This window comes from candidate division KSB1 bacterium, from assembly GCA_034506255.1.
In the GTDB taxonomy this organism is placed as follows: Bacteria; Zhuqueibacterota; Zhuqueibacteria; order Zhuqueibacterales; family Zhuqueibacteraceae; genus Coneutiohabitans; species Coneutiohabitans thermophilus.
The window spans coordinates 346,029-403,699 of the sequence record JAPDPX010000007.1 but is presented as its reverse complement, the minus strand read 5'-3'; the positions used below and the strand labels follow the sequence as shown (position 1 = coordinate 403,699).

The window sequence follows — 57,671 nt, the reverse complement described above, 5'->3', positions numbered from 1 at the left end:
GGCATCGAGGCGGTGGTGGCGCCTTATTTCGACAAAGCGCAGGGGATGGAAGTCTACCGAGTTTTGATCAAGAAGCCGGTGCCCAAGCTCAACAACGGCCAGGAGACGCCGCAACCGCGCATGGCCGCCACCACCGGCTCCAGGCCGCCAGCACGCGGATACACCATCGAAGCGACGGCGGCGGTGATCAACGAGCCGGTGGAGGACATCGTCACCACTTATCGCAAGCAGGGGATGGAGGTGACCATCGAGCGGTATCGTGATGCGCAATCACAGCAGCCCAGGTATCGCCTGCTGATTGGCACCTTTGCAACGCGCGAAGCGGCGGAACGCAAGGCGGCGGAGATCGGCAATCTGTTCATCAAGAGTTATCGCATAGTCATGCTCAAATAGCCGGCCACCGGCGGAGGCAAATCCCGATGTATGCCCGGCGCAACAGCCTGACACTGCTGTTGCTTCTCCTTGTCATTGGTGGGTTCGGATTTTTCTGGCAACGCCGGGAGGCGCAGGCCCTCGCCGCGCTGAACCAGAAGGCCCAGGAGCTCAGGCAGCGTTTTTCCGGCGAGATGGAGGTGGCGCAAACACTGAACCTGGCGATGGCCACGCGTGATTCGCTGCAACGGCTGTGGCAGAATTCCGCCAAGAAGCTGATCGCCGCCGAGGAGCCGGCGTTCTCGCTGTCCTACATCAACTGGCTGATTCAGGTGCACAACCTGAACATCGATTTCGACTTTTATCTCAACGAAAAGAAGCCGGCAGCGGAATACACGGCGTTTTCCTACACCTTGAACGGCGAAGGTCCCTACCGGGACATCTTTGCACTGTTGTGGTACATGACGCATAATCCCCTGCTTTACCAGATCAAAAGCGTCAACTTTGGCCGCAGCGAACAGGAGCCCAGACTGTTGCGCTTCAACCTGATGTTTGAAGGCTACTCGATGAACAAGGACTGGGAAATCGGCAGTGAATTGACCCTGGCCTCGCCGCAATTGGATTGGAACACCGAGTTTGCCTTTGATGCCTTCAACAGCCTGGTGCCGCTGTCCGCCAAAGCGCGGACGGTGGTGACGGAGGCGGTGAGTGCGCCGGCGCCGGTGCCCGCCGATGAGGCCCCGGAGCTGCTCGATGTCGAGCGGGCGACGCTGCTGGCGATCACCAACAACAAGGCGTATTTGCGCGGGGCGGATGGCAAGATTTTCCCGTTGGTGGTCGGCGATGCCGTCCGGCGCGGCCGGCTGACCCAGATCGATATCGGCCGCAATCAGGTGGAGTTTGAAGTCCGCTCCGAAACGGGCATGCGCACGCTTCGGCTCAATATTGAATACAATTAATTTCAGACGCCAGAGATGAAAAAAAGCCTGTTCGTCAGCCTGCTCGTGCTGTGTGGTGTTGTGGCGGCCCGGGGGCAGAACAATCTGCCGACCCAGCCCTACGGTCCGGACGAGATGGTTTCCCTGAACCCCAATGTGCCCCTGCCCACCGCGCTGGAGATCCTCTCCGGTTTTGCGCGCAAGTTCGAAAACCGGGTGATCGTCGATGCCAAGGCGCCCAACAAGCCCATCGGCGTGTCGGTGGAAAACATGCACTGGAAGCGCGCGCTGGAATATGTGCTGCGCTCCAACATGCTGCGCTACGAACCGCACGAGCAGTACTACGAAGTGCTGGAGATGGTGCCGGGCCAGGCGGCGGCCGCGGAACCGAAACAGGCGCAGGAGGATGACATTTCAATCGACACCCGCGAAATTGAGATCAATGCCATCTTTTTTCAGGCGGATTATGAAACCCTCCATGAACTCGGCATCAACTGGAGCACCTTCAAGAACGGCACGGTGCAGTTTCAAACCTTCAGCGCGGACGAGGTGGCGAAGGACATCCTGCGGGTGTCCGCCGGGGGCAGCATCCGCGGTGCGGTGAATGTCAACGCCCTGTTGCGCGCCTTCGAGAGCCGCAGTCTGGGTGAGATCATCGCGCGCCCCAAGATTCGCGTGATGGATGGTGAAAAGGGCAAGATCAAGGTCGGCAAAAATTTCTATCTCACGCTGCAGGATTTTGCCGGCAACACCCGCTTCTCGGAGTATGAGTCGGGCATCATTCTCACGGTGGCGCCCACGCTTCACGGCCGCAACGATTCCACCTTCATCTACCTCGATCTCACCGCCGAACGCAGCGATGTGCAGCCCGATGCCATCGGCGTCACCAAGAGCATCACCGAGGGCCAGACTCACGTCCTGCTGCTCGATGGCGAGGAAACGGTGATGGCCGGTCTGTTGAGCCATGAACGGCTCAAAGTGCGCAAGGGTGTTCCGCTGTTGAAAGACATTCCGATTCTGGGCTATCTCTTTGGCTACAACAGCCATCGCCTGCGCAAGAAGGAGCTGGTGATTTTGCTGGAGGCCCGCATCGTGCCTCCCTTGCTGGGGCGCCGCGGCCGGCAGGTGGATGTGCGTGAACAACTCAAACGGGACTGGCAGGAGCTGCTACGCCAGGCCCCCGAAAAGGACGACCTGCGGGGTACGAAAAAGAATCCGGCGCGTGAGCCCCGCCGCTCACCGCAATCGAATCGCCTCAAATAAGATTCACAAGGATTGCACATGTCACTCTTTCATCTTGGCTCGAAACTGACATGGGAACAGTATCTGCGGGTTTCTTCCTTTGTCAAGGATCTCAAAGGCCAGATCCGCCAGGCCGGCAAACCGGCCGCGGTGCCCGTGCCGGAGCAGACCCGCGCCCTGGTGGCCAGCCCGCAGGCGTTGGAAAAGAAATATGGTGCGAGCTACAATCCGCTGGCACACACGCTGGATTCCGATTTCGGCCATTTCAACCAGGTGATGCAGGCCAATGGCGAAGCTCTGCACGCTCTGCGCAACAGCTTCGATTACCATATGGCGCTGGTCGTCGAACAACTGCGCCTGCAAAGCCAGACCATGCTCAATCTCGAGAAGCGTCTGGATGCCATCCACGCCACCCTGGAAAATCCGGTGCTGACCCAGGCCCGGGAGTACTATCGCATCGGCTGCGAGCGGCTGGTGAAGGGCCTGCTCGACAAGGCGCTGGAGGCCTTTCTGGAGTCGGAAAAGAAGGATGACACCAACTTCATGACCCAGTTGCTGATCGGCAAGCTCTATCTCTACGGCATCAATGAAGAGTGCAACCTGATCGATCTGGCGGCCGCCGAGCGCCATTTGCGTGCGGCGGCGCGCTATGCCAAGGCGGAAATGAAGCTGCTGCCGGAAGCCGCGCAATTCGCCGGGGAGGCGCTGCTGCACGCCGCCATCTCCTGCTATGCCCAGGCCGATCAGCAGGGCAAAAAGGGCAACAAGATCGAAGCCGGCCGTTTGATTCAGGAATCGCTGTCGCTCTCCAAACAGGCCAGCAAGATTTATCCCCAGCTTTCCGAGAGCCACTATCACACCGCCAAAATGGCGGCATTGATCGGCGACGGCAAAACCGCGGCCGCCGTGCTGGAGAAAGCCATTGCGCTTAACGAGGAGTACTGCCTGAAGGCAGATGTCGATCCGGAATTCCGCTATAGCCGCAAGGAAATCACCGATCTTTTTCTGCAACTGCGCCAGAAGAGCAGCGACGAGCTGGGCTACAAATTTCAAAAGGTCGAGCGGCTGCTGACGGAATGGTCGTTTGTCACCGAAGAGGCCAAAAGCGCCGAGGCCGACATGCGCCGAATTCTGGCGGAGGCCCGGGCCTGCATGGCGCGCAAAACCTATTTCGACAATCGCGACGCCATGCAGTTGTTGCAGCAAATCGAAGTCATTTTTCAATCCCTGTTGGTGCACAAGCTGGCGCTGCACAAGATGTCGGCGCACTACGGTCGCGTCAATGTGATTGCCATCAGCCCGCACGGCAGCTATTTGGCGAGCGGCGGCACCGACCGCACGGTGAGAATCTGGCGGCTGAGCGACAACCAGCTTCTGTTCACGCTGCAGGGCCACAGCGAAGCCATCAGCGATTTGACTTTCAGCCACAGCGGCGCCACGCTGGCGAGCGTGGATCGCAAGGGCACGGTCAAGCTCTGGAATGTGGCCAAGGGCCAAATATTGCGCGAGATCGGCGAGCCGGGCGCAGCGGTACAGTGTCTGGCCTTCAGCCCCGATGACACCATGCTGGCAATCGGCAGCAGCAATCGTGACGCGACCCTCTGGCGGGTCACCGACGGCCGGCTGGTGCAACGCTTCAGCGGCCACAAGAGCAGCGTGGACACCGTGGTCTTCAGCTATGACGGCAGCATGCTGGCGACCGGCAGCCCGGACAACACGGCGATGCTGTGGGATGTGAAAGAAGGCAAGTTGCGCCACCGTTTTCTGGGCTGCTCCGGACTGGCCAACAGCCTCGCCTTCAGCGTGAATGACAAAATTTTGATCACCGGTGCCAATGACGGCAGTGTACGCTTCTATCAAGTCGACGACGGCTCGCTGCTGTATGCGCTGCCGGCCAAGAACGGCAACATCAGTTGGCTGGCGCTGAGTGCCTCCGGTTCCATCCTCGCGACGGTCAATTACGGCCAGTCGCTGCAATTGTGGGATGCCACCGACGGCAAGCTGCTCTACAATCTCACGCCCTTTTCGCCGGGCATCACCGCGGTGCGCTTCAGTCCGGATGAAACCATCGTGGCGGCGACCGATTTTCAGGACCGCAGCATCAAGCTCTGGAACGTACACGACGGCAAACTGGCGCATGTGATTGCCGGCGACCTCACCACCAGCGCCTTCAGCCCGGATGGCACCATCCTGGTGACCGGCGATGAAACCGGCAGCCTGCGCTTCTGGGGAAGAATGATTACCGCCAAGCCCACGGCCACCGCGATTGCGCCGGCTCAGGAACACCTCCCGGAATTTGATATCAGCGATCTGGAAGCCGAGCCCAACCAGGCCGGACGCAGCCCGGCCCGGTCCAATAGTGCGGCTGCCAAACCGGCGACGCCCCGCGCTGCCACCGGCGACTGGGCGGAACGCCCCGTGACACCGCGGCCCGGCCACAGCAGCAGGAGTTACGACAAACCGCCCGCGCTGCCGGAGCCCCACGGGGATGCCGCGCCGCCGGTTGAATCGGTATATCAGGCCAGGGAGCTGCCGCGGGATGAGCAGCCCAACTTCTTCGAAGTGGATCCCTCTGCCACGCCGCGGCGCAGCTCGCGCGTCATCGACAACATTCTGCAGCAAATCGCCGGGGAGATGATGGGCGACGCCTCCGCGAATCCGGGCGACGCCGGCAACCGCGGGCAAAATTCACCGTTCGACTTCTCCGGCACCTCCGACCGTTCTTATGATCTCGGTGAGTTTGAGCGGCAGCGACAGGAAAGAAGGGAAAAGTCCGGCAGATGTTTGGTCTGTGGCCGGCACCTGGGCGCGAGCGCGAAACTGCTGAAGATCAAATATTGCCGGAAGCACTACTTCAATCATTGAAAACCTTGCATGCGGGTCATGTCTCCTGCACTTGCTGCAGGAGGCTGGCCCGGCTTCACCTGCCCTCCCGCCTCGCACCATACCCAACGGAACAAGAAATCATCTGTTTGACGAAGCGAAGTTTTTTTCTCGCACGAAAATGAAGCCCACGGAATGTTTTTTTCGTGGGCGTTCCGTTTTCGTGGGAGATTTTTTTCTGCCACGTCTTTTCGCAGAGCGGACTTGCTTTCCGGGAGAAAAGCCCTATATTGCACCCGCAAAAACGCCGGGCCGTGCTCTGGCTCGAAAAGAGAAAAGGGCGGGCAGTGCATGACATGGCGGTGTGCCCATTTCATGCCGGCGCACACCCGACTTGCAAGCTCATGGGTCGGCCTCGCCTGCAGGCCCGGACATAATCAGAGAAAACACAGCACCTGGATGCGGGAAAAAAGCAATCCCAACTGTGCCGGCAACTTCGTTGCAACCCTTCGTGCTTCTGTCACCACTGCCGGAGCGCCGGGAAGGACGGGTGCCGTCGTCCGGTGCCTTGACCGTTTCAATGAGAGAACATTCTATTTGAGTCAAACCGGTCTGCTTGCCTCGCGGGCGCGCGGCGAAGCGGCCGGCGGCAACGATTTGGAGTGAGGAGGGAGGTTTGGCTGGCCGCCATTTGCTGGTGGATACGCCCTGGGCGAAGATTCGGCGCGATGCGCATGGCGTGCCGCATGTCGAAGCCCGGGAAGAAGTCGATCTTTACTGGAGCATGGGCTATTGTCATGCCCGTGATCGCGGTCTGCAAATGTTGCTCACGCGGCTGCTCGGCCGCGGCCGGGCTTCGGAGTTCCTCGCCAGCAGCGAGGCGATGTTGGAGATGGATTTGTTTTTTCGCCGCATGAATTGGGGTGGCAATCTCGAGGCTGAAATCGCGAAACTCTCGCCGGCGGCATTGGAAGCCTGCCTGTCCTATTGCGAAGGCGCCAACGACTATTTCAGCCAAAAGATACCGTGGGAATTCAAGCTGCTCGGCGGGCAGCCCGAACCCTGGCGGCCGGAAGATATCATTCTGCTCTGCCGCATGACCGGCTATCTCACCCTGGCGCAATCCCAGGGGGAGATTGAGCGCCTGCTGATCGAAATGGTGCAGGCGAACCTCAGTCTGACACAACTTGAAGAACTGTTCCCCGGCCAGCTCAACGGTCTGGAGGTGGAACTGATCAAGAAAGTCAAACTGGGCCATCGCCTCGTGCCCGCCCACCTTGTCTGGCAGTCCGGCCTTCCCAAAATGATGGCTTCCAACAATTGGGTGATTGCCGGCCGCCGCACCGCCTCCGGCCAGCCCATGCTCGCGAATGATCCCCATCTCGAGGCCAATCGTTTGCCCAATGTCTGGTATGAAATGGTGCTGAAATGCGGGACGCGCTATGCGCTGGGCGCCACCATGCCCGGCCTGCCCGGCATTCTGCTGGGCCGCAGCAACGATCTGGCCTGGGGCGCCACCTACTCTTTCATGGATGCGATTGATTCATGGATCGAGCATTGCAAGGAAGGCCGCTACCGCCGCAACCGCAACGACTGGGTGGCCTTTCGCCAGCGCCGTGAAGTCATCAAGCGCAGGAAGAAAGCCCCCGTGGAAGTCATTTTTTATGAGAATGATCATGGTGTGCTCGACGGCGATCCGCAGGTGGAAGGGTATTATCTTGCCACGCGCTGGTCGGGCGCGCAGACCGGCGCGCAAACCATCAATCATATCATCGCGATGTGGTCGGCAACCGCGGTGGAAGAAGGGCGCGAACATCTCGGCCAGATTGAAGTCGCATTCAACTGGGTGCTGGCGGACCGGCACGGCAACATCGGCTATCAGATGTCCGGTTTGATGCCCAAACGCCGTGTGGGTGTTTCGGGGCTGGTGCCCCTGCCCGGCTGGAAACCGGAAAATGACTGGGCCGGTTTTGTGGATTATCGCGAGCTGCCGCGCTGCCTGAATCCCGCCGCGGGCTATTTCGTCACCGCCAATCACAACCTCAATGACTGGGGTGTGGCCAAGCCAATCAACATCGCGATGGGCGCTTATCGCGCCGAGCGCATTGCCGAGATGATCGAATCCCAGTCCAATCTCACTCCCGCCGATCTGATGAAGATGCAGTACGACGTTCATTCCGTGCAGGCGGAGCGCTTTCTGCAGGTGCTGCATCCGGTGCTGCCGCCGACCTTGCAGGGCCGCATTCTCGCGGATTGGGATTGCGACTACACCACCAGCTCGCAGGGCGCCTACTTGTTCGAGCAATTCTATCACCGCCTGCTGCAGGAGGTCTTTGGCGGGGCGGGCTGGGGCACGCAGGTGGCGGCCTTTCTGGCGGAAGAAACCGCGTTGTTTGTCGATTTCTATGCCAACTTCGATGCCGTGTTGCTTGCGGAAAATTCGGCCTGGTTTGGCGGCCGCTCGCGTGAAGAAATTTTTCGGCGGGTGGCGGAAGCGGCGCTGACCGTCATGCCAAAACCATGGGGTGAGGTGCAGCAACTCGAGCTGCGCCATTTGCTCTTCGGGGACAAGCTGCCGCGACTGCTGGGTTTTGATCGGGGGCCTGTGCCGTTGCGCGGCGGCCGTGCCACCCCGCACCAGGGGCAGATCTATCGCAGCGCCGGCCGGCAAACCAGCTTTGCACCTTCGTTCCGCATGATCGCCGATCTCAGCCGCGAGATGTTGTACACCAACCTCGCCGGCGGCCCCTCGGACCGGCGTTTCTCGAAATGGTATTGTGCCGATTTGAAAAACTGGCGCAATGGCGTCTATAAATTCCTGCAGCCGTGAGGCCGGGCCCCGGCTGCCTTCTGCGAGGAGCAAGGACCTTGACGATTCTGCTGCTGTTTGCCTCGGCGGTGCTGCTGTTTTATCTCCTCAGTTTGCTGCGCTGGCAGCACAAATACCCCGAGCTGCGCTGGGATTGGGATCGCATTGACACCACCCGCCTGCTTTTTCCACAGCATTTTGTTTGGGGCGTTGCCACCGCTGCGCATCAGGTGGAAGGCGATTGCGACAACAATAACTGGAGTGCCTGGGAACAGGCGGTCGATGAGGCCGGCCGGCCGCGCATCAAAAACGGCCAACGCGCCGGCCGCGCCTGCGAGCACTGGCAGCGCTATCGCGAAGACATTCAACTCATGAAGGCGCTGGGCGTGCAGGCTTATCGCTTTTCAGTGGAATGGAGCAAGATCGAGCCCCGGCCCGGAGAATTCGACGAAGCCGCACTGCAACACTACCGTGATCTCTGCGCTGCATTGCAGGCGGAGAACCTGCAGGCCATGGTCACCTTGCACCATTTCACCCACCCGTTGTGGTTCGACCGCCTGGGCGCCTTCGAGAAAGAAGAGAATCTGCCGCTGTTCGTGCGCTTCTGCGAGAAGGTTTTCAGCTCCCTGCATGAGCGTGTGGCCTGGTGGTGCACCATCAACGAGCCGGAAGTCTATGCTGCGCAAGGTTACTTTCTGGCCGTCTTTCCGCCGGGCCGGCGCGATGCACGCGCCACCGGCCTGGTGCTCAAGAATCTGCTGGAAGCCCACACCCAGGTCTATCATGCCCTGAAAAAACGGCCGGGCGGTGAGCAGGCCCGCATCGGACTGGCGAAGAATCTCTTTCAATTCGACCCTTTTCGCTACTGGCATTGGGGCGACTGGGCGCTGTCGCGGGCCCTGAACCATCTGTTCAACGACTCGATCTTCTCCTATTTCAATTCCGGTGAATTTCGTTTCCGGCTGCCCGGCATCGTCAATTTGCATCATCGCACCCTGGGGGCGCAGCCGGCGCTGGATTTCATCGGCTTGAATTACTATTCCCACTTTCACATCAAACTGCAGTGGAACCGCCGGCAGCCCTTCGCCTTTGCGGTGCCGCCCAATCAGATCATGACCGACATGGCGTATGCGATCTACCCGGAGGGATTCTACCGCGCGGTGAAGGAAATCGCGCAACTGGGCGTGCCCATTTACGTGACCGAGAACGGCATTGCCGACCGCCGCGACGACCGCCGGGAGCTGTTCCTCCGGCGTTATCTCTACGCCCTGATGTGCGCCCTGCAGGAGGGGTATGATGTGCGCGGCTATTTCTACTGGTCGCTGCTCGACAACTTCGAATGGTCGGAGGGCTATGACATGAAATTCGGCCTGTACGAAGTCGATTTCGCCACGCAGCAGCGACGCCTGCGGGAAGGCGCGCGCTGCTTCGCCGAGATTGTGAAGGGCAGCCGGGCGGAATCCGCACCTCACCAGTGAACTTGCGCAGCGCAGGGTGTGAGGCGGGCCCGCACCAGATCGACCAGCTCTTGCGGCCGGTCAGTGGTGATGAAGTAGCGCCAGCGTTTGCGCGTTTTCAGCTCGATGCCCATGCCGCTCTGCGCCACAAAGGCAAACGTGTCGCGCAGGTCATAGCGCACCCCCCAGCCCACGAAGCGGGTGAAGAGGTAGGGTTGCGGCGCCACGCTTTCAATCTCCTGCCAGCGCAGGCGCGTGCGCACGAAACCGAAGCCGAAAGCGATGCCGGTTTCGGTGACTTCAATCGACAGGCGGCGAAAGGTGAACGTCGCCACCGCCAGACCCAGCACGGGCAGAAGCAGCAGCGCGATCACCCAGCCGGGCAGGTGCGGCCCAAGCAGCATGAGCGCGAGCAGGAACGCGGAGGCGAAGGCGACCGCCAGCATGAGCAGACGCATGATCCAGCGTTTCATCGGCTGGTGTTCGCGGTACAAAACAACCGGGGAGGCGTTCATGGTCATCGCAGTATTGCAGAGCAACCGGAGAGGCAAGAGTGAATCAACCGTTGCTGCGCAATCTAAGACGAACCTTGCAAAAAAGCAATGAACAGGCGGCCGGTGCGGCAAGGAGATGGCTGAAATTCACCTTGACTTTTTGGCGGGATAAACTTATTTTGCGTCGCTTTTTTGCAGGCCAGGTAGCTCAGTCGGTAGAGCAACGGACTGAAAATCCGTGTGTCCGCAGTTCGATTCTGCGCCTGGCCACGACCTCACAGCAAAGCCGCGCGGTTTTGCTGTTTTGTTTTGGCCGGCCGTTCTTGCGATCTTTGCCACGTTCAAGCTGGTGTAGCTCAGCCGGTAGAGCGGCGCACTCGTAATGCGCAGGTCAGCGGTTCGATCCCGCTCACCAGCTCAGTCCTTCAACTGTATCGCCACAAAAGACGTTGCGCAGGCTTCCAACCTGCGGGGCAGCGCTGCCGTATTGTTCCTTTTAACCGCCGATTCCTGCGATCATTATCCCATCATGAAAAAACTTCTTTCCCTGTTTGCCGCTTTTCTGTTCCCCACTCTGGTGCTGGCGCAAGCCACCGGCTACAATTTTCTGCGCACCCCGGTGGGGGCGCGCCAGGCCGCCATGGCCGCCAGCTTTATCTCGGTTTCACAGGACGCCCACAGCATCTATTACAATCCCGCGGGTCTGGCCGATCTGACGAAACGCACCGCGACCTTTGGTTACCTCAACAACATTCTGGATGTGCAGGATTTCTACGGCGCCTACGTCATGCCGTACAAACAGGGCAGCTACGGTTTCGCGCTGCAGTACACCGACTACGGCGATTTCACCCGCACCAATGAATTCGGCGAAGAGCTGGGACATTTCGGCGCCAACAACATCGTCGCCTATTTCAGCTACTCGCGCATGCCCGCCGCGCGCCTGCTGCTCGGCGGCAATGTGAAGTACATTCGCGCGACGCTGGCGGATTTTTCCTCCGACGCCGTGGCCCTTGATCTCGGCATGATCTATCATTCCAGCTTGTTTGACAATCTCAGTTTCGGCGCGGGCATTTTCAACCTCGGCCGCGTGCGCAAGGCCTTCGATGGCACCCGGGAAGCTCTGCCCCTGACTTTTCAATTCGGCATTTCCAAGCGCCTGGCGCATTTGCCCCTGCTGTACAGCCTGACTTTGGTGGCCGATCCCGAGGAAAATCTCCAGTTCCGCGCCGGCGGTGAGTTCACCCTCACCCCGAATGCTTTTTTGCGACTGGGTTACAACACGCTCGGCCGCGACCAGAAGGTCGGCACCGACAATGACCGCTTCGCCGGGCTGTCGCTCGGCTTGGGTCTCAATTACCGCCAGTACAAGCTCGACTACGGCATGTCCTCTTTCGGCGAAATCGGAAATCTCAACCGGCTCAGTTTGTCGATCCTCTTTTGAAACCGCGTGTCCACAAACATCTGTTCGTACAATTCCAGCCAGTGAGTTTTGCACTTACTGGCTTTTTTATTTTACCGGAGGACAGAACATGCAGATTGGATTCATTGGCCTTGGCATCATGGGCCGGCCCATGGCCGAGCATCTGCTCAAGGCGGGTTACTGCCTGATGGTTTGCAATCGCACCGCCGGCAAAACCAAACCGCTGGTGGAATTGGGCGCGGAGGCCGCGGGATCGCCGGCGGAACTGGCCGCCGCCTGCGAGGTGATCATCACGATGGTTTCCGACACGCCTGATGTCGAAGAGGTGCTGTTCGGCAAGGGCGGGGTGAGCGAGGGGCTGGCGGTGGGCAAAATTGTGATTGATATGAGCACGATTTCGCCCGCGGCCACGGAGAATTTTGCCGCGCGCTTGCGCGCGGCAAGTTGCGAGATGCTCGATGCGCCGGTGAGCGGCGGGGAGCCGGGGGCCAGAGCCGCCACGTTGACCATCATGGTCGGCGGCAGGCGCGAGGTGTTCGAGAAATGCCAGCCGATTTTTGCGACACTCGGCAGGAACATTGTCTATTGCGGCAGCAGCGGCAATGGCCAGCGCACCAAGCTGGTGAATCAAGTCATCTGCGCTTTGAACATTCTGGCGATGACGGAGGGCCTGCGGTTGGCGAAGCTCACCGGGCTCGATTTGCAGACCACCCTGCAGGCGGTGAGTGGCGGCGCCGCCGGCTCGTGGATGTTGAGCAACCTCGCGCCGCGCATTTTGAAAAACGATTTCGCACCGGGATTCACCATCCGTTTGCAGAGCAAGGATTTGCGCCTGGCGATGGAGCTGATGCAAAGTTTGGGCAAAGAATTTCCCGGAACGGCCCTGACGCATCAGCTTTTTCAGCAGGCGGTGGCCAAAGGGTTGGGCGGGCAGGGCACGCAGGGGTTGATCAATTTGTTCGCGGGAACGTGAAACCGGGATGTTCCGGCGCGTTTCGTCGCATCAGGTGTTCATGCGCGGGCGTGCTTGGCATGATGACGCCCTGTGGCCCAAACGTTTTCATGGCAGACGATCCGCTGCCGCGGGTTTGACTGCGCAAGATGATGAAGCCCATTGCCCTGGCACGGCCCGCGCTGCCTGTCGCGCGGAATTTCAATTTGCATTTCCTGGCTTTTCTGATTATTTTGGCCGCGTCCCAACCGGGAAAAAATCATGCTGATCTGCCGGGTGGTCGGAGACGTGGTCTCCACCGTCAAAAACGAACATCTGCGCGGGCACAAGCTGCTGCTGGTGCAGCCGGTCGAGCTCGACGGCAAAACGGAAAAGGGTGAAACCCTGATCGCCGTCGACAAAGTCGATGCCGGGCCGCACGATTTGGTGCTGGTGAATCGCGAGGGCGGCGGCGCGCGTCTGCTGCTCAACAATCCCAAGATTCCCGTGCAGGCAGTGATCGTGGGCGTGATCGACGCGATTGATGTTCCGCCTCGCTGATCACGCCGGCGCCGGACCAGGCGTTTCAGACCCCGCGTTCTCCGCCACCATCTTACCACGAAAATGCCATGGTGCGGGCTCCCCGCCGGCATGCCGACACGATGCCTGTGCGATATTTTCTCATGGGTGCCGCGCGCGGCATGGCAAATGACCACCGGAAAACCATCACGAACCGGGAAAATTTGGGGAGCCGTGCAGACACGAACAAAGATTTGCGCGCCTGGTGTCCTTCTGTCTGCGCTTGAACAAAGTGACTGTGGCTGCAGACTGCGTCACGGTGATTCGCCATGAACCTCAATGCCCGCATCGACCGCCTCATCGCTGAAGAGCTGGCCCGGCAGCAGCACGCGCCGCATTGCAACTGGTGCTGGGTATGCCCGGAGTGCAAGAGTGAGCTGGTCGCGCAAATGGTGAACCACGGTGCCTGCCGGGTGGGCGCCGACCCCGGCATTGCGCCGGTGAAAGAAGTGGCGGCGCGCTACATCGACCACACCCTGCTCAAGGCGGAAGCAACGCGGCCGCAGATCGAAAAGCTCTGCCGGGAGGCCGCGGAATTCGAGTTTGCCAGTGTATGCGTGAATCCCACCTGGGTGTCGTACTGCCGCCATCTGCTGCGCGGCAGCAAGGTGCTGGTCTGCAGCGTGGTTGGTTTCCCGCTGGGCGCCACCACCACCGAGGTCAAAGCTTATGAAACGAAGCAATGTGTTGAGCAGGGCGCGTGCGAGATCGACATGGTGATCAATATCGGCCGCCTGAAATCCGGCGAGTATGATTTTGTGGCGCACGACATTCATGCGGTGGTGGAGGCGGCGCGGCCTGCGCACGTCAAAGTGATTCTGGAAAATTGTTATCTCACCGATGAAGAGAAGATCAAGGCCTGCCTGCTGGCACGGGAGGCAGGGGCACATTTCGTGAAAACCTCCACCGGCTTCGGCCCGGGCGGTGCGAAGATCGAAGATGTGGCCTTGATGCGGCGGGTGGTGGGGGGACAGCTCGGGGTGAAAGCAGCGGGCGGCATTCGCGAATATGACACGGCCAGCAAAATGATCGCGGCCGGCGCCTCCCGTCTGGGCGCCTCCGCCAGCATCGCCATACTCGAACACCGAAAGGCTGCCTGAGATGAACGCGGTCGAGATCATCACCAAGAAGCGCGACGGCCTGGCCCTTTCCGAAGATGAAATCGAATTCGTCATCACCGCGTATCTGGCCGACCAAATCCCCGATTATCAGATGGCGGCGCTGTTGATGGCGATTTACTTTCGCGGCATGGATGAGCGCGAGACGGTGACGCTCACGCGCTTGATGCGCGACTCCGGCGTGGTGCTGCGGCATCCGACGGTCACCCTCCCCAAAGTCGACAAGCACAGCACCGGCGGCGTGGGTGACAAGGTTTCCCTCATTCTCGCGCCGCTGATGGCGGCCGCCGGCATTGCCGTGCCGATGATCTCCGGCCGCAGCCTGGCACACACGGGCGGCACGCTCGACAAACTCGAAGCCATTCCCGGCTTTCAAACACAACTCCCCCTCGAAGAATTTCAACGTCTGACGGCGGGCGTCGGCGCTTGTTTGATCGGACAAACCGAGAACATCTGCCCCGCCGACCGGCGTATTTATGCTCTGCGCGACGTCACGGGCACGGTGCCCTCCATGCCGCTGATCTGCGCCAGCATCCTGAGCAAGAAACTCGCGGAGGGTATCGATGCGCTGGTGCTGGACGTGAAAACCGGCAACGGCGCGATTTTTTCCGAGGCGGCGGCGGCGGAGGAATTGGCGACGCGCTTGATTCGCACCGCCCGGCATTTCAATCTCCCCACCATCGCGTTGCTCACCGACATGTCACAACCGCTGGGCAACACCATCGGCAACTGGGTGGAAGTGTGCGAGGCCATCGCGGTCTTGCAGGGCCGCGGGCCGCGCGACACGCGGCGCGTGACGCTGGCGCTGGGCGCGGCGATGTTGAAAGCAGCGGGAAAGGTCACCGATCTGCACGAGGGCGCCCGGCAACTCGGAAAGCTGCTGGACAACGGTGCGGCGTGGCGGAAGTTTGTGGAAATCGTCGCGGCCCAGCACGGGCAGGTGGAGTATGTGGAAGATCCCGGCCGCTATCCCCGGCCACGGTACACGCAGGCAGTGCAGGCGAAGACGGGCGGCTACGTGGTGAAAATCGATGCCCGGGCCCTCGGCCAGCTCGCCATGACGCTGGGCGCCGGCCGCGTGACCGTTCATCAAAAAGTCGATCCGCTGGCCGGCATCACGTTGAATAAAAAAGTCGGAGAGGCCGTGGCCGCGGGCGAGACCCTGGCAGTGTTGCAAAGCTCGACGGTTGCCCTCGAGGCGGAACTGGCGGAGCTGGCGTGCAACAGTTTCGTTGTCGCCGCTCAGGCCGTGCAACCACCGCCACTGCTGATCGCCCGGCTGGAGGAGGACGGCCGGCACGAACTGGCAGGAATGTAGGCGGGTGATGCGTACCGGGGCGGATGGTGGCGGTGACGCCTGCCGCGCCATTTGGTCGCAGCGCAAAACTGTGAGAGGGGAATTTTCGGCATATGCAGAACCAGGCGGCCGCAGCGCCGCATGTGCGTGCCGCCGCCCCGCCACAGATCACCCGCACCGTCATCAAACAGCATGAGCAGTCGATAGCAGGTGCAGCCTTCACTTCCCTTCGCGGTTGACGGCATGCCCGAGCATTCTCCACAACCTTCCTTTGAAAACCTCTCTGCCAACGGCCAGCAACAGGCGGCCGGGGGAGATCACGCTTTTTCGCAGGAGGTCGATCTCCTTGCGGCGCTGGCGATTCTGCTGGCGCAGCGCCGCATGATTGTGCGCAATGTCGCGCTTGCGGCGGTTTTTTTTCTTGTTCTTGGGCTGGTGTGGCCGCCCACCTACACCGCGCGCACCACCCTGCTGCCGCCGGACAAACAGGAGCAGCAGGAATGGCTGGGTTTGCTCAACAACGCACCGTTCGTGCGTCTGGCCCTGCCGCCTGCGCGTTCGACCGCGGAATTGTTCGTCGAGGTGTTGCGCAGCCGCAGTGTCGGGTCGGGCGTGTTGCATCATCCCATTCTGCTCGATTCGATACCGACGACGCTGGCGGAGCTCTGGCAGATCTCGAGTGAAGAGAAGGCGCTGCAGAAGCTGCATCGCCGCACGACCGTGGCGGCCGGCGAGCAGGGCATCATCGAAATCCTGGTGGAAATGGAATCGCCCGAGCTGGCGGCGGCGATTGCCCGCGCCTTCGTGGCGGAGCTGGATCGCGTCAATCAGGAGAAAAGTGTCTCGGCGGCGCGCAATGCCCGGCGGTATCTGGAGGCGCAGTTGGAGCAAACCTCGCGGCAAATGGCCGCGCTGGCCGACAGCTTGACGCAATTTCAAACGCGCTACGGCGCCCTCGGCCTGGAGCAGCAGATGCAGGCGGTGATGGAACAGGCGGGCACGCTCAAGGGCAATCTCATCGCCAAGCAGGTTCAACTCGAACTCCTGCGGCGCAGCATGACGCCGGACAATCCCGCCCTGGCCGCACTCGCAGCCGAAGTCGCCGCACTGGAAAAGCAGTATCAGCGTTTGCAAACCGGCACCCCGCCGCAGCAGGCGGAGCAACGGGAATACTTGCTGCCGTTCGCACAACTGCCGGCCGTGGGCCGCAGGCTCGCGGAGTTGACGCGTGAGCTGAAGGTGCAGGAGACGGTTTGGCAGTTGCTTACGCAACAATATCATCAGGCGAAGATTCAGGAAGCACGCGATACCCCCACCGTACAGGTGCTCGATCCTGCCGTTCCGCCGGAGTTTCGCACGCAGCCCAGGCGGCTGCTGCTGTGGGTGATCGGCACGGGTGTGGTTTTTGTTTTGAGCGTGCTGGCAGCTTTTGTGCGGCATTATGTTCGCGGGCTGCAAGCGCGGCAGGATGAATGGCAAAGATGGCGGAACCTCTGGCGCGCCGGCAAAGCGCAGGCCCCGCATGAACAGCCGGTTTGATCGCATGGCGGGGCAGATTGGGCAATGGCGAAGCCGGGGCATCCCCCTCCGCTGCCGTGGCTGGCTGGTGGTGCTGTTTTGGCTGGGCGCCGTGCAGGCGCAGACCATCGAAGTGCCGATGTCGCACTGGTCCTATCGGTTGCTGGACCGCTTGCGCACGCGCGGCCTGCTCGAGTTGGGATTGACCGGCAGCCGGCCATTGACCCGCGAGGCACTGACTCGCGCCCTGCTCACAGCCTTTCTCGCACCCGGCGACCGCCTCGATCACAGTGAACGGGAGGCGCTGGAATTCGCGTTCTTTGAATTTTCCGAGGAAGTCGCACGTCTTGGCAGCGGGGAGGCCGTGCGCGCCGCCAGCGAGCGCCAGCGCGCGCGGCAGGAGAAATGGCTCGCCTGGCTGCCACGGCCGCTGTATGCCAATCGTCGCAATTTGCTCAGCCTGGAAAGCGGTGCCCTGCGTTTTTTCCTCGATCCCATTTTCCATCGCGACGCCTGGTTCAACGACAGCGATACGCTGGCGCGGCAGGAGCGCGTTTTGCAAGACACCGGCGGTTTCATGTTTTGGGGAACACTCGGCCGGCATCTGGGCTTTCATCTCAGCAGCCGCGACACCAGGGAGCACGGCACGCGCAGCTATCCCACCTCCTCGCGGCTGGCGTGGCCGCGCCATGGTTTCGCACGCGGATACGGCACGCATGTTTATCATGATGAAACCGTGGCCTATCTTTATCTCACGCTGGTGCCTGTCCGTGTGGCATTCGGCAAGAATGTCAACCGCTGGGGGCCGGGATACACCGGCGCGCTGGCGTTGAATGACTATGCGACTTCCTACGATCAACTCAAACTCAGTTTGCAGGCATGGCGGGCGCAGTTCACCTATGTGCATGCGGCGCTGCGCCAGCATCCGCCGGTGCTGGTCGCCTCCTATCTTGCGAACGGTGCGGAGCGGCAGCTTTTCGCTCACAAGTATCTGGCCGCCCATCGCCTGGAAATCGCGCCGGCGGCGTGGTTCAAACTGGGCCTGCAGGAAACCGTGATCTATGGCGAACGCGGCCTGGAACCGGCCTATCTGAATCCCATCATGTTTTACCGCAGCGCCGAACATTTTCTCGGCGACCGCGACAACGCCACCATGGGCCTCGATTTCGAGATGCGTCCGCGCCATGGCTGGCGGCTCTACGGCGAATGGTTCGTCGATGATTTTTCAGTGGCGCGCCTGGGGAGCAACTGGTACGGCAACAAAGTCGCGTGGCTGCTGGGCATGCACGCCACCAATCCACTGGGTTTGCCGCGCAGTGACTGGCGGGTGGAATACGTTCGCATCGCGCCCTACGTGTATTCACACACCTTTCCAATCAATGTTTACAAAAATTATGGCACGCTGCTCGGCCATCCCGCGGGGCCGAATGCGGATTGGCTGTTGGCCGAATGGTTGTTTTGGGGCAGCCGGCGCTGGCATCTGCAGTTCTCGGCGGAGCACCAGCGCCATGGCGCAAACCCGGTGGATCGCAACGTCGGCGGTGACGTGGACCGGCCGTTTCATGTGACCGACAGCCAGCGCGTCCGTTTCCTGGATGGCATCGTGGAGCGGCGTCTCACCTTGCGCCTGCAGGCGGGCTATGAGCTGTTGCGCAATCTGCGGCTGCAAGCGGCGCTGCAGACCATGCGCGGGCAGAATGCGCCGGCAAGTGGCGGCCGCCGGCAGGTGCGGACCCATTCCCTGTTTCTGGCCCTGGGATGGAATGCGGACGAATGAGCCGGGCTCCCGGGCGTGGGTGAGCGGCATGGAATGCACGACTCTCCCGAACCATCTGCCCGACACGGATCACGGCGGGTGTCACGGTTTCATCAAACGAGGAGAATGAGTCATGGAAGAAGATTTTTTGAATGAATTTCGGCAAACCATCGAGTCGGGGGAGAAGAAGCTGCTGGCGATTTCGGAAGCGCAGAGTGAAATGCGTCTGGCCCCGGAGAAATGGTCGGCGCGGGAGCTGCTGGGCCATTTGATCGATTCGGCCAGCAACAACCATCATCGTTTCGTGCTGGCGCAGTTGTCGGAGGATTTGGTGTTTCCGAGCTACGATCAGGACAAATGGGTGGAGGTGCAAAAGTATCAGCAGGCTTCCTGGCCGCTGCTGATTCAGCTTTGGAAGGCCTACAACCTGCACCTGCTGCACGTGATGAGCGTGACGCCCGAGGACATGCTGCGCAAGCGAAGAAACAAGCACAACCTGTACGAAATCGCCTGGCGGCCGGTGGAGAAGCGCGTGCCCATCAGCCTGAAGTATCTCATGCGCGATTATCTTTATCACCTGCAGCATCATCTCAATCAAATCTTCGCGCTCAGCGCCGCGCAATCGTGACGATGATCCGCCTGGCGCAGATCGGAGCGGGCTACTGGGGCCGCCATCTGCTGCGCAACTTCCTGGAGGCGGAGGGTGCGCAGGTGACGATGGTGTGCGATCACAACCCGGCGGCGCTCGCCGCCGTCGCGAAACGGCACCCCGAATTGCTTTGCTGCCGCGAGCCGCGCGAGGTGCTCGCGGCCGCGGAGCTTGCCGCGGTGGCGATCGCCACGCCGCCCGATTCACATTTCGCTCTCGCCCGGCAGGCGCTGGCCGCCGGCCTGCACGTCTTCGTGGAAAAGCCGCTGGCGCTTTCGGTGCGGGAATGTGAAATGCTGGTGGAGCTGGCGCACGCGCAGCAACGTGTGTTGATGGTGGGCCACACTTTTCTTTATGATGCGGCGGTGCAGCGCATCAAGGGCTATTTGCAGGAGGGACTGGCCGGCGAGCTTTACTACATCACTTCGCGGCGCCTGAATCTCGGCATCGTGCGCCGCGAAGTCGACGCCATGTGGAATCTCGCCCCGCATGATCTCGCGATTTTGCTGCACTGGCTGAACGAGGCGCCGGTGGCGATCGCGGTGCACGGCAACGCCTACCTGCAGCCCGGCATCGTGGACGTCGCCTTTCTGCATTTGCGCTTCGCCAGTGGCATCGCGGCCCACATTCAGGTGAGCTGGCTCGACCCCAACAAGGTCCGCCAGATGACCATCGTCGGCGCGCACAAGATGATCGTCTATGACGATGTGCATCCCGATCACAAGATTCAACTCTTCGACAAGGGCATCACCCGCCAGAATCTCGCGGCGCATCTGGGGGAATTCGACACTTTCGGCGCCTTTCAGCTCATCCGCCGCGCCGGCGATTTGTTGATTCCCAAATTCGAGGCCGGCGAGCCGCTCAAGGCGCAATGCCAGCATTTCATCGACTGCATTCGCCTGAAGCAACGGCCGCTGAGCGACGGTGAAAACGGCCTGGCGGTGGTCAGAATTCTCGCCGCGGGCAGCCGCTCGTTGCAGCGCGGCGGTGAGTGTGTGCCAATCTGACGGTTCCGCCGCGCCACCCGTTTGCAATCCCGCCTCTCTGGTGTGACCGGCTGGTTGTGCCGCCGGCTGCACGGCAGGGAGGGCAACCAGCCTGGAAGAGGCCGATGTCATTTTCCGCTGAGACCTACACGATTCTTCCCCATGTGCAACTGGGAAGCGGGACGGTGGTGCAACCCTACTGCCTCATCGGTTTGCAGCCGGCAGCGGCGGGCGGGGAGGCCCTGGCGACCGTGATCGGTGCGCACAGTTTGCTGCGTTCCCACACCGTGATCTACGCCGGCAACACCATCGGTGCGCGTTTTCAGACCGGCCACCACGTGCTGATTCGTGAAAGCAACCTCATCGGTGACGAAGTGAGTGTCGGCAGTGGCACGGTCATTGAACATCACGTGCAAATCGGCAATCGTGTGCGCATTCACTCGCAGGTGTTCATTCCGGAATATTCCATTCTCGAGGAGGAGTGCTGGCTCGGGCCGAACGTGGTGCTGACCAACGCGCTGCATCCGCTTTGCCCCGAGGTCAAAAAGTGCCTGAAAGGACCGACCATTCGCCGGGGCGCCAAAATTGGTGCCAACGCCGTGCTGCTGCCGGATATTGTGATCGGCGCCGGCGCGTTGGTCGGTGCGGGCAGCGTGGTGGTGGCGAGCGTGCCCGATCATGCCGTGGTGGCGGGCAATCCCGCGCGCGTCATCAAGACCATCGCGGAGCTGACCTGCCCGTATGATTTGATTGCAAAGCCTTATTGAATCAACCGTCCCGGATTTTGCTGCAGGAAAATCCGGGCAGAAACCGCAGCCCGCGACACTGCAGGCCCCGTCATCTCCTGTTTGCGGGCTTCATTCTCGATCGATGCAGGAGGCATCCATGCAAGCGACCCATGTGCAAGCTGCGACGACAGCAATACCTTTTCTGGACTTGCAAGCGCAGTACCGCAGCATCAAAGAAGAAATTGCCGCGGCCATCCAGCCGGTTTTGGAAAACTGTGATTTCGTCGGCGGCGCCGCGGTGGAGACGTTTGAGCGCAACTTCGCGGCGTTTTGTCAAACGGCGCATGCGGTCGGCGTTTCCAACGGCGCCGATGCACTTTATCTCGCGCTGCGGGCTTTGGAAATCGGACCGGGCGACGAGGTGATCACCGTGCCCAATACCTTCATCGCCACCGCTTCGGCGATCACCCGCAGCGGTGCGCGGGTTCGCTTTGTCGATGTTGATCCGGCCACCCTCGAGATGGATGCCAATCAACTCGAGCGCGCCATCTCCCATCGCACGCGCGCGATTATGCCCGTGCATCTCTACGGCCAGATGCCGGATATGGATGCGATTCTGACCCTCGCGGCGCAGCATGAAATTGCCGTGATCGAAGATGCGGCGCAGGCACACGGGGCGTCTTTGCGGGGCCGCGTGGCCGGCAGCCTGGGGATTGCCGGCTGCTTCAGCTTCTATCCCGGCAAGAATCTCGGCGCATATGGCGATGGCGGCGCGGTGGTCACCAACGATGCCACGCTCGCCGGCCGCGTGCGGCGGCTGCGCGACCAGGGCCGCGACACCAAGTATGAACATTTGATGATTGGCTACAATCACCGCCTGGATACGCTGCAGGCCGCAGTGCTCAATGTCAAATTGCGCCATTTGCCGCGCTGGAATGCCCGCCGGCGGGAAATTGCCGCGCGATACCGCCAGCTCTTGCAGGATTGTCCGGCGGTGCGGCCGCTGGCGGTGGCGCCCGGCCAGGAGCCTGTTTACCACCTCTTCATTGTGCAGGTGGAGCGGCGTGAGCGGGTGCAGGAGCGGCTGAAACAGCAGGGCATTGCCACCGGCATTCATTATCCGATTCCCCTGCATTTGCAACCCGCCTATGCTTTTTTGGGATTGCGGCGCGGCGCCTTCCCGGTTGCGGAAGCAGCGGCCGAACGCGTGCTGAGCCTGCCCATGTATGCGGAGATGAGCAATGCCATGGTCGAACAGGTCGCCACGGCCTTGCGAGAGGCGGCACTCGCCTGAGCACCCCAGCTGCCTGATGGTTGGACGGCGCGCGCCTGCCCGCCGCAACGTCTTGTCCGTCCTTTGCGCATGAATGCTGCCGACCTTCGTGTCCTGATCGTGTCGGAATTTTATCCGCATCCGGCGCAGCCGCACGCAGGCCTTTTCGTTCGTGAACAGCTTTTGCATTTGCATGGCTGTCAGACGGCGGCAGTGATCACCCCCGCGATTGGGTACCCGCCATTGCCACGCTATCGCCACCTGCGCCAGGCACAGCCGGCCGGCGGGGTGCATGACGAGGCCGGCAGGGTGCTGCTGCGCCTGCGTGTGCATCATGTGCCGGTGCTGGGGGAACGCTGCGCCCCACTGGAGTTCCTGTGGCGCGCCACGGCGGCGGTCAAGCGGTGGCGTCTGCAGTTCGATTTGATTCATGCACATTGGGCCTATCGCAGCGGCTGGGTGGCCAGCCGGCTGGCGCAGCAATTTGGCCGGCCGCTGGTGTTGACGGCGCAGGGTTCGGACATCAACCTCTGGCGGCATGAGCGCCGCAAGCGCGCGAAGCTTCTCGCCGCGCTGCACGCAGCAGACGCCATTCTCGCGCTGAATGACCGCATGCGCGCCGATATTCTGGCGGAAGGCGTTGCACCTGCAAAAGTTGTCGTTATGCCGCAGGGGGTGGATTGTCATGCCTTCCAACCGGCGGGCGCCGCCGCGCGTCCGTTGCGGCCGCGGCAATTTGTCCCGGCGTTCGTTTTGTTGTGCGTGGCGAATCATCACCCTGTGAAAGGGGTTGATGTGTTGTTGCGTGCGCTGGCTCAGACCAGCCGGGCTCTGGCGCTCGTGCTGGTGGGCGCCGGTCCTGAAACCCGGGTCCTGCAAAACCTGGCGCATGCGCTGAACCTGGAGGCGCGGGTTTGGTTCGCGGGTGCACAACCCCCGGAGACCATCCCGCAATGGATCCATTCGGCAGACGCCGTGGTGATTCCCAGCCGCAGTGAAGGCGGGCCGGCGATCCTGCTGCAGGCGCTGGCATGCGGCAAACCGGTGGTGGCCACCGCGACCGGCATGGCGCCGGCTCTTCTCACTGATGAACGCATTGGTTTGCTGGTGCCGGTGGAGGATGAAAAGGCTCTGGCGCAGGCATTGGAGCGCGTCTGCCGGCAGCAATGGGACGCAAAATTTCTCCGGCAGCAGGTGTTGCCCTTTTGCTGGGAGGAAATCGGACGGCGCCTCGTTGCCGTTTATCGTCACGTTTTGCGGAGGGAATAACGCGACCATGTGGCATTGAATTGGTGGAGCCCATGAACTCATCCCCGGCCCCTCTCTTGAAACCTGAGTTTCGCATGCCGGCTTGCGGAGCGAACTGTTTATAGCTGCGCCCCGCCCCCAAAATGCAGACTCCGGATGAGTGGCCGGTTGAATTGCTCATGATCAGGCGTGGTTTTTTGAGGAGGGCCAAACAGGCCACTTCTGCCGGGGTGGACGGCACGTTGGCCGGTAAAATTTTTTTATGCCTCACCCCCTGGATGCTTGGGCGTCGCGATCAAATCAGCGTTTCTCATGGAGGGGATCAATCCGGGTGCAAAATTCAGGTGAAAAATAGAGAGGGGAGTTTCAGGGGTGTCAGCGGAGAAATTGAATTCAAAACCAACTTGTCTCCCCCTTTTCCTCACAAGAAAAGGAGGGCAGAGAGGATGAGTTAAATACCGTCAGTCACACAAGCCGCATCTTTTTTGACGCAACGGTTTCAGGATAAATGCAACCCCCGGTCACCAATTTGGAGTTGCCGGCGGAGGTGATGCAGGCCATGGGCGAGGCCTGTGTGCGGGCCGTGGTACAGCATATCGCTGCGCTGCCCGGCTCGCCGCGCGCCAATCTGGCTCATGCCGTGGAAATCGCCCGCTCTTTGCGTGAGGCACCACCGGAAACCGGCACAGCCTTTGACGAACTGCTCACCTTTTTGATGGAAAAGGTCATTCCGATTTCCATCAATGCGGCGCATCCCGCTTATCTGGCCTACATACCCGGCGGCGGGCTGTTTCCCTCCGCGCTCGCGGATTTGCTGTCGGCAGCCACCAATCGCTATGTCGGTGCCTGGTTCGCCGCGCCCGCGGCTGCCCGGCTGGAGACCAATGTCCTGGAGTGGTTTGCGCAGTGGATGGGTTACCCTGCCGGCGCGCGCGGCATTCTCACCAGCGGCGGCTCACTGGCGGGCTTCAGTGCCATTGTCACCGCGCGCCAGCATTTGCTCGGCGAGGAAATCGGCCGAGGTGTTGTTTATGCTTCGACCCAAACGCACCACTCATTGCTCAAAGGCGCACGGCTGGCGGGCTTGCGGGAGCGCAATCTGCGGCTGCTCGAAGTCGATCACCGTTTTCGCGCTGTGCCGGAACTTTTCGAGGCAGCGATCCAGGCGGATCTCGCCGCCGGCTTGCAGCCGTTTCTGCTGATTGGCAATGCCGGGACAACCAACACCGGCGCCATCGATCCGCTGGAAGAGCTTGCCGCGCTCAGCCGCAAATATTCACTGTGGTATCACATCGATGGCGCATATGGCGGCTTCTTCAACCTGTGTGAGGAAGGCCGGCGCAAGCTCGCCGGCATTGAACAGTCGGATTCGCTGGTACTCGATCCGCACAAGGGTCTGTTTGTGCCATACGGCTGCGGCAGCCTGCTGGTGAAGGAGGGCGAATTGCTGCGCCGCGCCCACCTGCTCACCGCCGACTACATGCAGGATCAATTTACCCCGCCCGGGGAGGTCAACTTTACCGATTATTCGCCGGAGCTGTCGCGGTCGTTTCGCGGATTGAAGGTGTGGCTGCCGTTGAAGCTGTTCGGCGTGCAGGCGTTTCGGGAAAACCTCGCCGAGAAGCTGCGCCTGGCGCGCTGGCTCTATCAGCGCCTTTTGGAAACGCCCGGCTTCGAATGCCTGGTCGAGCCGGAGCTTTCGGTGGTGGCGTTTCGCTACCGCCCGCGGCGCGGCGGGATCAATGAATTCAACCGGCGGCTGCTCGCGCACATCAACGGCAGCGGCAGGCTATTTCTCTCCAGCACGCTGCTTCGCGGCGAATTCGTGTTGCGCGCCTGTGTGCTCAGCTTTCGCACGCATCAGGCCGAAGTGGAGGAGGCGCTCGAGGTGATTGCCACGGCGGCGAAGGAGCTGGAAAACGCGCCCGCCCGCTGACGCGGCAACTCGCTGCAAGCGATTCTGGCAACTGCGCAGGAAACCCCGTCAAGGCGAATAAAAAGCAGCGTGGATTCGCGCAGACGGGCGGTTCGCCAAAACTTCCGCGTGCGTGATCGTTGTCCAGGGGCATTTGCCATGCCCCTGTGGCCACCCATCGCGACGAAAACGCAGCGCCGACATCCTGTCCGCCGGCAGGCTGAAAGCTTGCGCCATGGTGTCCTCACGGTTTCAGATCCCTTCGCGGCGTGATCGTTTCTGCGGAGTGAAATCTCGATCAAATGCAACTCAAACGACAAGGCTTCCGATGAACGCTTTCCTGGCTGCCCGTTCGCTCTTCCCCGCGCTGCAATTGCGCGACACTGCCGGCCGGCCCGCGATCTACTTCGACGGCCCGGGCGGCACCCAGGTGCCACAGTCCGTCATCGCGGCGATGGCCGAACATTTCGTGCACAAATACGCCAACACCCACGGCGCGTTTGCCACCAGCCGTGCCACCGACGAGACGATTCTGGCCGCGCGCACCGCCCTGGCCGATTTTCTCAATGCCCCTTCGCCCGAGAACATCGCCTTCGGCGCGAACATGACCTCACTCACCTTTCATGTCAGCCGCAGTCTCGGCCGCATGTTCAAACCCGGTGACGAAATCCTCCTCACCCGTTTGGATCACGACGCCAATGTCGCGCCCTGGCTGGCTCTGGCCGAACAGGGCGTGACGATCAAATTTCTCGATTTCCACCCCGAAGACTGCACCCTCGCCGATGAGCAGCTCGAAGCACTGCTCTCGCCGCGCACCAGGCTGGTCGCCGTGGGCTATGCTTCCAACGCCGTGGGCACCATCAATGATGTCGCCCGCATCATTGCCCGGGCGCATGCGGCGGGAGCGATGGTTTATGTCGATGCCGTGCACTTCGCGCCGCACGGCCCGATCGACGTGCAGGCTCTGGACTGTGATTTCCTGGCATGCTCCGTTTACAAATTTTTCGGGCCGCATGTCGGCGTGCTCTACGGCAAGTTTGAGGCAATGGAGCGGCTGCCCGCCTACAAAGTCCGGCCGCAGGAACCGACCCCGCCGTACAAATTCGAAACCGGCACCCTCAATCACGAGGGGTTGGCGGGAACCGTGGCGGCCATCGAATATCTGGCGCAGCTCGGGCGGCAGACGGGCGCCACGGCGGAGGCCGCACGCTGGCAGGGCCGAAGGCGTGATTTGAAGGCGGCAATGATCGCGGTGCAGCAATATGAACGCCGACTTGCGCAGAAACTCATCACCGGCCTGCTGGCGATCCCGGGAGTGCGCGTGTTCGGTATCACGGATCCCGCCCGGTATTCCCAACGCACGCCGACGGTGGCGCTGCGCCTGGAGAAACATCCGCCGCGTGCCGCGGCCGAACGGCTGGGTGCGGAAAACATCTATGTGTGGGATGGCGATTTCTATGCGTTCGAGGTGATCAAGCGGTTGGGCTTTGAAAACAGCGGCGGGGTGGTGCGCATCGGCCTGGTACACTACAACACGGAAGAAGAGATCGACCGCCTGTTGGCCGTCCTGCAGGATCTGGCGTAAAGTCATCACTCGGTAACGTGTGCAACAGCGCAGACCTTCCGTCCTGTAGACAAAATGTTTGCGCTGCGCCTCCCACACGCCAGCGGGCATTAGGGTGTAAAAGCAGGCTGGCTGCCGGCCAGCGTGCCACCGGCATGTAGCACCGGCAACCAGCCTGCAGTGATCAGGGATCGGGGAGCAGAATGCCGCATTGCATCTGCAGCATGGAACCTCAGATGTCCGGCAGCGTGTGTTTGCGGCCGGCGTTTTCCTTTTCCAAATAATCCCGCAGCGGCGCGAAATAACGCAGCATGGCCTGCGCGCTCAAGTCCTCGCCGGTTTTCTCGCGCAACATCTCCCGCCAGTCGCGGCTGGCGCCGGGCCGCATGATATCCGCCAGAAATTTCCCCACCTCGCGGTTGCCGTAATAATTCGTCGCGTGCGGATCCTGCCCCAAAATTTTGGTGGCAATGTGATCGTGCAGTTGATAAAGCAGGATGAAGGACAGGGCGTAGTCGTAATACTGGGCGGCATCATCGTTGATGTGGGTTTTGGTGGCGGCATCACAGTAATCCTCGCCGCGCGGGCCGGGCGGCACGACGCCCTGGTATTTTTCCACCAGCTCCCACCAGCGCCGGTTGTATTCCTCCTGCGGCAGATTCCCGGCATACAGCTCATACTCGAAATGTGACATGGTGCCGGCGGAGAAGGGGATGAAGACAACGAAATTCAGCGCTTCCTTGAGCAGCGCCTGCATGTCATCGCTTTGCGCCTGTGCCGGCAGCAGCCCGCGGCTCTGCAGGAAGGGGCGCTGCATCGAAGCCAGTCCCATCAGGCTGCCGAGGGCTTCATGACAGGCGCGGTTGGCACCCTCGCGCAGCAGCGGCGGCACCTGGTCGTTGGTGTAGCTCAGGAAGTAATAGATGTGGCCCAGTTCGTGATGCGTGGTTTCATACCACTCGGCGTTGGGTTCGATGCTCATCAACGCGCGAATGTCGTGTTCGAGATCGAGGTGCCAGGCCGAGGCGTGATTGTTTTTCTTGTAAGGTGCGTCCGCCGGCAGGGGATAGAGCGAGGACTTTTCCCAAAAACTTGCCGGCATTTTGTCGAAACCCAGGCTCACATAAAAATCCTCCGCCTGCTGCACGATCCATTCCGCGGACTTGTCTTTGAGCGCGGCGTCGAGATCGAAGCCGGCGAGGTTGATCATCGCGCTCCAATCCTGCGCCCAGCGGTTGGGCAGCCAGTGTGCCGGCAGCTTCTCCGGCACGCTGGTTTGGTAGCGGCGCGCCAACTCATACCGCGCATAGGTGTGCAGCTCGCGATAGAGCGGCCGCAGCTCGCGCACCAGCTCGTCCATCAGCGCCATCATCTCGTCCACCGTCATGCCGTAATCCGACACCTGATAGCTGAAATAATCGCTGTATCCCAGAGCTTGCACCGTCTGGTTGCGCAGGCGCTGCAGCCTCGCCAGGCCGTCCTTGAGCTGTCTGCCGACCTCCTTGGAGGCCTCCCAGGCCGCCCGCCGCTGTTGCAGATCGGTGGCGGTTTTCAAAATGTTGTCGATTTCGTTGGTGGTCACCGGCTTGCCGGCGATTTGAAAAGAGAAACCGTAGAGCTTTTCGGTCTGTGCGGTTTCCGCGGCGATGCGCGCTTTGACGATGTCGGCCACGGTCTGTGGCTTGTCGGCGGCTTTGTAGAGGATGATTTGCAGTTGTTTGACCTGCAGCGGTGTCAGCTTGTCACGCTCCTGCAAAAACCGGCGCGCTTTTTCGATGTTGTCCACACTGCCCGTGAAGGCGGCCAGGGCCTCGTTGGCCTTGCGCGTGTTGTGCGCATTGGTGGTGTCGCCTTCGACGATTTTGGTGTTCGAAGCCCATTCCGCCAGCGCGGCAGCATAGGACAGCTCCTTGAACTTTGCCGTATAGCCATCGAGAAATGCCTGTGCCTGGGATTGCAGCGCCTGTGGGGAAGGTGTGCAGGCGGCCAGCAGCAGCAGTCCGCCGGCCATCCAGAGGTGGGGTCTCATCATCGTTCCCTTTCGCTTGAATGAATACGTCTCATGAACCTGCAACAAGATGGACAATCGGCGTCCGAATGTCAAGAGCAACGGCCGGCAGCGTGCGGCCAATCGCCACAACAATTTTCTTGCTTTTGAAAGCGTCCGTGTTAGTTTGCATGTCGAATTTGATGTCGAACCAGCGTGAGGAAGGAAAGCGTAATGGCCTGTGCAGCACGAATGTGGCGCTTGTGGTTCTCTCCGGTTATTTTTCTTCTCTTTGCCGCGCCCCTCCGGGTTGCGGCCGCCGGCCATATTGCACCCCGTTCCGATTATCTCGCCCTTGCCACCCAACTCGAGCACATCATCCTGCATGAAATGGCTGAAAAGGAGTTGCCGGCGCTTGCCATTGCCCTGGTCGATGATCAGGAGATTGTTTGGGCGCGCGGCTTCGGCTGGGCCGACCCCGATCGCAAGATTCCGGCGACCGCCGAAACGGTGTTTCGGGTCGGCTCGGTGTCAAAATTGTTCACCGCTATTGCTGTCATGCAACTGGTTGAAGCCGGCCGTCTCGATCTCGACGCACCATTGAACACCTACCTGCCGGAATTTCAGCCCCGCAACCCCTTCAATCGCCCCATTACTCTGCGGCAGCTCATGGCGCACCGCGCAGGTTTGGTGCGCGAGCCGCCAGTGGGCAGCTACTTCGATCCCTCTGAACCAACGCTGGCGGCCACGGTGCAGAGCTTGAATGCCACCGAGCTGGTCTATGAACCGGGAACGCGCACGAAGTATTCCAATGCCGGCATCTCGGTGGTTGGTTATTTGCTCGAGCGCCTGCAGGGCGAGCCGTTTGCGGCTTACCTGCAGCGGGCGGTGTTGCAGCCGATGGGATTGCGGCGCACTTCCTTCACACCCGATGCCCGTGTCATCCCGCACCTCGCCAAAGCCTGGATGTGGGGGTATGACGAGCGCAAATTCCCCGCGCCGACTTTCGAGCTCGGTCTGATTCCGGCTGCCAATCTCTACACCAGTGTCACCGATCTGGCGCATTTCCTGAAAGTGTTGTTCAATCGCGGCCGCGCCGGCCGGCGGCAGCTTCTCAAGCCTGAAACTCTCGAGCTGATGTTCACCCCGCAGTTCGTGCCGGCCGGCACCAAATATGGCTTCGGACTGGGCTTTTTCGTGAGTGAGCTCGCCGGTCATCGTCGCGTCAGCCATGATGGTGTGCTCTATGGTTTTGCGACACAAGTGAGCGCGTTGCCCGATGACAAACTTGGTGTGGTCGCCGTGACCACGCGCGATTGTGCCAATACCGTCATCGACCGCATCGTCAGCCACGCCCATCGCCTCATGCTCGCCCGGCGTGCCCGGCAGCCGCTGCCGGCATTCGTTTTCACGCAGCCGCTCGATTCGCTGCGCATCCGGCAGCTCGCCGGGATTTATGCCGCCGGCGAAGAACGCCTCGAGTTGCTGGCGCGCCGCGGCCAATTGTTGCTGTGGCGCGGCACCGTGTGTGCGCCGCTGCGGGCGCTGGGCGATACCCTGATCACCGATGGCAACCTGGCTTTCGGCACACGCCTGCTGCCGGTGGGGCGCGACACGCTGCGGCTGGGCGACCGCTTTTTCCGCCGCCTGCCGGAAGTGCCGCCGCCACCCGCGCCGGAAAGATGGCTGGGCCTGATCGGTGAATATGGCTGGGATCACAACACGCTCTACCTCCTCGAACGCCATGGCCGCCTGCACGCCTTGATCGAATGGTTTTTCTCCTATCCGCTCACCGAGATCGCACCCGGGGTGTTTGCCTTTCCCGACTATGGCCTCTATCATGGTGAAAAACTCGTGTTCCAGCGTGCCGGCGACGGCCGTGCCCTCGCCGTGGAAGCTGCCGGCATACTGTTCAAACGCCGCGAGCTCGGCGTGGAAAGCGGGGCGACCTTCCGCTTGACACCGCTCCGGCCGGTGGCGGAATTGCGTGAACTGGCGCTGGCCGCATCGCCACCGGTTGAACATGGCGAATTCCTCCCGCCGGATCTGGTCGATCTCGCCACGCTCGATTCCACCATCAAGTTCGACATACGCTACGCCACAACCAACAATTTCATGGGCACGGTTTTCTATGATCACGCCCGTGCCTTGCTGCAGCGGCCCGCAGCGTTGGCATTGCTGGCTGCGCATCGCAGCCTGCAGGCCAGGGGCTACGGTCTGTTGATCCACGATGCCTACCGGCCGTGGTTCGTCACCAAAATGTTTTGGGAAGCCACCCCGGCGGACAAGAAGATCTATGTTGCCGACCCGGCGCGCGGTTCGCGTCACAATCGCGGCTGCGCCGTCGATCTGACGCTCTACGAGCTGGCCTCCGGCAAACCCGTGGAGATGGTGAGCGGCTACGATGAATTTTCGGTGCGTGCCCATCCCGACTATCCCGGCGGCACCAGTGCCCAGCGCTGGCACCGGGAATTGCTCCGCCGGGCCATGGAAGAACAGGGCTTCCAAGTCTATGAATTCGAATGGTGGCACTTCGATTACAAGGACTGGCGCAAATATCCGATTCAAAACACGCCCTTTGTCGCTGCGCCCGCCGGTGCCGAGCCATGAGCCACTTTTTTCAGCATGCCCGGCACGGACCGCCAGGCAACAAAGTAAAAGCCTCTGCAGAACAACGCATGCATGCGAGGTGTGCAGCGGGCAACCCACGAGCCGCAGGCACGCCCGCACTTTTGATGACCCGTCCAGGACACGGCTCGAATGGCCCTGCGCGAGCTTGCAGAAGCAGCCGGCCGGGGTTTTAGCATGCCTGAAGCCGGCACGAGTGTTCATCACGGCGAGGCCGTGGAGAACTGCCGGGCTTCTCTTTGAAGCGCAGTCAAGTTTGGAACATTTTCAGACAGAGAGCGGGCGGATCCCACAGAAGGTTGAGGCGGGTCGATCCTTCATGAGGCGTCGGATCCGTTTCGCCATATGCTGAACCCGGAAAAAGACGGGATACACGCGCTCAGGAACGAACACCCGGGGTAATGACTGATGGTTGATGTTCAGCGAGCAATGGAAACATGCCTGCGAACATGCCGCTCCGACGAATACAAGCGAACCCTCTGCGGGTGACAGCGAGGTCGGGCACAAACCTCGAGCGCTGGCAGAGGCGGGTATCCCTGAAGCGCCCGGTGCGGGAAAACTGCGCGCCGGGACCGCGCGGGAACGGAGAGCTCTGCGTTCCCGGCGCGGCCAAAATTTTCATGAAAAGTCATCGCCCGATTCATGCCGCCGGCGCTTGCCTGTCGCCGGCAGCATGCGACACGGGCAGAGGAGAAGCCCTGCCGGCAAATTTTTGCAAAATGGCAAAGCCGTGAAGGATCTCCCCGGTCTTCCGGAGAGGGGCGCCATGGAAATCACAAAATGTCATGAGAACCACGCGAAGGAGTGTCCGCCATGCTGAAAACGATACTGTCGTATCTTGGCGCTGCGCTCATTGGTGCCGCACTGGCGATCTGGTTGTGGCCGCGCGATCAGGTGACCATCACCCTGCCACCGGCGGAATCCTATGTCGACTCGCTGGCCACTGCCAAGTTCGAAGCACGGCTGGCGGGTCTCACGCGCGTTTTTGCCAGCCCGGCAGAATATCAAGCCTTCATTGATTCGCTGAAGGCGGGCAATCGCGTTTATGTGCGCGTGCCGGTGCGTGTGCCGGGCGAATCCCGCATTGACACCGTGCAAGTCGCGGTGGATTGCTCATGCGTACCGGAGGCGCCCGGCCAGGAATTCAGCGCCCGGCTCCGGCATGCTTTCGCCTATCCGGCCGGCGATACTTCGCAGGTGCGCATCTCGGCGCGCTATGCGCAATTCGACTGGCCGCTTCACCCCTCGGGCGCCTTCAAAGATGTGAGCGTCTTTATTCCACCGGTTAGCCGAACCGTTGAAGTTCCCAAGCCCCCTTCGGCATTTTTTCCGCGCTTTTTGGGAAAAGTGGCGTATTTCGGCCTGGGAGCGGGGGCGGGTTATCTCATCTGCAAACTTTAAACCTTCGTTCTCAGGAACGAAACAAGCGAGGAAGTGAAATCCCATGCTACCCATCTCCGCGGAAATTGTCGAAGCCACCTGGCAGAAAATGGCAACCATTCCGCCCAGCCAGGCGCAAAAGCTGATCGAACAAATGAGCCGGCAACAGCCGCTCATTCTCGCCTATCTCATGGCCGCCGGCGATGACCTGCTCAATCATGCCGAACGCGAATTGCTGCTCTACATGGGCGTGGTCATCTGGCAGATGATGGAACAGGGCGACAAGCGCCCCGCCACCGTTACCGAAACCCTGCTGGAGGAAACCGACCAGCGCAATCTCAAGATGCTGGAATATCTCGCAGGGGATTCCGAGCAGGAATTCATCGACACGGTGCAGGCCTTGCTGGACTCCTGCAACCAGCGCGAAGTGTTGCGCTATGCCATCGAGACCCTCATGGAAGGCGAGGAGGAGTTGGACGAGGAGTTCGAACTCGAACGGGAGGAGCCTTTCGCATATGATGACGACGCCGGCGACGAGCCTGACGATGAGGCGAATGAGTTTGCCGGCGACGACGCAGCGGAAGATGATGATGATGATCTCGAGGAGGAATCCGACGGCAGCGTGCGTGACGAAATGAAGGGGATGATGATGCTTTATCTGAAAACCGTGATCGACTGCCTGGATCAATAGGCGTGATGAGTAGCACAACGTTAAGTTGGCACCTCCACCCCCCCCAATGTCATTCTGCAAGAGTCTTCTTGCGTGCCTGGGATAATGCCAGAATAAGCATCGATCCCGGTACTCGGGAAGATTCCCACGAAAATGCCGTAGCGCAGGCTTCCAGCCTGCCTGCGGACAAGAGGTCTTGCTGCATTTTCATTGTGATGGGTATGCAAATGCACATGGCAAATTCCTCCGGAATGACAGTTCACAGTTCTGGGTTGCGGAGCGAATTTTAGAACTCAGCGGTGTAGTATGAGCCGCGGTGCCGCTCATTCGAAATGGCGCCGCCAGGCGGTGCGCAAAAGGCGTGGAGGAATGATGAAAAAAGCTTTGTTCCGGTTGGTCGTATGCTGGAGTGGTTGCATGCTGGCCTGTCAATCCCCGCAGGAAAAGGCCGAGGTGATCTACACCAACGCCACGATTTGGACGGGTGTGCCCGAAGCGCCGCAGGCACAGGCGCTGGCAATCGCCGGCGGCAAGATTTTGGCCGTGGGTGCTGCGGATGAAATCGCGGCGTGGCGCGCGGCGACCACCCGGGTGGTCGATCTCGCCGGCAAATTCGTCGTGCCCGGCTTCATCGACAATCACACCCATTTCATGAGCGGCGGTTTCCAGCTCGCCAGCGTGGATTTGCGCGACGCCAAATCCCCGCAGGAATTCGCGCAGCGCCTGGCCGCCTTTGCGCAAAAGCTCCCGGCCGGCCGCTGGATCACCGGCGGTGATTGGGATCATGAAAGATGGGGTGGCGAGTTGCCGCGGCGCGACTGGATCGACCAGCTCACCCCGGATCATCCCGTGTTCGTCAATCGCCTCGATGGCCACATGGCGCTCGCCAATTCGAAGGCTCTGGCGCTGGCCGGCATCGATCGTCATACCGCCGACCCGCCGGGCGGTGCCATCGTGCGTGATGCAAAGAGCGGAGAGCCGACCGGTATTCTCAAAGACGAGGCCATGTCACTGGTGTATCGCGTGATTCCCGCGCGCACGCCCGCCGAACATGATGAAGCGCTGGCGCGTGCCATGGCGCATGCCGCCGCGATGGGCGTCACCCAGGTGCATGACATGGGCAGTTATGGCTGGACGGATCTCGAAACCTACCGCCGTGCCCATGCCAGCGGCGCATTGACGCTGCGCATCTACTCCTTCGTGCCGCTCGCCACCTGGGCGCGGCTGGCGGAATACGTGCAGACTCATGGCCGCGGCGATGACTGGCTGCGCTGGGGCGGCTTGAAGGGTTTTGTCGACGGCTCGCTGGGCTCGACCACTGCCTGGTTTTATCAACCCTATGACGACGCGCCCGCCACCTCCGGACTGCTGACCACCGACACGACTGCGCTGCGGCAGTGGATTCTCGCGGCTGATTCCGCCGGCCTGCATGTGGCAGTGCATGCCATCGGCGACCGGGCCAATGACTGGCTGCTCCAGGTCTATGCCCGGGCCGTGGCGCAGAACGGCAGCCGCGACCGGCGCTTTCGCATCGAGCATGCGCAGCATTTGACCCGTGCCGCGATTCTCCGTTTCGCCGGGCTGGGCGTCATTCCGTCGATGCAGCCTTATCACGCCATTGATGACGGCCGCTGGGCGGAAAAGCGCATCGGCCCGCAGCGCATCAAAACCACCTACGCCTTCCGCTCGCTGCTGGCTGCCAACGCTGCACTCACTTTTGGATCGGACTGGACCGTTGCGCCACTTTCGCCGTTGTGGGGCATTTACGCCGCAGTGACGCGCCGCACGCTCGACGACGCGCATCCCGCCGGCTGGGTGCCGGAGGAGAAAATCACAGTGGCGGAGGCGCTGCGCTGTTACACCTCTGCCAATGCATATGCCGGTTTTCAGGAACAAAAATGCGGCCGGCTGGCTCCCGGCTTCCTCGCCGATTTCGTCGTGCTCTCGGAGAATTTGTTCGAGATCGATCCGGTGCGCATTCCCGAAGTGCTGGTGTTGCGCACTGTGGTGGGTGGCCGCGAGAGTTTTGTGAGGCAATAGAGGCCGCGGCTGCGATAATGGATGCGCCAATGAAAGCCATAATGCCCATCCCGGGAATTGCTTTGCTCGCTTTGGCCGCCCTCTTCGCGCTGCGCGCGGTGCGCTTGCGGCGCCAATTCGGCCTGATCCACCTCACCGAAACTTCCGCCATCGCCGACCTGAAATTTCAGGCGGAGACCGAAGGCTGGCGGTCCGGTTCCAAACTCATCGAGGTCAAGGGCACGGTGGCGTGCGACCGGCCGCTGGTCGCGCTGCTCTCCGAAACCGCGTGCGTTTACTATGACCATTTGGTGGAATGGGAGTTCGAGGAAGTTTTCTACGCAGACGAACAAAGACAGCAGGTGAGCCACACCCGCATTGATACTGAAGTGCTGGCGCGCCAGCAGGAGCGCATCCCCTTTTGGGTCGAAGATCATACCGGCCGCGTGCTGGTTGATCCTGCAGGGGCGGAAATCATTGCCGGGCAAACCGTGTTTGAAGTCGATTCCGATGCCGGCCTGCCGGACTCGGTCATTGCGCGCGGTGCCTTCTCCATGGAAGCGCCCTGGCTCACCAGCCTGGAGGAACGCCAGCCGCGCGAGTATCGCTTTCAAGAGCACGCCATTCCCGTGGGTGCGTCCGTGTATGTGCTGGCCGAGGCCGCCTGGCGCGACGGTGAATTGTACCTGCAAAAACCGGCAGCCGGCGGCCGCTTCGTGATCAGCGTCAAGCCTGAAGAAGAGTTGCTTGCCGGCGCCCGGCGGGGCCTCTTGCTGGCGCAAGTGGCAGCGTGGCTGTGCGGCCTGCTGGGTCTGGCGGCGATCGGGTACAGCCTGATCTGATGGCCGAAAGCCTCATGTTTTTTGGGGGTCCATGGTGATTCGTATGGGCAAATCGTAACGTGGCATGCGGCCACCACCCAATTCCCTGGACGTTGATCGATGCACTGTCGCGCTGATTTTTATCAGTGGCAAGCAGAACCAAGCGGCGTCGTCAAAATCTCTGCGGCCAGAATGATGTTTTCAGGCTAATTTGCCATACCGCGCGCGGTACCCATCAAAAAAATGGGCTCTCGTAGTCGTGCCTTCAGGCACCGACTCCCAAGGGTCTGCTACAAAAGTATTTTCGTGATAATTTGCCATGCCCGTATGGCCACCCAGCGGGATGAAAGTGCCGCACAGACCTCTTGTCTGCCTGCAGGCTGCCGGCTTGCACTGCGGCATTTTTACGGCATGCGATGACAAGGCAAACGCTGATCCGGGGAAACGCTCTTGGGCAAAACCCCGCAATCAAAGTCTTGCCATGCATTACCCACATCAAGCAACATAGCGCCAAATTTTTTTTCATGGCGGAAACACATCGTTCCAGAAGCACGCCACAGCCTTCGAACCAACTTCTCATCAGCCCGCTTTTGCCGCTGCGGCTGCCTGCCCCTTTCCTGCGGCCGGTTTTTCAAGCCCCAAACCCGACCAGCCATGACCCGACATCCCGGGAAAACATGAGCGCACCGGCGAAAAACGCATTGTCTGAAAAATTCCCTTTGGCCGCGTTCGCTCGCTTTGCCGCGTACCCGCGGTGTCGGGGATGTTTGCTGCCTTGGTGTGAACCCGGTTTGTATGACTGTTTGAGGTTGTTTATTCCGTTGGCGTGCCAGACGGAAGCTTTGTGCACCGAAGCTCGAATTCCAACGCTAAACCAAGCAGAACGATCTCTTTTGCAACTGTCATCGAAGCCAGGGAGGAAGGAAAGCGCATGATTCTGCGGAGGCTGTTCATCTTTCTGCTCATGCTTGTGGCATGTGCGCCGCAACCGCAGTACGATCTCATCATTCGCAATGGCATGATTTACGACGGCAGTGGTGCCACGCCCCTTGCCGGTGATGTGGCCATCAATGCCGATACCATTGCGGCCATTGGCCAGCTTGCACCTGTCGCCGCCCGCCAGGAGATCGACGCCGGCGGCCTGGCGGTGGCGCCCGGCTTCATCAACATGTTGAGCTGGGCCACCGTCAGTCTGCTTGCCGACGGCTGCTCACAGAGTGACATCCGGCAGGGCGTGACACTGGAGATTTTCGGCGAAGGGTGGTCGGAGGGGCCGCTCAATGAAAAGATGAAGCAGGAAGTGCTCGAACAGCAGGGCGACCTCCGTTACGAAGTGGAGTGGACAACGCTGGGCGAATATCTCGAACATCTCGAGCGCCGCGGCGTGTCCACCAACATTGCCTCTTTCGTGGGCGCGACCACCGTGCGCATCCACGAGCTGGGCTATGAGAACCGTGCCCCTTCTCCGGAGGAACTGGAGCGAATGAAGGCTTTGGTGCGGCAGGCGATGGCAGAAGGTGCACTCGGCGTGGCCTCTTCATTGATCTATGCGCCCGCCTTCTATGCGCAGACGGAAGAGTTGATTGAATTGTGCAAAGTGGCGGCGGAATATGGCGGCATCTACATCTCCCATTTGCGCAGCGAGGGCAACCGCTTGCTGGAAGCGGTGGACGAGTTGATCACCATTGCGCGCGCTGCCGGCCTGCCCGCGGAGATTTATCATCTCAAGGCCGCCGGCCGCAGCAACTGGCACAAGATGGATGAGGTGATCGCCAAAATCGAGGCGGCCCGTGCCCGGGGTTTGCGCATCACGGCGGACATGTACAACTACACTGCCGGCGCCACCGGCCTGGATGCCGCCATGCCGCCGTGGGTGCAGGAGGGCGGCTACCAGGCATGGGCGCAGCGTCTGCGCGATCCTGCGCAGCGCCGCCGCGTGCTCGTTGAAATGACCACCCCCAGTGATGCCTGGGAAAATCTCCTGCTGCATGCCGGCGCGGACAATGTTCTGCTGGTGGGATTCAAGACGGATTCGCTGAAGTATCTCACCGGACAGTCGCTGGCACAAGTGGCCCAGCGGCGCGGCAAATCGCCAGCGGAGACCGCCATTGATCTCGTCATTCAAGATGGCAGCCGTGTTGAGGCGGTCTATTTTCTCATGTCGGAGGAGAATCTCAGGAAGCAGATGCAGCAGCCGTGGGTGAGCTTTTGCTCGGATGCAGCCTCGCAGGCGCCCGAGGGTGATTTCCTGAAGTCGAGTGTGCATCCGCGTGCCTATGGCAACTTCGCGCGGCTGCTGGGGAAGTATGTGCGGGAGGAGGGCGTGCTCACTTTGCCGGAGGCCATTCGGCGGTTGACTTCCCTGCCGGCGGACAATCTTGGTTTGTCACGGCGGGGCAGGCTCGCACAAGGTTGCTTTGCCGATGTGGTGGTGTTCGATCCGGCGACCATCCAGGATCATGCCACCTATGCGGAGCCGCAGCGATACGCCACCGGCGTGCGCCATGTTTTCGTCAATGGGGTGCAGGTTCTGCGCGACGGCGAGCATACCGGCGCACGGCCGGGGCGGGTGGTGCGCGGCCGGGGGTGGAAGGGACAAGGAAGTGCGAGGTACAGATGAACCCGCAATTACAGGCTTACAGGCCTGTGTGCTTCCTCACGGCTGTTTGCCACCCGTTTCCACCGTCACTTCTGCGCTTGCCGTGAGCGTCGCTGTCGTGCTCTGGTAAGTTGCGGTGACGCGATAAGTTCCCGGCGTTGTCGCGACCACGGTGCCGCCGGCGGTAACTGTTCCACTCTGCGGTTGCACTTGCCAACTCAGTCGTGGCCCCGCCAGCGGCAGGCGCCTGCCGCTGGTGGTGGTGAGGTAGCCCAGGAAGCGTTGCGCCTGACCGGGTTTCACCGTGGCGCGGGGTGGATGCAGTTCGAGCCCTGCCGGTTGATGCACCACCACCCAGGCCGAGTCGCTGATCACACCGTTCGTCACCACCACGAAGCCGGAGTCCACTTTTGTCCCCGCCCAAAATATGCCATTGGCCCCGTTTTTTCCCAGCGCCGGCGGCACCCGCCAGGTGATCGCTGCCGGCGCAATGGCGATGGGATTGAAGAAACTGTCGGTCAGTGAGATGCGAAAGCGCACGGAATCACCCGCCAATGCTTCGACGCGCGGCGGTGAGATCTTCAAGTAAGCGGGTGTGGTGCCCTGGGCACTGCACAGCAGCAGGAGGGCGTTGGCCACCGGCCGTTCGCCAGTGAGATCGCTGGGGCGGTTGACCACTTCACCGCGCACCACCAGTGTGCTGGAGCCGCCGCCATCGAGATTGATTGCCTGGGTGCAACCCAATTCACTGAGAAAATTCGCCAGCTCGGCGAGCGTCATCCCGACGCTGTAGCCCGGCTGCCGGCCATCCACCACCACGAAATACATGCGATGATTTTTTTCATCGAAGCCCACTGCCGAGCGCGGATGGCGTTCGGTGGCAAAACCGGCACGATTGAATTCGATTTCGCTCTCAATTGAGATTTTGCCGTCGCGGATCAGCCGCGGCGTGCCACCGATGGCCGCCCGCACCGGCAGGGGAATCTGGGGAAGCTGCCAAAAAAGTTTGATGGTATCGCCCGCTGCCACCGCCCGCGCCAGCCAGTTCGCGGCCGTGCCATGCGCCGACAGCACATACACACTGTCGGACAGTGCGCTGTTGCCGCTTGCCGAGGACGCCGGCATGACCAGCGTGGCGACACTGTCATTGACAGTGAAGGTGGTCAGCAGGCGCAAAGCCACCTCGCGGCCGTGGCGATTGGTGTTGGTGTGACTGCCAAAAAAGCGGTTGTACAGGATGATCTCGTTCTCGCCACGTTCGCGGTTGATCCCCGCCAGCGGATGGGAGCCGGCACGTCGCGTGATCACCTTTCCCGACAACTCGGTGATGGCAATCACCGGCTCGCCGGAGCGGCTGACCGCCAGCACCGAACGCGGATAGCTGCCATTAACGATTTCGCCGTTGCTGATTTGCAAATTGAGCGGACGACCCTGGGGGGTGAAAAAGTCGCCATTAAGCGCCGCCACCACCCGGCTGCTGTTGCTCTCTGCGCGGCTGGCCATGCGGCTGGTCAACTCCAGCCCTTTGTCCGCCGCGCGCACCGTCTCGAGGCGGAGTGCAGGATGGTGATAATCGAAGGCCACCACTTCGATGGCCCAGGGTCCGGCGGCACGATACCACCGGTGATGTTTCACGCCCGGACCAACCTCGCGTGTGAACACCAGGCCTTCCAAAGCCTGTGCCGCCAGGGAGAGAGGCAGAAGAAAGGGGAGAAGACAGCGAGCAGGTCTGTATGGAAGCGTCACGGTGATTATCCTCATCAATGCGACAACTCCTGGTCGGAAAGCGCAGCGCAAAATAGACAAGCCGCAGCGCAAAGTCAATTCCAAACTCACAAGCCGGCGTTGGCACCTTTGCAACATGTGGAGCAGTGCGGGCCTCCCCGGCTGCAGACAATATCTGCATCACGTCCCCGCACATAAATGAGGTAACATGAGGCGGCAGAAATTGCGCTTGACAGAGAGGGGGATTTTGATAGATTACGACAGGTTTGCAGCCGCAGCCAAAGCCTGTCGGCGTGATCTTGCCTGCCGTTTCGATTCGTATGTCTGCTGATCCGGCTGTTCGATATTTGAGAAAGGAACCTCATGCTCGCCGAGTTTCGCATTGTTCCCGTGGGAAGCGGAGAAGAAATCAAAGAACTGACTGCCCGGGCCGTGGCGATTGTTGAGAAGAGTGAACTGGATTATCAACTGACAGCCATGGGCACGCTGCTGGAGGGGGAGTGGGAGGAAATCCTGTTCGTCATCCAGAAATGTCATGAAGAGATCAAGAAGTTTGCGCCGCGGGTGATCACGGAAATTACCATTGATGATCGCAAGGACATGACCGGCCGGCTCAAAGGCAATGTCCTGGAGGTGGAATATGTGCGGGGCAAGTCACTGCAAACCGGCGGCTTGACCTGAGCCGGTGCCCCGGCCCACAGGTGTGCAGACCAGCGCATGATCGTGGCGTTGCGTTGGCCGCGAGTGCCTTTGGCTTTTGGCCTTCGCCTTGCCCGGCAATGACACCCTATGGCGCGAGACAGGAGTTGCACCATGATTTTCGATTTTGACATGATTCAGCGTGTGTATGCGGGGCTGCCGGCAAAAGTGGCGGCCGGCCGCAAATTGTTTGGCCGCCCCCTGACCCTGACCGAAAAAATTCTGTGTGCCCATTTTGCCGAAGTTCCCGGGGAAGCGCCCGTTCGCAAGAAGTCTTACGTCAATCTCTCCCCGGATCGCGTTGCGATGCAGGATGCCACAGCACAAATGGCACTGCTGCAGTTCATGAGTGCCGGTCTGCCCAGAACCGTGGTGCCCACCACCGTGCATTGTGATCATCTCATCCAGGCCCGGCTGGGTGCTGCTGCGGATTTGGCGCGCGCACAAAACGAAAACCGCGAGGTGTATGATTTCCTGGCGAGTGTTTCGAACAAGTATGGCATCGGCTTTTGGAAGCCGGGCGCCGGTATCATTCACCAGGTCGTGCTGGAAAATTACGCCTTCCCCGGCGGCATGATGATCGGCACCGACTCCCACACGCCCAATGCCGGCGGTCTAGGCATGATCGCCATTGGCGTGGGCGGCGCCGATGCGGTGGACGTGATGGCCGGCATCCCGTGGGAGTTGAAATGGCCCGGCATCATCGGCGTGCATCTCAAGGGCAAAATGAACGGCTGGACCTCCCCCAAGGATGTGATTCTGCGGGTGGCTGGCATCCTGACGGTGAAGGGCGGCACCAATCATATCATCGAATATTTTGGCGAAGGGGCGCGTGCCATCAGCGCCACCGGCAAGGCCACCATCACCAACATGGGTGCGGAAATCGGCGCCACCACCTCGCTGTTCCCCTTCGACGACCGCATGGAAACCTATCTGCGCGCCACCAACCGCGCCGCGGTGGCGGAAGCGGCGCGCCGCATTGCCGAGCACCTCGTGCCGGATCCCGAAGTGTTGCGAGCCCCGGAGAAGTACTATGACCGTGTCATAGAAATCGATCTCACCACCCTCGAACCGCATGTGAATGGTCCGCTCACGCCGGATCTGGCGCGCCCGGTATCGCAGATGGCTGTCGCCGTCAAGGAGAACAATTATCCGGATGAAATCAAAGTGGCGTTGATCGGCAGTTGCACGAATTCCTCCTATGAAGACATCGAGCGGGCTGCCAGTATCGCCCGCCAAGCCTTGAACAAGGGCCTCAAAGTCAAGTCCAAGTTCACCATCACACCCGGCTCCGAGCAGATTCGCGCCACCATTGCGCGGGACGGGCAGTTGCAGTTGCTGACCGCGATCGGAGGGGAGGTGCTGGCCAACGCCTGCGGCCCCTGCATCGGCATGTGGAGCCGGGATGACATCAAGCCGGGCGAACGCAATACCATCATCAACTCCTACAACCGCAATTTTGCCAAACGCAATGACGACAATCCCAACACCCTGGCGTTTGTCGCCAGCCCGGAGATTGTCACCGCATATGCCCTGGCCGGACGGCTGAGTTTCAATCCGCTCACCGATTTCCTGGTGAATGACCGGGGTGAAAAAGTGAAGCTCGAACCGCCCACCGGTGTCGAACTGCCCGCCCGTGGTTTTGATCCGGGCGATTCCGGATACGTGGCACCCGCGGCGGATGGTTCGCAGGTGCAGGTGATTATCGACCCCCGGAGCGACCGCCTGCAGGCTCTCTCGCCCTTTCCGGCATGGGAGGGCACGGATCTGCTGGCGATGCCGGTGCTGGTCAAAGCCAAAGGCAAATGCACCACCGATCACATCTCGCCCGCCGGCAAATGGCTGAGGTACCGCGGCCATCTGGACAACATCTCGAACAACCTGTTCAGCGGCGCGATCAATGCGTTTTCCGGCGAGCCGGGCAAGGGCCGCAACCTTTTCACCGGTGAAGTCAAGACCTTTGCCGAAATCGCGCGTGCCTACAAGGCGATGATGACGCAGGGCAGGATCCCCGGCTGGGTCGCCATCGGCGACGAGAATTATGGCGAGGGCTCATCGCGTGAACACGCCGCGATGGAGCCGCGCTGGCTCGGCGGCCGTGCAGTGATCACACGCAGCTTCGCGCGCATTCATGAAACCAACCTTAAAAAGCAGGGCATTCTGGCGCTCACTTTCAGCAACCCGGCGGATTATGATTTGATCCGTGAAGACGATCGTGTTTCGATCACGGGGTTGCAGACCTTCGCGCCCGGCAAACCCTTGAAGCTGATCATACACCATGCCGATGGCACCACGCACGAATGCGAGCTGCAGCATTCCTACAATGAGACGGCCATTGCCTGGTTCCGCGCCGGCAGTGCATTGAACCTGATCAGTAAAACAGCGGCGCGACCGGCAACTGCGCCGGCGCCATGAATTCTTTTGCCGTCCACAGGATTACCCGCGCGAGGAAAGTTCTGATGGAAAAGATTGCGAGGTAAATGGCAATGACGGCGCGCTGGTTTTGACACATGACCGTTCCACATGCGATCCTCGCAGGAGGTTCCAACTCATCCGGGCAATTTCACTTTCAAATCAGGGAGACGTTGCTGATGGACACAGTTGGCAATCTCGTGGCAGGCCGGGAGGTGTACACTGTGCAGGCCGGACAAAGCATTTATGAAGTGGTCCACTACATGGTGGAGAAGAACGTCGGCGCCGTGGCGGTGCTGGAGGGCGATCGTGTGGTGGGCATTTTCTCCGAGCGGGATTTGATGAAACGTGTGGTCGCCCCGGAGTTGAAACCGCGCGAGGTGCCGGTGAAAGAGGTGATGACCCGCAATCTCATCACCGCCGCGCCCCAGGAAAGCTACGAGACCTGTCTGGCGCGCATGCAAAAACACAGCATTCGACACCTGGTGGTTGCCGACGGCGATCGCATCGTCGGCATCATCTCCCTGCGCGACTTGATGACAATCGACCTGCAGCAAAAGTCTGCTGAGATTCAAATGATGCATGCCTATCTGCATTACGTGCCCCCCGTTGTGGGATGAACGACACGGTATGAATCAAAAACCCCTGACAGTCGCGGCGACCGCCAGGGTTTTTCATTTTTTAAAAACCGGCAAATCCGCTCCGCCCGGCCGGGGTGCCGATCCTTCCGGTATGAAATGGGTGGTGGCTGCACCATTGCAGGCAACTGCCCGCTAAAAAAACAGCGCCTTTTTGGGAAACAATCCAAAAATGCCGCCGGTGTGCCAGAACAGGATTTTTTCCCCCGCCTGAAAGCGCCCCTGCCGAATCTGGTCAACCAGCCCAAACATCGCCTTGCCGGTGTAGACCGGATCGAGAATGATGCCCTCGCATTGCGCCACGTGTTTGATCAAGTCGATTTCCTCCTGGCGGCTGAGGCCGTAGCCCTTGCCCACGTAGCCGTCGATGATGCTGATGTCCTGGCTTTGCAGGTTCAACTTGAAGCCGAACTTGCGGCGTGCGCTGCGCAAAATGTTGGATACGCGGTTTTGAAAATAGCGCGCATCATCGCACACATTGATGCCGTGAACCTGGCCCGCCAGACCGTACAGGTGCCGGCCCAACAGCATGCCAGCCAGCGTGCCGCCCGAGCCCACCGCACAAACCAGGTGATCGAAGTGCAGCCCCTGCGCCGCTGCCTGCTCCGCCATCTCCTGCATGGCAATGACATAGCCGAGCGAGCCCAACGCATTGGAGCCGCCTTCCGGAATGACGTAAGGCTTGAGGCCCTGCGCCACGTATGTTTCCGCCAGCCTGGCCATGATGTCATCGACCTGCTCATACTCCTGCGGCGTGATGAATTTGATCTCTGCGCCCACCAGCCGGTCGAGCAGCAGATTGCCGTCGAATTCACTGCCGATGGAATCGCGCAGGACCAGGTGGCACTTCAGACGGCTGCGTGCTGCCGCCACCGCAGTGGCGCGCGCATGATTCGACTGTGCGCCGCCGCAGGTGATCAACACCTGGCAGCCCTGCTGTTGCGCCTCGGCGAGCAGGAATTCCAGTTTTCGGATCTTGTTGCCGGTCTCGACGATGCCGGTGAGATCATCGCGTTTCAGGTAAATCTCCGGACCACCCAGCTCCTCGCTCAAGCGCGCCAGCTTGTGCAGCGGCGTCGGCAGGTGCGCCAGAGGGACTCTTTCAGGAAAACGAATTTGCACCGCAACCTCCATTCCTCTCGCAAACCATCGTGCCCGCAAAATGTTGTCGCTCAGGCATTCTGCCCGCCTGGTTTCAGATGGGATGTCTGCCTGACAATTGTCTACAGCCAGCGAAAACTGGCAATGATCTTTTCGAAATCCTCGCGCAACCGCGGGTAGGCCGCCTCGCTGGTTTGACAAGTCAGCGCGCAAGCGATGCGATCCCTGACGAGATAGGCCATCACCCAGACGTCCAGCGGTGAGGTCAGCGCGGCCTGCGGCAGACGTGCGACATAAAAGGCGCCTTGCATGCTGCCCGCGGAAGGGATGACGGTCACCGGGGCAACCAGACGCACACTGTCACTTGCGCTGCGATAAGCGGCGGACAATTCCCGCCAGCTCTCCTCCGCCACCGCCTGTGCGGAGTATGCCTCTTTGAGATTGAAAACGCCCAGCTCGCAGCGCGCCCGGGTTGTGTCATGGTCCTGCCGGGAGAGTTCCACCACGGCGGTGGTGTTGGCAAGGATGTGGTGAACCACGCCGGGCGCCGGCAGGCTGTCGGGCAGCGCGAGTTCGGCGATTGTCCAGGCGGCGCTCGGCGCCTGCACCAAAAATCCCATTTTCGGATTGCGGTAGCTCAATCCCTCGATCCGCGCCGCCTCCGGGCTGGTGGCCCCCGTGCCATGCCCCGTGCTCATTTGTTGCAACCGCACCATTAAGGCGAAGGCAAGCAGCAACAAGCCGGACAGCAACAGCAGGCGGCCATGGCTGACCGGAGCCGAGGGTGGCGTGTATCTTTTCGAGGCGTTGGAATTCATATTGCCTTTACCTCCCGGCAGGGCCGGAGCAAGTTTGCTCTGCCGGCACGTGATACGCAATCTCGTCACTCGTCAGCAGCGGGCTGGCGCCCAGCTTGGTGCAGGCCGCCGCGGCCACGCGATTGGCATAGCTCCCCAGCTCCGCCAGGCTGGCGCCGCGCAGATAGCGATGAATCAAGGCGGCAGCGAAGGCATCGCCGGCGCCGGTGGTGTCCACCACCGGCACAGTCATCCCGGCACAGGTGTGATGCTCATCGCGGCTGAAAAGTTCACAGCCCTGCCCGCCGCGCGTAATCGCCACCAGGGCGAGATCATACTCCCGCATCAACCGGCGGATGAACGAGGTCACCGATTCACCGCTGTGCGCAAGTGCCGCGTGCAGGCGGTGCAGCTCCTCTTCGTTCATCTTGACAATGTCCGCCAACCGCAGCGAAGGGGGCAGAAGTTTTTGCAGTTCCGCGGCACTGGTGCGCGCGTTGGGATCCAGAACTTTGACGGCCCGGCGCGCGGTGCCCACGAAGTTGCGAATCGTTTCAGCCGCTGCCGATGACCGCTGGCTCAGCAAGCTGAACAGCACCGCATCGCAGGTGGCGGCCAGGGCCGCCAGGGCCGGCGTGAAACACAAGGCATCGAAGGCAACCTCATGAGAACAGCGGAAGGAGGGCAGCCCGTGCGGATCGAGTGTTACGGCGACAGTGCCGGTTGGCTTGTGCGGATCGGTTTGAATGAAATCGCTGTTGACGCCGCGCTGTCGCAGCGCCTCGATCAGTTCGCGGCCCGGGGCATCGTTGCCCACACGCGACACCAAAACCGCTTCGTTGCCGAGTTGACGGGCATGCAGTGCAACATTCGCCGGCGTGCCACCGATGCTGCGTTGCCCGGGATAAAGATCCCACACCAGCTCGCCGATGCCGGCGATCAGGAATTTTTTGTCTGGCGCAGTGGCCGGGCGCCTGTCTTTCATTGGAATTGAAAGGGAGCCGGTGTAAAGGAGAAAGCGAAGATCAAAAAAGTCAGGCATGCCAGCGCCTGCCGCTTGCGGTCCAATGGCTGGCCGTCATACTCCGTGGGCGGGTGGCGATAACCGAACCACAGCAGCAGGATGATCATCAAAATCCAGAAGGGATAAATCACGATGCAAATCAGCGCAAACAAGGCCATGGTTACCGGGAAAATCTGCCGGCTGCGGTCGCCCAGCAGGGCATAGAGAATGTGGCCGCCGTCGAGCTGTCCGATGGGCAGGAGATTGAGCGCGGTGACGAACAAGCCGGCCCAGCCGGCATAGGCCAGCGGATGCAACAGCACGTCTTCACCCGGCTGCAACGGGCCTTTCACCCAGGCGACCAGCCACTTAAAGATCAGCGGATCGACGGATTTGATGGCATTCTCCAGTTCGCTGACGTTTTTCACTTCCGACATCGCCAGACCGAAATAAATTGCCGGCAGCGTCACCAGCAGACCGGCCAGCGGGCCGGCCACGCCGATGTCGAAGAGCACGCGGCGGTTTGGCATGCGCGCATCCATGCGAATCACGGCACCGAGCGTGCCGAATGGAAAGGATGGAAAAGGCAGAAAAAAAGGCAGGGTGGCGCGAATGCCGTAGCGCAGACACATGAGGTAGTGTCCCATCTCGTGGCAGAGCAGAATCGACATGATGCCCGCGCTGTACCACAGCCCGTCGGCGAGGCTGCGTTCCGGCCAGTAATGAATGAAGAAGGTGGAGCCGCACGTCAACACGAAGAGCACGAGGTTCAGGGCCGGACGGTCCCGGCGCAGCAGGCTGGCGAGCCAGGCTGCCCTAGACCTGGCCGGCTCCATCGCAAATGAATCCTGAAAATGATTGCTATGCATGGCTGCGTTTCAATCTCCTGTGACAATAATGACGGGCGTTCCTCTTGCCGCCGGTATTGCTTGCGCGGCATTGCCCTGATTGATGCCGATTTCCAGCAGATCGAAGCTGTTGATGAGCGCGACAAGATGGCCGGCCGGCACCTCGGCATAAGACCGGTGCACCGTATGAAGGGTTTTATCTGCCAAATGGATGCCGATCGCGCGCGTGCCGGCAAATGCCGCCAGCTCCGCCCGGCTGATATTGGTGATCAAATTGCCGAAGTGATCACAATAAATCACTTCCCCCAACAGCCGGCCGGAAGCAATTTTACCTGCAGGCTGCGGCTGGTGCGGCATCAGGCGCACCGGCTCCCCAAGCAGTTCCAGTGCCACACCCGACGCGAGATGTGCCGCCACGGGTGCGAACACGTCGCGGCCATGGAAGGTATTGGAAATTTCGCCGCGCCAGAATTCCGGTTTGTTCAACCGCACCGCTTTGCAGGCGGGATCGCGGCTGCAAAAATCCAACAGGCCATTGTCGGGTGCCAGGAAGTAATGGCCGCGATGGCAACAGGCGACGGCGGCCCGCGCGGTGCCGACCCCCGGATCGACCACCGCAAGATGGATGGTTCCGGCCGGAAAATAGTAAAAATGAGCAGACAGAATAAAGGTGGCGATCGCCACCTGCTGGGGCGGCACCTCATGTGTCAGGTCGACCAGCGTCACGTGCCGCGCGAGGCTGAGAATGACGCCCTTCATCGCGGCAACATAGCCGTCCGCCGTGCCGAAGTCCGTCAACAGCGTGATGATTCCCGCCGGGGGCGGTGCGTCAAGGTGTGCCATCTTGCCACAGGAATGCCGGGGCGCAGGCTGCCAGCCCCATGCCGCCAACTTTTTCGAAGCGATAAATTCGAAGATGAAAACCAGTGCCAATCCCAGGGTAAGGTGTTACTGGCTTTGTTCGGGTTTGACCGCAATGCAACTGATTTCCACGCGGGCGTCGCGCGGCAGCCGTGCCACCTGCACGGTTTCCCGCGCCGGCTTGCTGGCGGAAAAGTATTGGGCATAAACTTCATTGACCAGCTTGTAGTCGTCCAGGCTGGTGAGAAAGATGGTGGTCTTCACCACTTCATTATGGCTCATGCCGGCGGCGCGCAGCACCGCGCCGAGATTCTCCAGCACCTGCCTGGTTTCGTCTTTGATGTCGCCAATGATGAGGTCACCGGTGGTCGGGGAGAGTGCGATCTGTCCGCTGCAATAAAGTGCGTTGCCGATTTTAATGGCCTGGCTGTAGGGTCCGATGGGCGCCGGGGCATCGGGAGCGGTGACGACTTCACGCCGGTCCGGTTCCGGCAGCGGCTGCAACAGCGTGCATCCCGTCAGCAGGATTGCGCCCAATGCGGCGAACAAGTATCTCATGCTGTCCTCCGTTTGCAAGCAGGTGAATGATGGCATGGATTGCAGAAGCGCTGAAATGATCGACCCGGCGGCAGTCACAGCACCCGCTCGCCCTCCTGCAGGGCGCGCCGCAACCGCGTGTGCAGATCACCGGCGGATTCCAGCGGCCTGCCGGTCTGGCGCAGATGGGCGTTGAGCAGTTTGGCCAGGCGCGCGAGGTGATCATAGACTTCAAAGCCCGTCCCCTGCCGGCGGCAGGGAAGAATCGAATTGTTGGTGAGCAGGGGATCGGCCTCTGCGGCCAGATCGCCGCGTGCCACCGCGCGCGCAAAATCCACCGTGCCGGGAATGGGCGAGAAAGCGGCCAGGCGAATACCCACGCCCAGACTGTGCACCAGCGCCATGCTGGCGAGCACCTCGTCGAGGTCCTGGCCGGGCAGAGCCATCAGCACATAGGCATCCAGCTCGGCGGGGCCGAATCCCGCGGCTTGCAAATGCGTGACGGCCCGCAGGAAGGATTCATTGCTCACCTTGCGGCTCATGTCGCGCCAGCGCTCGGGGCTGCTGCTTTCATACGCCAGTCGAATCGTTCTGAATCCTGCACGCCACATGAGTTGGGCGGTGGTGGCATCGAGGTGTTTCACCTGCAGGCCGTTGGGCGTGTGAAAGGTCGCGGCGAAACGGCGCGCGATGATTTGCTCGCACAGCGGCAGGAAGTGGCGATCGCGATTGGTGAGCAGGGCGTCATCGTAAAAAGCGAACTCGCACACGCCCAGAGCGCGCTGCAGCCACTCCATTTCAGCCATCACGGCGGCGGGGGCACGCCAGCGATATTGCCCCGCCACGATGCGCGAGGCGCAAAAGGTGCATCGCAGCGGACAGCCGCGCGAAGTGAGAATGGTGGCGTAATCGAGGCGCGGATAGAGATCGAAGGCCGGCCATGGCAGTTCATCGAGATTGGGGGTGGCCCTGCCCGCAACGATTGGCGGGTATTCACCTGCGGCGCAGAGCGCCACTGTTTTCAACAGATCGCCAATCACACTCTCTGCTTCGCCGGTGACGATCAAGTCGGCGCCCGAGGTTTGCTGTGCATGCCGGGGGCAGAGCGTTGCATAAATGCCGCCCAGCACAATCGGCACGCGCGGAAACAGCCGGCGCAGGGCGGCAATGGTTTGCTGCACGCCAGGATACCAGTAGGTCATGCCGCTGGTGAGCAGAATCACCTCCGGCCGCGGCCCGGCCAGGCACAGTTGGTCGAAAATTTCGGGTGGCAGGCCGTAGCGTGCGTAGAGCCGCGGCACGCCGGCATACAGCGCCGGTTTGGCAATGGGCTGGCGCACGAATTTCCCGGTGTGCCAGCGTTGCTGCCGGGGTTGTGTCAGACCCTGCCAGCGCAGCAACGCCGGATGGCTGCGGTCCATGCAATCCACCAGGCGGACGGCTTCGCCATGGTGCCGCAATTGTGCGGCCAGATGGAGCAGTCCCAGCGGCTTCATCCAGAAATCATAAGCCGCAAAGTCGGTGACCCAGGGATTGACCAGCAAAATGTGACGCCGGCTCATGCTGTTCATTCCGGCTCTCCTCCGGTGCAGTTGTGCCCGCACGGCATGCAGTCTTTCAGCTCATGGCGCAGTCCGACAAAGTGCCGGTTGCCCGGCCCGGCCAGGCATGAGCGTCGCCTGCGCGCGCCTCCCGGCTCAGACCTCCAAGCGCTCACCGGTCAGGCGCGCCAGGGCTTCCAGATATTTTGCACTGGTGGTGCTCACGACTTCTTCGGGCAGGTTGGGCGCCGGCGGCTGACGGTTCCATTTGATCGTCGTCAAATAATCCCGCACGAATTGTTTGTCGAAACTCGGCTGGCTGCCGCCCGGTTGATAGCCGTCGCGCGGCCAAAAGCGCGAAGAATCGGGTGTGAGCAGCTCATCGATCAGCATCAAACGGCCATGGTGCAGGCCGAATTCCATTTTGGTGTCGGCAATGATGATGCCCCTGGTTTCCGCCAGACGGTGGGCGCGGCGGTAGATGGCCAGGCTGTATTCGCGCAGACGTTCCGCCTGCTCCCGCCCCACCAGCTTGGCGACGGTATCGAACGGGATATTCTCATCGTGACGGCCGCTCTCCGCTTTGGTGGCGGGCGTGAAGACCGGCTCCGGCAGCGCCGCCGCTTCCACCAAACCGGCGGGCAGTGTCAGGCCGCAGATCATGCCGGTGCGCTGGTATTCGCTCCATGCCGAGCCGGCCAGATAACCGCGCACCACGCATTCAATGGGCAGGGGCCGGGTTTTGTGAACCAGCATGCTGCGACCTTCGAGCTGTTCGCGATACGCGCGGCAGCTCGCGGGAAAGTCCGCGAGCTCGGTCGAGATCAAATGATGCGGGATGAGGTCTGCCATTTGCCGAAACCAAAATGCGGAAATGCGGGTGAGCACCCGGCCTTTGTGGGGAATGCCCTGGGGCAGAATGACATCGAAGGCGGAGATGCGATCGGTGGCCACGATGAGCAGATGCTCATCGAGATCATAAATGTCACGGACTTTGCCGCGGCCGAGCAGCTTGAGTGCCGGGCAGTCCGTCTGCAGAATGAGCGTTGTGGCATTCGACATGGCAGAAGAACGTGCAGTGAGAAACGAGAGTGACACCGCGGAGGGCGGTGCCGCCGCAGCTTGCAGGCTGAAAAAACGCAACCGCCGGCGTTTGCTGTTCCGTCTTCTCTCCCCTTCGCCGCCTGGGCGTGAAAGTATCCGTGCCGCGGCCGCCTTGTTGCATGAGAGGGTGCAGCGTTTGGGAGGCAACGCGTTGTTGCTGAATTCCGGTTTCCGCCGGGGGTTGCGCCAAACTATTTGATCGCGGTCACCAGCAGATACACGTCGTCGCGCCGCGGGCCGCCCGACCATCTCTCCAGGCCGGCAATCAGGCTGTCGGCCAGCTCCGTGGCGGTGGCGGTAAGTGCCGGCTGGCAGAGGTTGAGCATGCCCCGCAGCCCCAGCCCCTCGTTTTTGGCATTTTCGGCTTCAATGATGCCGTCGGTGTACATCAGCAGTTTGTCGCCGGGGGCGATGCTGGTCACCTGCTGGCGGAAGCGCTCTTCCGGTGCTTGATCGAAGCCCACGATCGGATTTTGGGAGTCGAGCTTTTCGAATTTGTTCTGGCGATGGCGCCAAATCACGGCAGCGGGGTGGGCGCTGCCGGCAAAAGTGAGCGTATGCACCGTCAGATCCAGTTTGCAGATGAACATGGTCAGGAACATGCCGGTGCCCGCGAACGACTCGCAGATAAAGTCATTGAAATGATGCAGCATGATGCGGGGCTCCAGCCGTTCGCGCACCAGCCGGCGGATTTCGCTGGCCATGCGGTTGACCAAAAGGGCCGCCGTGATGCCGTGGCCGGTGACATCGACGAGCGTGAGGGTGACCTGTTGCGGATTCTCCGCATAGACGTCGGCAAAATCGCCACCCACGCCGATCATCGGCAGATAGCGCACCGCCACTTCCAGAAATTCGTTGGACAAGGGACGCGGCACCAGGCTTTGCTGCACCTGCTCGGCCAGCCGCAAATCGCGCGCGATCATTTCCTGATGGCGCTGAATTTCGCGGCGCTGGGCTTCAATTTGCAGGCGCATGGCGCGGCGTTCCAGTGCCTGGCGCGCCTTCATGCGAAACTCCCGCATGTCGATGGGCTTGGTCAGGTATTCGTACGCGCCCAGACGCATGGCTTCAACCGCCGAAGAAACCGTGCCGTGGCCGGTGAGGATGAGAACTTCGGTGTAGGGGTTTTTGCTTTTGCTGGAGCGCAGCACGGAAATGCCATCGACATCCTGCATGTGCAGATCGGTGATGACCAGGTCGAAATCGTCGCTCACCAGCTTTTCCAGCGCCCTGTCGCCGTCGGCTGCGGTCTCGACGCGGTGCCCGTCTTTGGCCAGCACCTCGCTGAGCAGTTGTCGAATGGCTTTCTCGTCGTCAACGATGAGTATGTCAGACATAACGGCATGAAGTCCGGCAAGGATGAAAAGTCTGTCAATGCGTACAGGCGGCGCGGCGGCGGGTCCTCCGACTGGGGAAGCCCCGGCTCATGCCGCGTCGCTCAGGCGGTAGTGCAGAGTCAGCAGCGTAATATCGTCACTTTGAGGCTCGCCGGCGGTGAACCGTCTCACCTCGCTGGTGATGGCCTCGATCATGGCGGCTGCCGAGTTGTCCGGGGCGGCCAGGCGTTCCCGGATCACCGCCTCCAGGCGGCGCTCGGAAAAGTCTTCATCACTGGCGTTTTTGGCCTCGCTCACCCCGTCGGTGTACATCAGCACCCAGTCGCCGCTTTGCAGCGTGATGGTTTCAGTCTCATAGGTCGCGCCGGGAAACATGCCGAGCAGCAGGCCGCCCTTGTCCAGCAGGCGGAAGCCGCCGTTGGCGGCAGCCTGATCGTTGAAGAAATAGGGCGGGTTGTGGCCGGCATTCACGTAGGTCAGCGTGTTGCGCGCCGTATCCAGCACCGCGATGAAACAGGTGATGAATTTGTCGGCGGTGGTATTGGCGTAGACGAAATTGTTGATGCGGGAGACGATTTGATCGATCGGCACTTCGGCCGTCATCAGCGCGTGCAGTGTGGCCTGCAGGTTGGACATGATGATGGCCGCCGGGATGCCCTTGCCGGAAACATCGGCGATGGTGATCAGATAGCGGTGGTCGTCGATGGGGAAATAATCGAAATAATCGCCGCCCACCTGATGGGTGGGGATGTTGATGGCGGCAATTTCGTAACCGGTGAGCTTGGGCGCGGCCTTGGGCAGCAGGCGCTGCTGAATCTCGCGGGCGATGGCCAGTTCCTCCTCCAGGCGTTGTTTCTCGATGGTCTCGCGGAACAGCCGGGCGTTTTCGAGCGAGATCATGGCGGTGTTGGCCAGGGTCGAGGCAAACTCGATTTCCTCCTGCGCAAACTCGCCTTTGGTGATTTTCTCGCCGAGCAGGAGCGCGCCGCGCACCACCTCCTGGCTGGTGATCGGGATCAGCAGCACGCCGCCGGCCGCGGCAAGCTGTTCCGACCATTCCGGCTCGCGTGGCGAGAGTTCGAACCGGGATTTTTTAAAAAAGTAGGGTTCTTTGAGCTGGCGCAGCCAGTGGAGAAATTCGGCATCCTCGTAGAGCGGGATGGGGGTGAGGCCTTTGTTGACCTGCAGCGACAGGCGGTCGTTGTCCTCGACGAACACGCCGCAGCGTTGCACCATCAGCTCGCCCATCAGTGCATAGGCCAGCACGCTGGCGATCTTGTCACTGTCAAAGGTGGAATTGAGTTCCTTGCCGATGTCGAACAGCGTGTTGAGCTCCTGAATCTTCTTGTCGAGTTTGCGGTTGACTTCGCGCAGTTCCTGAAACACCATGCCGTTTTCCACCGCGGTGGCCGCCAGGTTGGCGAGCGAGTTGAGATATTCCAGCTCGCCGGGGGTGAAATCCTGGCCGTTTTGTTTGCGGCCGAACGCCATCAACCCCGAGCATTTGTTGTTGGCGATGATGGGCACGACGAGCTGCAGCCCGAGCTTGTAGAGATAGGCGCTCCAGGCGCCGCCGCCCTCCTCGTTGTTCAGCATGAGAATGCTCGGCTCCGGCAGATCAATCAGGATTTCCCGGCCGATGTGCGCCTGTTGCAACCCTTTGACGGTTTCAATGACGAAGCGCTTCTCGCCGCGTGCCAGCAGCACCAGCCCCTTGCCCACCATCATTTTGCCCATCGGCGTGAGCAACAGGGTGTCCAGAATGTTTTTCAGGTGGAGGGAGGAGTTCAGGGTTTTGGAGACATCGAACAGGGCTTGCAGCTCGATCAGGCGTTCATCCAGCTCGCGCGAGAGCTGGCGGTTGCTGCCGGGACGGTTGCTGCTGCGCTTGTGCGGGTAGACACTGGCCGCGCGCGTGGGCCGGACGGAACGGTTGTGATTGGTGCTCCGCTGCACATAGGGGCGCTGGCGGATCTCCATGGGTGCCTCACCGCGCGTCAAACCAGTGGAGATGGGGGCGCGCGGCGGATTTGTGGGTTTTTTGCTGGGCATGTTGGGTCATTCGGTCAAAAGTTATGCGGTTTCGCCGAGCCTCGTGTCACTGCGCGATGGCGCCGATGCGAGCCGTTCCCACCCCAGGGTGTGCGGTTGTGGCCGGGCGCAACGGGAATGATGTGAAGGGCGGTGACCGAGCGGCGCGGGCAAGGAATTATCTGGGTTTTTGATTGTTCATCAGGTATTTGACCAACTTCACCTGGTTTTTGGGGCCGGGTTTGACTTCGAAGTTGATCTCGTCCATCAGTGATTGCATGAGGTACACCCCCAACCCCCCAACGCGCATTTCCTGCAGGTATTTTTTCATGTCGGGGGCGCGCAGCTTGCTGGGATCGAAGCCGCGGCCCTGATCAGTGATGATGATGCTCATTTTTTGTCCGGGATAGTCGACCTGGATCGCGATATCGATCATCTTTCGGTCATCCCCGCCATAGGCATGTTCGATCACGTTGGTGCAGGCCTCATCCACCGCCAGCTCGATTTTGCTGGCATCATCCTCCTGGAAGCCGACTTTGCGGGCGACACGGGAAACAAACTCGCGAATGATCTCGAGGTATTCAGTCTGGCTGGGAATGCGAAGGTGAAATTTTTTTTTCGTGCGCTGGTTCTTCACGGCGAGCTTCACTTTTGATTGTTGAAACTTTGGAGCGCCTGCTGCTCGTCGTCGCGAATTTCATAGAGGGTGGGAAAACCGAGCAGATCGAACACGCGGAAAATCTTGGGGGTCATGTTGGTGAGCTTGATGTCGCCCTTGTTCCCGCGCACCTCTTCGATGAACCCCATGAACACCCCCAGGCCGGCGCTGCTGATGTAAGTCAAATCGCGAAAGTTCACCACGATCTTGTAGCGCTTTTGATCGAGCAGTTTTTGAATCTCGCGCTCCAGATCGGAAGCGGTATGCGCGTCGAGAAAGCCCTTGATGCGAAGCACACTGACCTCGCCGTTGTCCACGCGCATGACCTCGAAACCATTCATGCGGAAACCTCCTTGGGATGAGCAAATTTATGTATGATGTTCCTCGGTATGTCAGCCCGGGCTGTTGCACGCCTTCCCTGTTCTCATTCGCTGCATGCAGGTGCACAACAGGGAAGTCTCAAACTGCTCACAATGACCTGCCAAGGTTGGCGTCGGCTTGGGGTAGGCGTTCTTGCTGTGGGTTAAAACGCAATATAGCCAATTTTACCGAAAAACAAAGTAAAATCTTGGGAGGAAGACCGCCGGCGCTGTCCCCCCGCGTCCGCGCTGCGCAAACGCCCGCGCTCGTTTCGCCCCGACATGGAAAAGGCTGCGGCTCACTTCGAAAAATCAACCACCTCGACATCAAAAGGGGTGATCAAATCAAAAAAGGCCGGTTGCACGGCGCCGGCCGCGGAGATAATGACGAGCCGGCCGCGCAATGTCTCGGCAACATAGCAGGAGGAATCGAAGGGATTCACCGCCAGCGCTTGCGGGCGATCCAGGCCGCCCACTTCAAACTCCAGCCCGCCCGCGGGATCGAGCTTCACCACCCGGCTGTCACGGAAGGCAAGGCGTGATTCGTCGATCACCCAGCATTCGCCGGTGAGCTGGTTCACCGCCACCTGCGAGGCGTAGCGAAACCTCACGCCGGCCTTGCGTCGCTGCCTGCCATCGCCACTTTGCCACATCACACTGTCGCCGAGCGCGACCCAGACAGCCCCCGTGGCCTGGTGCACTTCAAGCGCCAACGGCCGTCCGGCAAACAGCGGTCGCACCTCGATTCGCAAACTGTCCGCCACCGGCTGGCTGGCGATTCGCAGCACTTGGCCGCCGG

Annotated in this window: 46 protein-coding genes and 2 tRNA genes (2 of these 48 cut by a window edge); 31 read left to right on the top strand and 17 right to left on the bottom strand. The window is 60.9% G+C overall.

The genetic code is table 11. The features are described from left to right. The 4 genes in view from ONB52_16420 to ONB52_16405 are tightly spaced (at most 26 nt apart) and all read left to right on the top strand, a layout consistent with a single transcriptional unit that may run on beyond the window. Positions 1–393: the 3' portion of a hypothetical protein gene (locus ONB52_16420; GenBank protein ID MDZ7417722.1), read on the top strand. 2,379 nt of this gene lie to the left of the window's left edge; 393 of the gene's 2,772 nt are visible here — the last part of the coding sequence; its start codon lies beyond the left edge, outside the window; its stop codon occupies positions 391–393. A 26-nt stretch (positions 394–419) separates the two neighbouring features. Continuing rightward, entirely contained in the window at positions 420–1,331 is a 912-nt protein-coding gene (locus ONB52_16415) for a hypothetical protein (protein MDZ7417721.1), read from the top strand. A gap of 15 nt (positions 1,332–1,346) precedes the next feature. Continuing rightward, positions 1,347–2,573, top strand: coding sequence for a type II and III secretion system protein (locus ONB52_16410; GenBank protein MDZ7417720.1), 1,227 nt, complete (start codon positions 1,347–1,349; stop codon positions 2,571–2,573). 18 nt (positions 2,574–2,591) lie between these two features. Beyond that, on the top strand, positions 2,592–5,417 hold the full coding sequence (locus ONB52_16405) for a hypothetical protein (GenBank protein MDZ7417719.1): 2,826 nt from the start codon (positions 2,592–2,594) through the stop codon (positions 5,415–5,417). On the opposite strand, the gene ONB52_16400 is transcribed toward ONB52_16405, so the two are convergent. After that, positions 5,411–5,752 carry a hypothetical protein gene (locus ONB52_16400; GenBank protein MDZ7417718.1) on the bottom strand — a complete coding sequence of 114 codons (342 nt, stop codon included), beginning with the start codon at positions 5,750–5,752 and terminating at the stop codon, positions 5,411–5,413. The genes ONB52_16405 and ONB52_16400 overlap by 7 nt on opposite strands. Before the next feature lie 299 nt (positions 5,753–6,051). Between ONB52_16400 and ONB52_16395 the strand changes: the two genes are divergently transcribed. Together ONB52_16395 and ONB52_16390 are read left to right on the top strand one after the other, a co-directional pair. Continuing rightward, positions 6,052–8,205: a penicillin acylase family protein gene (locus ONB52_16395; protein ID MDZ7417717.1), complete on the top strand. Its 2,154-nt coding sequence runs from the start codon at positions 6,052–6,054 to the stop codon at positions 8,203–8,205. A gap of 38 nt (positions 8,206–8,243) precedes the next feature. Beyond that, the gene (locus tag ONB52_16390; GenBank protein MDZ7417716.1) at positions 8,244–9,662 is read left to right on the top strand and encodes a family 1 glycosylhydrolase; all 1,419 of its coding nucleotides are present in this window, start codon (positions 8,244–8,246) and stop codon (positions 9,660–9,662) included. Here ONB52_16390 and ONB52_16385 read toward each other — a convergent pair. Next, positions 9,653–10,156 carry a hypothetical protein gene (locus tag ONB52_16385; protein ID MDZ7417715.1) on the bottom strand — a complete coding sequence of 168 codons (504 nt, stop codon included), beginning with the start codon at positions 10,154–10,156 and terminating at the stop codon, positions 9,653–9,655. The genes ONB52_16390 and ONB52_16385 overlap by 10 nt on opposite strands. Positions 10,157–10,332: 176 nt before the next feature. Here ONB52_16385 and ONB52_16380 point away from each other — a divergent pair. From ONB52_16380 to ONB52_16305, 16 genes are all read left to right on the top strand, one after another. Next, positions 10,333–10,405, top strand: a tRNA-Phe gene (locus ONB52_16380). A gap of 75 nt (positions 10,406–10,480) precedes the next feature. Next, positions 10,481–10,553, top strand: a tRNA-Thr gene (locus tag ONB52_16375). A gap of 111 nt (positions 10,554–10,664) precedes the next feature. After that, positions 10,665–11,576 (top strand): PorV/PorQ family protein, encoded by a 912-nt coding sequence (locus tag ONB52_16370; protein ID MDZ7417714.1) that lies wholly within the window; start codon positions 10,665–10,667, stop codon positions 11,574–11,576. Between the two features lie 88 nt (positions 11,577–11,664). Further along, the gene (locus ONB52_16365; GenBank protein MDZ7417713.1) at positions 11,665–12,528 is read left to right on the top strand and encodes an NAD(P)-dependent oxidoreductase; all 864 of its coding nucleotides are present in this window, start codon (positions 11,665–11,667) and stop codon (positions 12,526–12,528) included. Between the two features lie 240 nt (positions 12,529–12,768). Further along, positions 12,769–13,047 carry a EutN/CcmL family microcompartment protein gene (locus ONB52_16360; GenBank protein MDZ7417712.1) on the top strand — a complete coding sequence of 93 codons (279 nt, stop codon included), beginning with the start codon at positions 12,769–12,771 and terminating at the stop codon, positions 13,045–13,047. Between the two features lie 407 nt (positions 13,048–13,454). After that, on the top strand, positions 13,455–14,165 hold the full coding sequence (gene deoC / locus ONB52_16355) for a deoxyribose-phosphate aldolase (protein MDZ7417711.1): 711 nt from the start codon (positions 13,455–13,457) through the stop codon (positions 14,163–14,165). 1 nt (position 14,166) lies between these two features. Further along, entirely contained in the window at positions 14,167–15,501 is a 1,335-nt protein-coding gene (locus tag ONB52_16350; protein ID MDZ7417710.1) for a thymidine phosphorylase, read from the top strand. A 222-nt stretch (positions 15,502–15,723) separates the two neighbouring features. Continuing rightward, complete coding sequence (locus tag ONB52_16345; protein MDZ7417709.1) at positions 15,724–17,019, top strand: Wzz/FepE/Etk N-terminal domain-containing protein; 1,296 nt, start codon at positions 15,724–15,726, stop codon at positions 17,017–17,019. Then, positions 17,003–18,775, top strand: coding sequence for a capsule assembly Wzi family protein (locus ONB52_16340; GenBank protein MDZ7417708.1), 1,773 nt, complete (start codon positions 17,003–17,005; stop codon positions 18,773–18,775). Before ONB52_16345 ends, ONB52_16340 begins: the two co-directional genes overlap by 17 nt. Positions 18,776–18,887: 112 nt before the next feature. Further along, the gene (locus ONB52_16335) at positions 18,888–19,382 is read left to right on the top strand and encodes a DinB family protein (GenBank protein ID MDZ7417707.1); all 495 of its coding nucleotides are present in this window, start codon (positions 18,888–18,890) and stop codon (positions 19,380–19,382) included. A 2-nt stretch (positions 19,383–19,384) separates the two neighbouring features. Then, the gene (locus tag ONB52_16330; protein ID MDZ7417706.1) at positions 19,385–20,410 is read left to right on the top strand and encodes a Gfo/Idh/MocA family oxidoreductase; all 1,026 of its coding nucleotides are present in this window, start codon (positions 19,385–19,387) and stop codon (positions 20,408–20,410) included. Between the two features lie 104 nt (positions 20,411–20,514). After that, a complete protein-coding gene (locus ONB52_16325; GenBank protein ID MDZ7417705.1) occupies positions 20,515–21,156 on the top strand; it encodes a transferase in 642 nt (213 codons plus the stop codon). A gap of 118 nt (positions 21,157–21,274) precedes the next feature. Beyond that, the gene (locus ONB52_16320) at positions 21,275–22,411 is read left to right on the top strand and encodes a DegT/DnrJ/EryC1/StrS family aminotransferase (protein MDZ7417704.1); all 1,137 of its coding nucleotides are present in this window, start codon (positions 21,275–21,277) and stop codon (positions 22,409–22,411) included. 69 nt (positions 22,412–22,480) lie between these two features. Continuing rightward, positions 22,481–23,659 (top strand): glycosyltransferase, encoded by a 1,179-nt coding sequence (locus ONB52_16315; protein ID MDZ7417703.1) that lies wholly within the window; start codon positions 22,481–22,483, stop codon positions 23,657–23,659. A gap of 487 nt (positions 23,660–24,146) precedes the next feature. After that, the gene (locus ONB52_16310) at positions 24,147–25,574 is read left to right on the top strand and encodes an aminotransferase class V-fold PLP-dependent enzyme (protein MDZ7417702.1); all 1,428 of its coding nucleotides are present in this window, start codon (positions 24,147–24,149) and stop codon (positions 25,572–25,574) included. Positions 25,575–25,881: 307 nt separating this feature from the next. Further along, complete coding sequence (locus tag ONB52_16305) at positions 25,882–27,138, top strand: cysteine desulfurase-like protein (GenBank protein MDZ7417701.1); 1,257 nt, start codon at positions 25,882–25,884, stop codon at positions 27,136–27,138. A gap of 211 nt (positions 27,139–27,349) precedes the next feature. Here the strand turns inward: ONB52_16305 and ONB52_16300 are convergent, their stop codons facing one another. Next, entirely contained in the window at positions 27,350–29,149 is a 1,800-nt protein-coding gene (locus tag ONB52_16300) for a M2 family metallopeptidase (protein MDZ7417700.1), read from the bottom strand. A 207-nt stretch (positions 29,150–29,356) separates the two neighbouring features. Here ONB52_16300 and ONB52_16295 point away from each other — a divergent pair, with 207 nt between their 5' ends. The 6 genes from ONB52_16295 (at position 29,357) to ONB52_16270 (ending at position 39,242) form a co-directional block, all read left to right on the top strand. After that, entirely contained in the window at positions 29,357–31,714 is a 2,358-nt protein-coding gene (locus ONB52_16295; GenBank protein ID MDZ7417699.1) for a serine hydrolase, read from the top strand. An 831-nt stretch (positions 31,715–32,545) separates the two neighbouring features. Continuing rightward, complete coding sequence (locus ONB52_16290) at positions 32,546–33,133, top strand: hypothetical protein (GenBank protein ID MDZ7417698.1); 588 nt, start codon at positions 32,546–32,548, stop codon at positions 33,131–33,133. A 43-nt stretch (positions 33,134–33,176) separates the two neighbouring features. Beyond that, positions 33,177–33,803, top strand: coding sequence for a hypothetical protein (locus ONB52_16285; GenBank protein MDZ7417697.1), 627 nt, complete (start codon positions 33,177–33,179; stop codon positions 33,801–33,803). Between the two features lie 396 nt (positions 33,804–34,199). Beyond that, a complete protein-coding gene (locus tag ONB52_16280) occupies positions 34,200–35,822 on the top strand; it encodes an amidohydrolase (protein ID MDZ7417696.1) in 1,623 nt (540 codons plus the stop codon). Between the two features lie 29 nt (positions 35,823–35,851). Then, complete coding sequence (locus ONB52_16275) at positions 35,852–36,643, top strand: E3 ubiquitin ligase family protein (protein MDZ7417695.1); 792 nt, start codon at positions 35,852–35,854, stop codon at positions 36,641–36,643. A gap of 910 nt (positions 36,644–37,553) precedes the next feature. Continuing rightward, positions 37,554–39,242, top strand: a complete 1,689-nt coding sequence (locus tag ONB52_16270) for a D-aminoacylase (protein ID MDZ7417694.1) — start codon at positions 37,554–37,556, stop codon at positions 39,240–39,242. A 36-nt stretch (positions 39,243–39,278) separates the two neighbouring features. On the opposite strand, the gene ONB52_16265 is transcribed toward ONB52_16270, so the two are convergent. Next, the gene (locus ONB52_16265; protein ID MDZ7417693.1) at positions 39,279–40,967 is read right to left on the bottom strand and encodes a phosphodiester glycosidase family protein; all 1,689 of its coding nucleotides are present in this window, start codon (positions 40,965–40,967) and stop codon (positions 39,279–39,281) included. 342 nt (positions 40,968–41,309) lie between these two features. Between ONB52_16265 and ONB52_16260 the strand changes: the two genes are divergently transcribed. The 3 genes from ONB52_16260 to ONB52_16250 all read left to right on the top strand — a co-directional run bounded on the left by ONB52_16260 (position 41,310) and on the right by ONB52_16250 (position 44,677). Next, positions 41,310–41,627 (top strand): MTH1187 family thiamine-binding protein, encoded by a 318-nt coding sequence (locus ONB52_16260; protein MDZ7417692.1) that lies wholly within the window; start codon positions 41,310–41,312, stop codon positions 41,625–41,627. Positions 41,628–41,759: 132 nt separating this feature from the next. Further along, positions 41,760–44,060: an aconitate hydratase gene (locus ONB52_16255; protein ID MDZ7417691.1), complete on the top strand. Its 2,301-nt coding sequence runs from the start codon at positions 41,760–41,762 to the stop codon at positions 44,058–44,060. A 176-nt stretch (positions 44,061–44,236) separates the two neighbouring features. Continuing rightward, positions 44,237–44,677, top strand: coding sequence for a CBS domain-containing protein (locus ONB52_16250; GenBank protein MDZ7417690.1), 441 nt, complete (start codon positions 44,237–44,239; stop codon positions 44,675–44,677). Between the two features lie 153 nt (positions 44,678–44,830). On the opposite strand, the gene ONB52_16245 is transcribed toward ONB52_16250, so the two are convergent. The 13 genes from ONB52_16245 to ONB52_16185 all read right to left on the bottom strand — a co-directional run. After that, positions 44,831–45,811, bottom strand: coding sequence for a D-cysteine desulfhydrase family protein (locus ONB52_16245; protein ID MDZ7417689.1), 981 nt, complete (start codon positions 45,809–45,811; stop codon positions 44,831–44,833). Positions 45,812–45,918: 107 nt separating this feature from the next. Next, positions 45,919–46,614 carry a hypothetical protein gene (locus tag ONB52_16240; protein MDZ7417688.1) on the bottom strand — a complete coding sequence of 232 codons (696 nt, stop codon included), beginning with the start codon at positions 46,612–46,614 and terminating at the stop codon, positions 45,919–45,921. Positions 46,615–46,621: 7 nt separating this feature from the next. Then, entirely contained in the window at positions 46,622–47,578 is a 957-nt protein-coding gene (locus ONB52_16235) for a carbohydrate kinase (protein ID MDZ7417687.1), read from the bottom strand. Then, on the bottom strand, positions 47,575–48,465 hold the full coding sequence (locus tag ONB52_16230) for a site-2 protease family protein (protein ID MDZ7417686.1): 891 nt from the start codon (positions 48,463–48,465) through the stop codon (positions 47,575–47,577). The genes ONB52_16235 and ONB52_16230 overlap by 4 nt, the downstream gene beginning before the upstream one ends. A gap of 9 nt (positions 48,466–48,474) precedes the next feature. Then, a complete protein-coding gene (locus ONB52_16225; GenBank protein ID MDZ7417685.1) occupies positions 48,475–49,287 on the bottom strand; it encodes an SAM-dependent chlorinase/fluorinase in 813 nt (270 codons plus the stop codon). 105 nt (positions 49,288–49,392) lie between these two features. Then, positions 49,393–49,863 carry a RidA family protein gene (locus ONB52_16220; protein MDZ7417684.1) on the bottom strand — a complete coding sequence of 157 codons (471 nt, stop codon included), beginning with the start codon at positions 49,861–49,863 and terminating at the stop codon, positions 49,393–49,395. 74 nt (positions 49,864–49,937) lie between these two features. Further along, positions 49,938–51,413: a B12-binding domain-containing radical SAM protein gene (locus tag ONB52_16215; GenBank protein MDZ7417683.1), complete on the bottom strand. Its 1,476-nt coding sequence runs from the start codon at positions 51,411–51,413 to the stop codon at positions 49,938–49,940. A 126-nt stretch (positions 51,414–51,539) separates the two neighbouring features. Further along, entirely contained in the window at positions 51,540–52,445 is a 906-nt protein-coding gene (locus ONB52_16210) for a phosphoribosylaminoimidazolesuccinocarboxamide synthase (GenBank protein ID MDZ7417682.1), read from the bottom strand. Positions 52,446–52,678: 233 nt separating this feature from the next. Beyond that, complete coding sequence (locus tag ONB52_16205; GenBank protein MDZ7417681.1) at positions 52,679–53,824, bottom strand: SpoIIE family protein phosphatase; 1,146 nt, start codon at positions 53,822–53,824, stop codon at positions 52,679–52,681. 87 nt (positions 53,825–53,911) lie between these two features. Beyond that, complete coding sequence (locus ONB52_16200) at positions 53,912–55,804, bottom strand: SpoIIE family protein phosphatase (protein MDZ7417680.1); 1,893 nt, start codon at positions 55,802–55,804, stop codon at positions 53,912–53,914. A gap of 229 nt (positions 55,805–56,033) precedes the next feature. Next, positions 56,034–56,492, bottom strand: coding sequence for an ATP-binding protein (locus ONB52_16195; GenBank protein MDZ7417679.1), 459 nt, complete (start codon positions 56,490–56,492; stop codon positions 56,034–56,036). A gap of 8 nt (positions 56,493–56,500) precedes the next feature. Further along, entirely contained in the window at positions 56,501–56,854 is a 354-nt protein-coding gene (locus ONB52_16190; protein ID MDZ7417678.1) for an STAS domain-containing protein, read from the bottom strand. 317 nt (positions 56,855–57,171) lie between these two features. Further along, positions 57,172–57,671 carry the end of a hypothetical protein gene (locus ONB52_16185; GenBank protein ID MDZ7417677.1) on the bottom strand. Its footprint extends 799 nt past the window's final position, so 500 of the gene's 1,299 nt are visible here — the last part of the coding sequence; the start codon falls outside the window, past its right edge — the gene reads right to left on this strand; it ends in the stop codon at positions 57,172–57,174.

What these genes read in the sequence shown, in the direction of transcription:
- ONB52_16415 (MDZ7417721.1), top strand. Translation starts at nt 420, where the DNA reads ATGTATGCCCGGCGCAACAGCCTGACACTGCTGTTGCTTCTCCTTGTC.
- ONB52_16410 (MDZ7417720.1), top strand. Translation starts at nt 1,347, where the DNA reads ATGAAAAAAAGCCTGTTCGTCAGCCTGCTCGTGCTGTGTGGTGTTGTG.
- ONB52_16405 (MDZ7417719.1), top strand. Translation starts at nt 2,592, where the DNA reads ATGTCACTCTTTCATCTTGGCTCGAAACTGACATGGGAACAGTATCTG.
- ONB52_16400 (MDZ7417718.1), bottom strand. Translation starts at nt 5,752, where the DNA reads ATGAAATGGGCACACCGCCATGTCATGCACTGCCCGCCCTTTTCTCTT.
- ONB52_16385 (MDZ7417715.1), bottom strand. Translation starts at nt 10,156, where the DNA reads ATGAACGCCTCCCCGGTTGTTTTGTACCGCGAACACCAGCCGATGAAA.
- ONB52_16370 (MDZ7417714.1), top strand. Translation starts at nt 10,665, where the DNA reads ATGAAAAAACTTCTTTCCCTGTTTGCCGCTTTTCTGTTCCCCACTCTG.
- ONB52_16365 (MDZ7417713.1), top strand. Translation starts at nt 11,665, where the DNA reads ATGCAGATTGGATTCATTGGCCTTGGCATCATGGGCCGGCCCATGGCC.
- ONB52_16360 (MDZ7417712.1), top strand. Translation starts at nt 12,769, where the DNA reads ATGCTGATCTGCCGGGTGGTCGGAGACGTGGTCTCCACCGTCAAAAAC.
- deoC (MDZ7417711.1), top strand. Translation starts at nt 13,455, where the DNA reads ATGGTGAACCACGGTGCCTGCCGGGTGGGCGCCGACCCCGGCATTGCG.
- ONB52_16350 (MDZ7417710.1), top strand. Translation starts at nt 14,167, where the DNA reads ATGAACGCGGTCGAGATCATCACCAAGAAGCGCGACGGCCTGGCCCTT.
- ONB52_16345 (MDZ7417709.1), top strand. Translation starts at nt 15,724, where the DNA reads ATGCCCGAGCATTCTCCACAACCTTCCTTTGAAAACCTCTCTGCCAAC.
- ONB52_16340 (MDZ7417708.1), top strand. Translation starts at nt 17,003, where the DNA reads ATGAACAGCCGGTTTGATCGCATGGCGGGGCAGATTGGGCAATGGCGA.
- ONB52_16335 (MDZ7417707.1), top strand. Translation starts at nt 18,888, where the DNA reads ATGGAAGAAGATTTTTTGAATGAATTTCGGCAAACCATCGAGTCGGGG.
- ONB52_16330 (MDZ7417706.1), top strand. Translation starts at nt 19,385, where the DNA reads ATGATCCGCCTGGCGCAGATCGGAGCGGGCTACTGGGGCCGCCATCTG.
- ONB52_16325 (MDZ7417705.1), top strand. Translation starts at nt 20,515, where the DNA reads ATGTCATTTTCCGCTGAGACCTACACGATTCTTCCCCATGTGCAACTG.
- ONB52_16320 (MDZ7417704.1), top strand. Translation starts at nt 21,275, where the DNA reads ATGCAAGCGACCCATGTGCAAGCTGCGACGACAGCAATACCTTTTCTG.
- ONB52_16315 (MDZ7417703.1), top strand. Translation starts at nt 22,481, where the DNA reads ATGAATGCTGCCGACCTTCGTGTCCTGATCGTGTCGGAATTTTATCCG.
- ONB52_16310 (MDZ7417702.1), top strand. Translation starts at nt 24,147, where the DNA reads ATGCAACCCCCGGTCACCAATTTGGAGTTGCCGGCGGAGGTGATGCAG.
- ONB52_16305 (MDZ7417701.1), top strand. Translation starts at nt 25,882, where the DNA reads ATGAACGCTTTCCTGGCTGCCCGTTCGCTCTTCCCCGCGCTGCAATTG.
- ONB52_16300 (MDZ7417700.1), bottom strand. Translation starts at nt 29,149, where the DNA reads ATGATGAGACCCCACCTCTGGATGGCCGGCGGACTGCTGCTGCTGGCC.
- ONB52_16295 (MDZ7417699.1), top strand. Translation starts at nt 29,357, where the DNA reads ATGTGGCGCTTGTGGTTCTCTCCGGTTATTTTTCTTCTCTTTGCCGCG.
- ONB52_16290 (MDZ7417698.1), top strand. Translation starts at nt 32,546, where the DNA reads ATGCTGAAAACGATACTGTCGTATCTTGGCGCTGCGCTCATTGGTGCC.
- ONB52_16285 (MDZ7417697.1), top strand. Translation starts at nt 33,177, where the DNA reads ATGCTACCCATCTCCGCGGAAATTGTCGAAGCCACCTGGCAGAAAATG.
- ONB52_16280 (MDZ7417696.1), top strand. Translation starts at nt 34,200, where the DNA reads ATGCTGGCCTGTCAATCCCCGCAGGAAAAGGCCGAGGTGATCTACACC.
- ONB52_16275 (MDZ7417695.1), top strand. Translation starts at nt 35,852, where the DNA reads ATGAAAGCCATAATGCCCATCCCGGGAATTGCTTTGCTCGCTTTGGCC.
- ONB52_16270 (MDZ7417694.1), top strand. Translation starts at nt 37,554, where the DNA reads ATGATTCTGCGGAGGCTGTTCATCTTTCTGCTCATGCTTGTGGCATGT.
- ONB52_16260 (MDZ7417692.1), top strand. Translation starts at nt 41,310, where the DNA reads ATGCTCGCCGAGTTTCGCATTGTTCCCGTGGGAAGCGGAGAAGAAATC.
- ONB52_16255 (MDZ7417691.1), top strand. Translation starts at nt 41,760, where the DNA reads ATGATTTTCGATTTTGACATGATTCAGCGTGTGTATGCGGGGCTGCCG.
- ONB52_16250 (MDZ7417690.1), top strand. Translation starts at nt 44,237, where the DNA reads ATGGACACAGTTGGCAATCTCGTGGCAGGCCGGGAGGTGTACACTGTG.
- ONB52_16240 (MDZ7417688.1), bottom strand. Translation starts at nt 46,614, where the DNA reads ATGAATTCCAACGCCTCGAAAAGATACACGCCACCCTCGGCTCCGGTC.
- ONB52_16235 (MDZ7417687.1), bottom strand. Translation starts at nt 47,578, where the DNA reads ATGAAAGACAGGCGCCCGGCCACTGCGCCAGACAAAAAATTCCTGATC.
- ONB52_16230 (MDZ7417686.1), bottom strand. Translation starts at nt 48,465, where the DNA reads ATGCATAGCAATCATTTTCAGGATTCATTTGCGATGGAGCCGGCCAGG.
- ONB52_16225 (MDZ7417685.1), bottom strand. Translation starts at nt 49,287, where the DNA reads ATGGCACACCTTGACGCACCGCCCCCGGCGGGAATCATCACGCTGTTG.
- ONB52_16220 (MDZ7417684.1), bottom strand. Translation starts at nt 49,863, where the DNA reads ATGAGATACTTGTTCGCCGCATTGGGCGCAATCCTGCTGACGGGATGC.
- ONB52_16215 (MDZ7417683.1), bottom strand. Translation starts at nt 51,413, where the DNA reads ATGAACAGCATGAGCCGGCGTCACATTTTGCTGGTCAATCCCTGGGTC.
- ONB52_16210 (MDZ7417682.1), bottom strand. Translation starts at nt 52,445, where the DNA reads ATGTCGAATGCCACAACGCTCATTCTGCAGACGGACTGCCCGGCACTC.
- ONB52_16205 (MDZ7417681.1), bottom strand. Translation starts at nt 53,824, where the DNA reads ATGTCTGACATACTCATCGTTGACGACGAGAAAGCCATTCGACAACTG.
- ONB52_16200 (MDZ7417680.1), bottom strand. Translation starts at nt 55,804, where the DNA reads ATGGAGATCCGCCAGCGCCCCTATGTGCAGCGGAGCACCAATCACAAC.
- ONB52_16190 (MDZ7417678.1), bottom strand. Translation starts at nt 56,854, where the DNA reads ATGAATGGTTTCGAGGTCATGCGCGTGGACAACGGCGAGGTCAGTGTG.